This is a genomic window from Nocardia sp. BSTN01, from assembly GCF_015354405.1.
In the GTDB taxonomy this organism is placed as follows: domain Bacteria; phylum Actinomycetota; class Actinomycetes; order Mycobacteriales; family Mycobacteriaceae; genus Nocardia.
The window spans coordinates 57,672-105,783 of sequence record NZ_JADKYP010000021.1; the positions used below are offsets into that span (position 1 = coordinate 57,672).

General features: G+C 67.5%; 44 protein-coding genes and 1 pseudogene. 29 read left to right on the top strand and 16 right to left on the bottom strand.

Translation table 11 applies throughout. The features are described from left to right. The first annotated feature begins 336 nt into the window (after window positions 1–336). Together IRT45_RS18670 and IRT45_RS18675 are read left to right on the top strand one after the other, a co-directional pair. A complete protein-coding gene (locus tag IRT45_RS18670) occupies window positions 337–834 on the top strand; it encodes a DUF6764 family protein (RefSeq protein ID WP_194807128.1) in 498 nt (165 codons plus the stop codon). A 182-nt stretch (window positions 835–1,016) separates the two neighbouring features. Beyond that, entirely contained in the window at window positions 1,017–2,411 is a 1,395-nt protein-coding gene (locus IRT45_RS18675) for a glutamine synthetase family protein (protein ID WP_309241044.1), read from the top strand. Window positions 2,412–2,424: 13 nt separating this feature from the next. Here IRT45_RS18675 and IRT45_RS18680 read toward each other — a convergent pair whose 3' ends face one another. Next, window positions 2,425–2,913 (bottom strand): hypothetical protein, encoded by a 489-nt coding sequence (locus tag IRT45_RS18680; protein ID WP_194807129.1) that lies wholly within the window; start codon window positions 2,911–2,913, stop codon window positions 2,425–2,427. A gap of 109 nt (window positions 2,914–3,022) precedes the next feature. On the opposite strand from IRT45_RS18680, the gene IRT45_RS18685 reads away from it, so the two are divergent. Both IRT45_RS18685 and IRT45_RS18690 read left to right on the top strand, forming a co-directional pair. Then, window positions 3,023–3,571 (top strand): TetR/AcrR family transcriptional regulator, encoded by a 549-nt coding sequence (locus IRT45_RS18685; protein WP_194807130.1) that lies wholly within the window; start codon window positions 3,023–3,025, stop codon window positions 3,569–3,571. A 21-nt stretch (window positions 3,572–3,592) separates the two neighbouring features. Next, window positions 3,593–4,399 carry a methyltransferase domain-containing protein gene (locus tag IRT45_RS18690; RefSeq protein WP_194807131.1) on the top strand — a complete coding sequence of 269 codons (807 nt, stop codon included), beginning with the start codon at window positions 3,593–3,595 and terminating at the stop codon, window positions 4,397–4,399. A gap of 7 nt (window positions 4,400–4,406) precedes the next feature. Here the strand turns inward: IRT45_RS18690 and IRT45_RS18695 are convergent, their stop codons facing one another. The 4 genes from IRT45_RS18695 to IRT45_RS37785 form a co-directional block, all read right to left on the bottom strand. After that, a complete protein-coding gene (locus IRT45_RS18695; protein WP_194807132.1) occupies window positions 4,407–5,555 on the bottom strand; it encodes a cation:proton antiporter in 1,149 nt (382 codons plus the stop codon). A 149-nt stretch (window positions 5,556–5,704) separates the two neighbouring features. Beyond that, the gene (locus tag IRT45_RS18700; RefSeq protein WP_194807133.1) at window positions 5,705–6,415 is read right to left on the bottom strand and encodes a hypothetical protein; all 711 of its coding nucleotides are present in this window, start codon (window positions 6,413–6,415) and stop codon (window positions 5,705–5,707) included. Between the two features lie 35 nt (window positions 6,416–6,450). Further along, entirely contained in the window at window positions 6,451–6,963 is a 513-nt protein-coding gene (locus IRT45_RS18705; protein WP_194807134.1) for a hypothetical protein, read from the bottom strand. Window positions 6,964–7,100: 137 nt separating this feature from the next. Further along, window positions 7,101–8,309 carry an alcohol dehydrogenase catalytic domain-containing protein gene (locus IRT45_RS37785; RefSeq protein ID WP_194807135.1) on the bottom strand — a complete coding sequence of 403 codons (1,209 nt, stop codon included), beginning with the start codon at window positions 8,307–8,309 and terminating at the stop codon, window positions 7,101–7,103. 286 nt (window positions 8,310–8,595) lie between these two features. Here IRT45_RS37785 and IRT45_RS18715 point away from each other — a divergent pair, with 286 nt between their 5' ends. From IRT45_RS18715 to IRT45_RS18725, 3 genes are read left to right on the top strand one after another with little or no spacing between them, the layout of a single operon-like run. Continuing rightward, entirely contained in the window at window positions 8,596–9,114 is a 519-nt protein-coding gene (locus tag IRT45_RS18715; protein ID WP_194807136.1) for an STAS domain-containing protein, read from the top strand. Window positions 9,115–9,123: 9 nt separating this feature from the next. Next, the gene (locus tag IRT45_RS18720; protein WP_194807137.1) at window positions 9,124–10,161 is read left to right on the top strand and encodes a chemotaxis protein CheB; all 1,038 of its coding nucleotides are present in this window, start codon (window positions 9,124–9,126) and stop codon (window positions 10,159–10,161) included. Window positions 10,162–10,181: 20 nt separating this feature from the next. Next, window positions 10,182–12,047, top strand: coding sequence for a CheR family methyltransferase (locus IRT45_RS18725; protein ID WP_309241045.1), 1,866 nt, complete (start codon window positions 10,182–10,184; stop codon window positions 12,045–12,047). Here IRT45_RS18725 and IRT45_RS18730 read toward each other — a convergent pair. From IRT45_RS18730 to IRT45_RS37005, 3 genes and pseudogenes are all read right to left on the bottom strand, one after another. Further along, window positions 12,040–12,816, bottom strand: coding sequence for an ATP-binding protein (locus tag IRT45_RS18730; protein WP_194807138.1), 777 nt, complete (start codon window positions 12,814–12,816; stop codon window positions 12,040–12,042). The two genes, IRT45_RS18725 and IRT45_RS18730, sit on opposite strands and share 8 nt — an antisense overlap. 174 nt (window positions 12,817–12,990) lie before the next feature. Beyond that, window positions 12,991–13,905: a collagen binding domain-containing protein gene (locus tag IRT45_RS37000; protein ID WP_228534589.1), complete on the bottom strand. Its 915-nt coding sequence runs from the start codon at window positions 13,903–13,905 to the stop codon at window positions 12,991–12,993. A gap of 24 nt (window positions 13,906–13,929) precedes the next feature. Further along, window positions 13,930–15,330, bottom strand: a pseudogene (locus IRT45_RS37005) (MFS transporter); the annotation flags it as partial. Between the two features lie 240 nt (window positions 15,331–15,570). On the opposite strand from IRT45_RS37005, the gene IRT45_RS18740 reads away from it, so the two are divergent. Together IRT45_RS18740 and IRT45_RS18745 are read left to right on the top strand one after the other, a co-directional pair. Next, the gene (locus IRT45_RS18740; protein ID WP_194807140.1) at window positions 15,571–15,786 is read left to right on the top strand and encodes a hypothetical protein; all 216 of its coding nucleotides are present in this window, start codon (window positions 15,571–15,573) and stop codon (window positions 15,784–15,786) included. Further along, window positions 15,783–17,159: a lipase family protein gene (locus tag IRT45_RS18745; RefSeq protein ID WP_309241046.1), complete on the top strand. Its 1,377-nt coding sequence runs from the start codon at window positions 15,783–15,785 to the stop codon at window positions 17,157–17,159. The genes IRT45_RS18740 and IRT45_RS18745 overlap by 4 nt, the downstream gene beginning before the upstream one ends. A gap of 27 nt (window positions 17,160–17,186) precedes the next feature. Here the strand turns inward: IRT45_RS18745 and IRT45_RS18750 are convergent, their stop codons facing one another. Further along, window positions 17,187–18,515 (bottom strand): LLM class flavin-dependent oxidoreductase, encoded by a 1,329-nt coding sequence (locus tag IRT45_RS18750; protein WP_194807141.1) that lies wholly within the window; start codon window positions 18,513–18,515, stop codon window positions 17,187–17,189. A 246-nt stretch (window positions 18,516–18,761) separates the two neighbouring features. Between IRT45_RS18750 and IRT45_RS18755 the strand changes: the two genes are divergently transcribed. From IRT45_RS18755 to IRT45_RS18765, 3 genes are all read left to right on the top strand, one after another. After that, window positions 18,762–20,357: an FAD-dependent oxidoreductase gene (locus IRT45_RS18755; RefSeq protein WP_194807142.1), complete on the top strand. Its 1,596-nt coding sequence runs from the start codon at window positions 18,762–18,764 to the stop codon at window positions 20,355–20,357. Then, complete coding sequence (locus tag IRT45_RS18760) at window positions 20,357–20,695, top strand: ferredoxin family protein (protein ID WP_194807143.1); 339 nt, start codon at window positions 20,357–20,359, stop codon at window positions 20,693–20,695. The genes IRT45_RS18755 and IRT45_RS18760 overlap by 1 nt, the downstream gene beginning before the upstream one ends. A gap of 165 nt (window positions 20,696–20,860) precedes the next feature. Continuing rightward, a complete protein-coding gene (locus tag IRT45_RS18765) occupies window positions 20,861–22,165 on the top strand; it encodes an NtaA/DmoA family FMN-dependent monooxygenase (protein WP_194807144.1) in 1,305 nt (434 codons plus the stop codon). A gap of 8 nt (window positions 22,166–22,173) precedes the next feature. Here the strand turns inward: IRT45_RS18765 and IRT45_RS18770 are convergent, their stop codons facing one another. Together IRT45_RS18770 and IRT45_RS18775 are read right to left on the bottom strand one after the other, a co-directional pair. Next, on the bottom strand, window positions 22,174–23,121 hold the full coding sequence (locus tag IRT45_RS18770) for an NADP-dependent oxidoreductase (protein WP_194807145.1): 948 nt from the start codon (window positions 23,119–23,121) through the stop codon (window positions 22,174–22,176). A gap of 136 nt (window positions 23,122–23,257) precedes the next feature. Continuing rightward, the gene (locus tag IRT45_RS18775; RefSeq protein WP_228534572.1) at window positions 23,258–24,127 is read right to left on the bottom strand and encodes a class I SAM-dependent methyltransferase; all 870 of its coding nucleotides are present in this window, start codon (window positions 24,125–24,127) and stop codon (window positions 23,258–23,260) included. Window positions 24,128–24,226: 99 nt separating this feature from the next. Here IRT45_RS18775 and IRT45_RS18780 point away from each other — a divergent pair, with 99 nt between their 5' ends. From IRT45_RS18780 to IRT45_RS18795, 4 genes are all read left to right on the top strand, one after another. Continuing rightward, entirely contained in the window at window positions 24,227–25,027 is an 801-nt protein-coding gene (locus IRT45_RS18780) for a nuclear transport factor 2 family protein (RefSeq protein WP_194807146.1), read from the top strand. Between the two features lie 169 nt (window positions 25,028–25,196). Continuing rightward, window positions 25,197–26,309, top strand: a complete 1,113-nt coding sequence (locus IRT45_RS18785) for a hypothetical protein (protein ID WP_194807147.1) — start codon at window positions 25,197–25,199, stop codon at window positions 26,307–26,309. Then, window positions 26,306–26,680 (top strand): hypothetical protein, encoded by a 375-nt coding sequence (locus IRT45_RS18790; protein ID WP_194807148.1) that lies wholly within the window; start codon window positions 26,306–26,308, stop codon window positions 26,678–26,680. The genes IRT45_RS18785 and IRT45_RS18790 overlap by 4 nt, the downstream gene beginning before the upstream one ends. 276 nt (window positions 26,681–26,956) lie before the next feature. Continuing rightward, window positions 26,957–27,364, top strand: coding sequence for a hypothetical protein (locus tag IRT45_RS18795; RefSeq protein ID WP_194807149.1), 408 nt, complete (start codon window positions 26,957–26,959; stop codon window positions 27,362–27,364). Window positions 27,365–27,397: 33 nt separating this feature from the next. On the opposite strand, the gene IRT45_RS18800 is transcribed toward IRT45_RS18795, so the two are convergent. After that, window positions 27,398–28,258: a haloalkane dehalogenase gene (locus IRT45_RS18800; protein ID WP_194807150.1), complete on the bottom strand. Its 861-nt coding sequence runs from the start codon at window positions 28,256–28,258 to the stop codon at window positions 27,398–27,400. A 182-nt stretch (window positions 28,259–28,440) separates the two neighbouring features. Here IRT45_RS18800 and IRT45_RS18805 point away from each other — a divergent pair, with 182 nt between their 5' ends. From IRT45_RS18805 to IRT45_RS18835, 7 genes are all read left to right on the top strand, one after another. Beyond that, window positions 28,441–28,635 carry a hypothetical protein gene (locus IRT45_RS18805; RefSeq protein WP_194807151.1) on the top strand — a complete coding sequence of 65 codons (195 nt, stop codon included), beginning with the start codon at window positions 28,441–28,443 and terminating at the stop codon, window positions 28,633–28,635. Window positions 28,636–28,698: 63 nt separating this feature from the next. Then, on the top strand, window positions 28,699–29,256 hold the full coding sequence (locus tag IRT45_RS18810; protein ID WP_194807152.1) for an NADAR family protein: 558 nt from the start codon (window positions 28,699–28,701) through the stop codon (window positions 29,254–29,256). 63 nt (window positions 29,257–29,319) lie between these two features. Beyond that, window positions 29,320–29,478: a hypothetical protein gene (locus IRT45_RS18815; RefSeq protein ID WP_194807153.1), complete on the top strand. Its 159-nt coding sequence runs from the start codon at window positions 29,320–29,322 to the stop codon at window positions 29,476–29,478. 161 nt (window positions 29,479–29,639) lie between these two features. Continuing rightward, window positions 29,640–31,061, top strand: a complete 1,422-nt coding sequence (locus IRT45_RS18820; RefSeq protein WP_228534573.1) for a serine hydrolase — start codon at window positions 29,640–29,642, stop codon at window positions 31,059–31,061. A gap of 28 nt (window positions 31,062–31,089) precedes the next feature. Further along, window positions 31,090–31,821: a MerR family transcriptional regulator gene (locus IRT45_RS18825; protein ID WP_194807155.1), complete on the top strand. Its 732-nt coding sequence runs from the start codon at window positions 31,090–31,092 to the stop codon at window positions 31,819–31,821. Between the two features lie 172 nt (window positions 31,822–31,993). Beyond that, window positions 31,994–33,247 (top strand): cytochrome P450, encoded by a 1,254-nt coding sequence (locus tag IRT45_RS18830; protein WP_194807156.1) that lies wholly within the window; start codon window positions 31,994–31,996, stop codon window positions 33,245–33,247. Window positions 33,248–33,260: 13 nt separating this feature from the next. Continuing rightward, entirely contained in the window at window positions 33,261–34,514 is a 1,254-nt protein-coding gene (locus IRT45_RS18835) for a cytochrome P450 (RefSeq protein ID WP_194807157.1), read from the top strand. Between the two features lie 247 nt (window positions 34,515–34,761). On the opposite strand, the gene IRT45_RS18840 is transcribed toward IRT45_RS18835, so the two are convergent. Both IRT45_RS18840 and IRT45_RS18845 read right to left on the bottom strand, forming a co-directional pair. Further along, window positions 34,762–35,601 carry a sugar phosphate isomerase/epimerase gene (locus tag IRT45_RS18840; RefSeq protein ID WP_194807158.1) on the bottom strand — a complete coding sequence of 280 codons (840 nt, stop codon included), beginning with the start codon at window positions 35,599–35,601 and terminating at the stop codon, window positions 34,762–34,764. A gap of 640 nt (window positions 35,602–36,241) precedes the next feature. Then, a complete protein-coding gene (locus tag IRT45_RS18845) occupies window positions 36,242–37,192 on the bottom strand; it encodes a GlxA family transcriptional regulator (RefSeq protein ID WP_194807159.1) in 951 nt (316 codons plus the stop codon). Between the two features lie 71 nt (window positions 37,193–37,263). On the opposite strand from IRT45_RS18845, the gene IRT45_RS18850 reads away from it, so the two are divergent. The 5 genes from IRT45_RS18850 (at window position 37,264) to IRT45_RS18870 (ending at window position 45,684) form a co-directional block, all read left to right on the top strand. Continuing rightward, complete coding sequence (locus IRT45_RS18850) at window positions 37,264–37,599, top strand: cupin domain-containing protein (RefSeq protein WP_194807160.1); 336 nt, start codon at window positions 37,264–37,266, stop codon at window positions 37,597–37,599. A gap of 106 nt (window positions 37,600–37,705) precedes the next feature. Beyond that, complete coding sequence (locus tag IRT45_RS18855) at window positions 37,706–38,878, top strand: TIGR02679 family protein (RefSeq protein ID WP_228534590.1); 1,173 nt, start codon at window positions 37,706–37,708, stop codon at window positions 38,876–38,878. Between the two features lie 49 nt (window positions 38,879–38,927). Further along, window positions 38,928–40,442, top strand: coding sequence for a TIGR02677 family protein (locus tag IRT45_RS18860; protein WP_194807162.1), 1,515 nt, complete (start codon window positions 38,928–38,930; stop codon window positions 40,440–40,442). Further along, on the top strand, window positions 40,439–41,695 hold the full coding sequence (locus IRT45_RS18865; RefSeq protein WP_194807163.1) for a TIGR02678 family protein: 1,257 nt from the start codon (window positions 40,439–40,441) through the stop codon (window positions 41,693–41,695). Before IRT45_RS18860 ends, IRT45_RS18865 begins: the two co-directional genes overlap by 4 nt. Continuing rightward, on the top strand, window positions 41,692–45,684 hold the full coding sequence (locus IRT45_RS18870; RefSeq protein WP_194807164.1) for a TIGR02680 family protein: 3,993 nt from the start codon (window positions 41,692–41,694) through the stop codon (window positions 45,682–45,684). Before IRT45_RS18865 ends, IRT45_RS18870 begins: the two co-directional genes overlap by 4 nt. A gap of 21 nt (window positions 45,685–45,705) precedes the next feature. Here the strand turns inward: IRT45_RS18870 and IRT45_RS18875 are convergent, their stop codons facing one another. Then, a complete protein-coding gene (locus IRT45_RS18875; protein WP_194807165.1) occupies window positions 45,706–46,317 on the bottom strand; it encodes a Uma2 family endonuclease in 612 nt (203 codons plus the stop codon). 347 nt (window positions 46,318–46,664) lie between these two features. On the opposite strand from IRT45_RS18875, the gene IRT45_RS37010 reads away from it, so the two are divergent. Beyond that, on the top strand, window positions 46,665–47,129 hold the full coding sequence (locus tag IRT45_RS37010) for a hypothetical protein (protein ID WP_228534574.1): 465 nt from the start codon (window positions 46,665–46,667) through the stop codon (window positions 47,127–47,129). Window positions 47,130–47,663: 534 nt separating this feature from the next. Here the strand turns inward: IRT45_RS37010 and IRT45_RS18885 are convergent. Further along, window positions 47,664–48,112 (bottom strand): phospholipase D-like domain-containing protein (locus IRT45_RS18885; RefSeq protein WP_228534575.1); only part of this gene is annotated, 449 nt, incomplete at its 5' end.

The window sequence follows — 48,112 nt, forward strand, 5'->3', positions numbered from 1 at the left end:
TCACGTCCACTCCTCGGTTCGGCGGTACGGGTGCCGGCTGGGTCTGCGAGGCGGGGATCGGGACCGCGTATTGCGGCCCGCCTGGGGATCCTCCCTCGACGTCCGAACCCCAGGCTACCGCAAACGATGCATAAATGATGCAGTGAAAGCTGTATCGATCTGCCGAGGCTGATTGTGTATCGCGCAGCCGGGGCGAGCATGGTTGATCGACTAGCGCGAGGTAGGCGCGGTTCGCAGGTTGCCACCGCGATCAGTTGAAGCCAAGGGCAAATTGCATCGTTTATGCATCGAATTTCGGGTATTCTGGCTGAGACGAACCAATCAGAGGAGGCCCTCATGTCTCGTTCTTCCGCGCGTCGCGCGCTGTTCGCTCTCGTCTCCGGCGGCGGTATCGCATTGACCTCGGCCGCGTTGCCGGCCGCGCCGGCCCAAGCCGACTCCACCAGTTGCCCGGCGCCGGGCGCCACATCGGTCGCCGATACGGGCGCCGATGCCGCGTGTTCGGCCACCAGTACCGGCGGGAGCGCGGCTGCCGCCTACGGCATCAACGGTACGGCTTCCGCCGACGCGGGGCCGACGAGCTTGTCGCTGGCCATCGCACAAGGCGGTGGCACCGCGCGGTCCGCCTCGGGGCCGTGGTCGGGGCCCGCGGCGATCGCGGTCGGTTCCGGCGCGACCGCCGACCTGTCCGGGGTCCGGCCGGGTCTGGCCATCGGCATCGCAGGACCGGGCGCCACGGTCACCGTCTCCGGCGTCGGGACCCCGGAATGTACCGGCGGCCCGGGCTTCGCGGGCGATTTCCAGACCTTCCAGGGCTGCCTGTCGATGCGGTGACCGCGCCTCTCCACGCCGCGGTCCTCGTGCCGGTTCCGCGCGGGTGTGGGTGGTCGGGTGATCCGGCGTGACAGCGGCGCAAGTGCGAGCGATCGGGATCTCGGCGCGTAGTCTCGAACGCGGCAACCCGCCGGCGTCTGTGTCTGGTTGTGCCGGCTTCCCTCGAACTCCCGGGAGTCGACGTGGAACCACTGACCGAGCAACTGCGCCGCGACCGCGCGGATCGGGCGAGCGCCGTCGCCGCCGCCCTGAGCGCCCGGGATGTCGACGCCGTGGCGGTCACCTGGGTCGACACCGGCGGTATCGTCCGGATGAAAGCCGTTCCGGTGGAACGTTTCTCGCATGCGGCCGCCTGGGGCATCGGCGCGTCGCCGGTTTTCGACGCCTTCCTGGTCGACGACTCCATCCTGACCGAACACGTCGCCGGTGGCCCGACCGGGGATCTGCGGCTGTATCCCGACGTCGACCGGGCCACCGCCGTGGCCGCGCTACCGGGCTGGGGGTGGGCGCCCGCGGATCGCTACACGCAAAGTGGCACCCCGCATGCACGCGATCCCCGGTTGCTGCTGCGCCGGCTCGTCGCCGAATTGGCCGACGACGGTTACGAACTGCGCACCGCGATCGAATTCGAATGGACGATATCGCGCCCCGACCCACATGACCCGGACACTTTCATCCCCGCCACCTCGGCGCCCGCCTACGGCATGGCCAGACTCGGTGAATTGGCGCCGTACCTGCGCGATGTGGTGTCGAAGGTGCGCGACAGCGGCATCGGTGTCGAGCAGATCCATCCTGAATACGAGGTGGGCCAGTTCGAACTGTCGATTGCCTCCGCCGATCCCGTCCGCACCGCCGACAACGCCGTGCTGGTGCGCGAGGTCGTCCGGGCCGTCAGCCACGCCCACGGATTGCGGGCGACGTTCAGCCCGATGGTCGTGCCCGGTGTCGTCGGCAACGGCGGCCACGTCCATCTGAGCCTGTGGCGCCAGGGCGTGAATCGGATGTGCGGCGGTCCCGGTCCGTTCGGCATCGGTGCGGAGGGAGAGCACTTCGCCGCGGGGATCCTGGACCATCTGCCCGCGCTGCTGGCCGTCGGCTGCCCGGCGGTGGCGAGCTATCTGCGATTGCAGCCCAGCCACTGGGCCGGGGTCTTCCGATGCTGGGGGTTGGAGAACCGAGAGGCCGCCCTGCGCTACATCACCGGAAGCGAGGGAGAACGCGACCGCGCGGCCAATATCGAGATCAAGACCTTCGACGCCGCCGCCAATCCCTACCTGGCATTGGCGGGCCTGCTGGCAGCGGGCCGGGCGGGCTTGCGCGCGGGCGCGACCCTGCCCGAGCCGGTCGCCGGCGATCCGGCTCGCCTCGACTCCGCCACCCGCTCGGCGCGCGGGATCACCCCGTTGCCCACCACGCTCGCGGACGCGGTGGCGGCTTTCGACGCCGACGAGGTGCTCTGGACGGCATTCGGCGACGACCTCGCCGACACCATCGGCAGCGTCCGGCGCGGTGAGATCGCGCTGTTCGCCGACGCCACACCCGAGCAGATCACCGACGCGTGCCGGTGGAGGTACTGAGGCGGCGCGGTCGTCAGCTCGCCGCCGGCTCGATACTGCCGGCTCGTTCGAGCAGTGCACGCACGAACGCCAGATGGCCGGGCACCACGCCGAACCACACATCCGGCGCACGCGTGCCGCGCATGGCCACGAAGGTCGACAGCGCGACGACGCCGTCGCGGATCTCGATCGCCAATTCGCCGTGGAAGCCAAGCCCCGAATCGGCCCGCAGCAGAAGACATTCCGGTGCGGAGAAGGTGATGCGCCAGCCGGCGACGGTCTCCGGCGCACCGGGGGTGAGATCGAGTTCGATGCCGGCCCACGCCGCACGCAATCGCGCCCGGACCTCTTCGGGGACGTCCTCCATGATCGTGCGGGCCCACTGCTCGGCGGTGCGGCCGGTGGCGGCGGGGGTTTCCAGCACGTGGCTGTCGATGTAGACGACGTCGTCCAGGGTGGTGAGGGTGAGCAGTTCGGCGGTGATTCCGCATTGGCGGACGCTGGGGCAGATGTGCACGGACATGACGAGAACCTTCTGGTTTCGGTACTGCACAATAGATACAGAACAGTACTGTATCTATCGAGGGTGATCTAATCAAGGGCGTATCGAGCCGGTCGAGAAGGAGGGCGTGATGGCACCACCGGTGCGAACTCCGCGGCGGGCGTGGGTCGATGCCGGACTCTCCGTGCTCGAGCGCCAGGGCCCCGACGCGGTCCGGGTGGAAGCGCTGGCGGCACAACTCGGAGTGACCCGCGGTGGTTTCTACCGGCAGTTCCGCTCCCGCGACGAACTACTCGAGGCGATGCTCGACGACTGGGAGCGCCGTGCCGTCGACGATGTGCGCGAACAGGTCGAACGCGAGGGCGGCGACCCGAAGCGCAAGATCCGGCGGGCGGGCACGCTCACCTTCGCCGAGGATTTGACGCCGTTGGACCTCGCCATCCGGGCCTGGGCCCGGCGCGACCCGGCCGTGGAGGCGCGGCTGCGGAAAGTGGACAACGCCAGAATGGACTACCTGCGCACCCTCCTGCGGAACTCCGGAGTCGCCTCGCAGGACGTGGAAGCGGTTGCGCTGCTGTCTTTTTCGATGGTCATCGCCAATCACCTGATCAAGGCCGAACACCCCGGGCAGAGCAGATCGGATGTGCTCGCCCACGCCGCGCGGCTGCTGTTCGACTGACCGCGCGGGCATACTGGCGGGGTGAGCGATGAACAAGGCGTTCCGTCCTTCCACATCGACCAGGTCGACCACCCGGAACAAGACCTGATCGTCCGAATACTCGACAATCAGGCCGCCCTACCCGGCGTGGTGCGGATGCGCGAATGGGCACGCGCCGCGCTGGACCTGCGATCCGGCGAAGCGGCCCTCGATCTGGGCTCGGGCACCGGCACCGAAGTGGTCGAGCTGGCCGCTCTGGTGGGGGAGTCCGGGCGGGCCATCGGTATCGACCCGAATCCGTCGATGCTCACGGTGGCCCGCGAGCGCGCCGCCGACGTGAAGGCCGAATTCATCGAGGGATCGGCCTACGATCTGCCGCTGCCGGACGCATCCGTCGACGCGGTTCGCTGCGAGCGGGTCTATCAGCACCTCGACGATCCGGCGAAGGCCACCGCCGAGATCGCGCGGGTACTGCGGCCGGGCGGACGGGTGGTGCTGATCGACAGCGACTGGTCGACGGCGATCTTCCATCCCGGCGATCCGGAGGTTGTCGCGGCCTTGCAGCAGCGGATGGAAACCAACAGTCCGAATCGCAACTCCGGCAGGCATTTACGAGGTCGGCTGGTCGACGCGGGGCTGGTGATCGACGATATCGGTTCCGAGGCCGTGATCTGGGAGCCGGAGGCGATCCTCCCGATGTTCACGGCGGTCACCGAGCGAGGTGTGGCCGACGGATTGATCACCGCCGCCCAGCGCGATCGCGTTCTCGCCGATGTCCGGCGTGCTGCCGAGAGCGGCGACTACCACTTCTCGGTGACCATGTTCGCGGTGGTGGCGCACAAACCCTGACCGTGGCTCACGGCGCGACCGGATCCGCCACCGGCGGCCGTCGCGCCGCGAGCGCGGCAGCCACCGCCGCCGCGACGATCGTCACCAGCGCACTCAGCATCATCGCCGCCGCCTCGGCCGGAACCAGCACATGCAGCTGGGTGCCGACGGTGACGGCCGCGACCGGCACACCGATCTGAGCGGCGGCCAGCGCGCCGAAGGTGACCGGCTGTCCCAGCGTCCGCATGAGCAGATGTACCAGCAGCGCACCGGCCCCCATTGCGAATCCGAGCAGGATCAGCCGCGGCCGGTCGGCGAATTCCCGCAGATTCAGCCGGGCGCCCAGCCAGACGAAGAACAGGGGAGCCAGGAATCCGTCGGTCGCGGCGAACAATTGCCGCGCCACCCGGCGCGGTTCGCCGACGGCCGCGACGGCCAGTCCGGCCGCGAACCCGGCCAGCATGATCGAGACGTGCGTGCGGGTGGCGAGGGCGGCGATCCCGAACACGATGGCCAGACTGACCCGCAGTTCGAGGGCGAATTTGCGGCGCTCGGAGACCCGGTGCGCACGCCGGCGCAGGCCGGAGCGTTCCAGCCACCGCAGCAGGAAGAACAACAGCAGCGCGGTGCCGATCACCGCCAGCGCGCCCAGTGCCGCGCGTTCGGCATTTCCCGCGTCGATCACCAGCGGTAGCGCGACGATCGACGCGGTGTCGGCGATCGCGACCTGCGCCGTGAGCTCCAGCACCGATCTGCCGTGCAGCCCTTGGGAATCGATGATCGGCAGCACCAGTGCCGCGGAGGAGGAGGTGAGCAGCACCGCATAGATCGCGCCGTGTCCGGTGTCGAAGAACCCGGCCAGCAGGGAGCCGACGACGGCCGCGGCCGCACCGACCAGCACGGCGCGTACGGCGCCGATTCCGAGTGCCGAGCGGATCCGTGGATCGCGAATCGGAACATGGGTACCCGCCACGAACATCACCAGCGCGAAACCCATATCGGCCAGGAAGGCGAACACCGGATCCGAGGCATCGAGCAGCCCGAATCCGGTGACGCCGCAGATGATTCCGGCCAGCAGTTCGCCGACGATCACCGGTATGTGCCAGGCTTCGCGCCACGCCAGCAACGGTCCCGCCAGCCCGAGCGCCAGCACCAGGGCCAGGGTGGACAAACTCATCGGTGCCTACTTCTTCCGCTCGACCTGCTGCCGCTCGACGTCGTGCACACTGTCCGCCGCGCAACACTCCCGGTCACGCCGACACGCCGTCGCCTGCTGTCCGGCGCCGTGCCCGGCCGCATGCGCGGAGAGCCGGGCACGGCGAGGGCTCAGTGCGTGACGCCCTGGGCGTGTTCGGCCTGCAGCTGGTTGTACTTCTGTGTGCCCGCGGCGATTCCGACCGGAATGGCGACCGCGATTCCGCCGACACTCGCACCGAGACCGCCCACCGCGACCAGGCCGACCAGGCAGGCCGCGGCCATCGCGGGGACGGTCATGGTGCCGGCGGTGGCGACGGAGATCAGGGTGCCCCCGGTGGCGATACCCAGCGGGCAACCGATGGCCGCGCCGATCACCGAGCCGGCGATACCGCCGACCGCCATCGCCAGACCCATGTGCGGTCCGGCCGCCGCGACGGCCTGGTTGAGGTCCGACAGCTGCGTGTCGGCGACCTGATTGGGCTGTGCCGCAGTGGTTTCCACGGTACCGGCGACGGTCTGGGACGGCGTCGCCGGCGGGGCGGAGTCGGCGGTCGCGGGAACCTCGATCGGAGTTCCGAGCAGTGTCCTACCGGCGCCGTCGCGAATGTCGAACTGTCCGGGGCGCACCGCCACCGCGCCGAGCGGAGTCTGTAGCGCCGCGGTGCCGGTGGTCGTATCGTCCTGGTAGTGGATGCCGGCACCCAGGTCGGTACTGGTCCAATTCGATTGCGGGGCAACGGGTGCGGGGGCGACGGTCTCGCCCTGGGCGGCCCCGGCCGCCGCGACGACGGCGGTGGCCAGCAGGGTGGATACGGCGATGGTCCGGGTGGTGGTCTTCATGAATTCTTCCGCTCTGATCGGTGGGCGAGTGTCGATTACCGTGCGTTGGCGTCGGCCGGCATCGACTGTGCGATCAGGCCTTTGGAATGGAGCGAGTTGTATTGGTCGCCCACCGCGTTCGCCAGGCCCGGTCCGCCGGTGACGATGCCGCCGGCCATGCCACCGAGGAAACCGAGTGTGCCCGCGCCGAGAATGCATCCGCCCACGATGCCGATCGGGGTCAGCACCGGCACCGGAATGGTCAGCGTGCCGCCGGTGATGGCGCCGAGGGGACAGCCGACGGCCAGGCCGGCCGCCGTGCCCACGACCTGGCCGACCGTCGAGTCGTTGGCCCACGCACCGGCGATGGTGTCGAATGCGTTCAGATATTCGGTGGTCGGATCGACCGGTGTACCGGCGGGGTCGGCCGGATCGGCCGGTGTGCCCTGTTCGCCCGCGACCGTGGCGGTCGCGGGCGACCCAGACTCGGCGAAGGCCGGAGCGGCGATGCCGATCGTGGCGGATGTGGCGAGAACCGCGATCGCGGCTGCGCGAATGACGTGACGCATGATTCTTCTTTCTCGATGCCTGATATCGCCCGTGCCCTCTCGGTTGGTGAACCGAGGGTTCTCACGAGCCGTCCGTACATTAACCACCCGCGCTTCGCGCCGGCGCGGGGGCGGTCGGAGTGATCAGGCGGAGAGATCTACATCGGCACCACGGTTTTCAGCCAGCCGGTCCGGCGCAGATCGAAGGCCTCGTAGGCGTCGATCATCGACTGCGGTTCCGCGTGCTGGGTGATGAACCGGGTGGGATCGAGATCGCCGCGCCCCACCTTGTCGAGCAGACCGGGCACATAGCGATGGTGATTGCAGTTGCCGCCCTGCACGGTGAGATTGCGGTTGAGGACGCCCCCGAGCGGGAATCGGTCGAAGGTGGGCGGGTATACGCCGATCACCCCCACCGAACCGGCCTTGGCGACCGCCTGCACCGCCCAGCGCCCGGCCAGGCTCGGTGCGTCGCCGACCAGCCACTGACCGGAATCGGTATTGCCCTCGGGTGCGGCGAGCCGGCGTTCTTCCTCGAAGACGTCGGTCTCGACCGGCAGGTGGTCCGCCGCCGGTCCCTGCTCGGGCCGTTGGGCGTCGACTCCGACCGCGTCGATGACGCGATCGGCGCCGATCCCGCCGGTCAGTTCGCGGGTCACCTCGACCGGATCCTCCCGGTGGAAGTCGATCGGTTCGGCGTTCTGGGCGCGTGCGGTCTCGAGCCGGTCGGCGATCCCGTCGACGACCAGCACCCGGCCGGCGCCCTGCCGAAAGGCCGATGCGACCGCGCACTGCCCGACCACGCCCGCGCCGAGAACCAGCACGGTGTCGCCCTCGCTGACCTGCGCGAGCCGGGCGCCGAACCAGCCGGTCGGCAGCACGTCGGAGACCATGATCGCCTGGTCGTCGGAGACACCTTCGGGCACCTTGACCAGGGTGTTGTTCGCGTACGGGATGCGTGCGTACTCGGCCTGCAGGCCGTCGACCGGTCCGGTGGTCTCCGGACCGCCGAAGAAGCTGGTGCCGGCCAGCGGGCCGTTCGGATTGGCCGTATCGCATTGAGCGGTATAGCCGCTGCGGCAGTACGCACAGTGCCCGCACGACACCGTGGAGCACACGACCACGCGATCGCCCGGCGCGAATCCGCGCACCGCCGAACCGGTGTCGACGACCGTGCCGACGGCCTCGTGGCCGAGGACGGTGCCGGGCACCATGCCGGGCATCGTGCCGCGCACCAGATGCAGATCGGTACCGCAGATCGCGGACGAGGTGATCTGCACGATGGCGTCGGTGGGTTCCTGGATCTTCGGATCGTCGACGACGTCGAGACGGATATCGCCGACGCCGTGCCAGACAACTGCTTTCACGTTCACTCCTCGATAGCCGGGTCGGATGTGTACTCGTGGCGGGCGCTGGGGCCGGTCACTGGACGCCCTACCCCGGGGGCGCCGAGGTATTCCGGCGCGGCTCGTGCGAAAACGGTTCGATTCGCACCCGCCGGGTATGCGGTGAACAGGCGTCGTCGAGGCGCTCGCACAGCCGCTCGGGCGACCACCCGGGGCCCGGTTCTCTGTTACAAAGGAAGGTGGGTCCGCTTCCGGCGCAGGGGTAGCGTGGCGAGCGGGGCCGTATTCGAAACTGCTTGGAGGAGAGATGTTTCCGAGCGAAGGGGAGTCGCAACCGGGGTCGGGGCCGCTGTTCGGCGTGGCCGCGCACGCCGAGGGCGTCCCGCGGCCTGATCTGAGGGCCGTCGTCCGGGAACGCTCGCATGCCGCGATTCTGTGCTTCCGCGGTGAGGCCGACACCGCGGCGCTGGCCGTGTGGCGAGAGCACATCCGTTCGGGTGCGGCGGTCGCGCGCCGCGCCGGCGGTCATCTGGTGATCGATACGACGCGATTGAGGTTTCTCGGCTGGCGCGCATTGGCGGTCCTCGCCGAGGAGGCCGACCGGCTTCCGGTCGATCTTGCGCTCGTCAGTACCAGTCCGACGGTCGCCCGCATGGTGGACGCCGGCGATATCGATGCCCATGTGCCGCTGTACGGCACCGTCGTGGAGGCACTGGGGCCGGTGGGGCCCGTCGGCCCCCCGCAGCCGGCATCGGGTGCCCCGTCCGTGTCGTCTCGCGGTCGCAGCCGGCCCTCGGTCCGGACCGCCTGTCCGAAAGCCGAGTGATCGCGCCTCATGGACGAATCCCTGGTCGGCGACCGGCCCGAATCGGAGGCCGGGGCGACGCGGCCACCACAGGATCTGATCGTCGCCGGTGCGTCCGCCGGCGGTGTGGAAGCGCTGCGCGAATTCGTCGGCGGGCTACCGCCGGATCTCGACGCCGCGGTCGCGGTTGTCCTGCATATGCCGCCGCACGGCGCGAGCGCGCTGCCCGCCATTCTGAACCGGACCGGACCGCTTCCGGCCGTCGCCGCGGCCGACGGGATGCCACTGCGGTCCGGTGTGGTGTACGTGGCGGTTCCCGATCGCCATCTGGTCGTCACGTCGACCCATCTGCATCTGTCGCGGGGGCCCACCGAGAACGGTCATCGGCCGGGCGTGGACGCGTTGTTCCGGTCCGCGGCCATGTCGTGGGCGCCGCGGGTGGCGTGCGTCGTGTTGTCCGGGACCTTGGACGACGGGACCGCGGGCGCCGCATTGATGTCCCACCGTGGGGGTGTGGTGGCCGCGCAGGAGCCGCACGACGCGCTGTACCGTGGTATGCCGCAGAGCGTATTGGACTCCGTCGCAGTCGATGTGGTGCTCCCGGCGCGGGAGCTCGGCAAGGCCGTCGCCGAACGGCTCCGCACTCGGCACCGCGCGCCCGACCCGCCGGACGCGTCCGACCTGCAGCGTCTGGAAGCGAGTATCGACGCCGGCGGCGTACCCGGTGACGAAGGCGTGGCGGCGATGGCCCGGCCGTCCGGACTCACCTGCCCGGACTGCAACGGTGTTCTCTATGTGCTCGAAGACAGCGGCCGCTACCGGTGCCGCGTCGGCCACGCGTGGACCGCCGAGGCTCTGCTGATCCAGCAGAAGGTCGAGGTCGACAAGGCGCTGTGGACGGCGCTGCGCGCTCTGGAGGAGAAACAGCGGCTGGCCGAGCGGATGACCGAGGATGCCGCCCGCCACGGCGACGACCGGCTGGCCCAGCGTTATCGGGATCAGGGCGCCGAGCAGGCGGCCGCGATCGAAACGCTGCGTAAGCTGCTCGTCGACCGTTCCACGAACTGAAGGAGCGGTAGGTTGATCGGGTGGACGAGGACAAGGCACCCGGCAGTGCCCGCGGATTCGAGGAGATCCTCCAGTATCTGAAGGAAGCTCGCGGATTCGATTTCACCGGCTACAAACGCAGCAGCCTGATGCGACGCGTGGACCGGCGCATGTCCCAACTCGGCGTGAGCGATTACGTCGAATACCTGGACGTGCTGCAGGCCAATGCGGACGAATTCGTCGCGCTGTTCAACACCATTCTGATCAACGTGACGGGATTCTTCCGCGATCCCGACGCATGGGACTATCTCCAGTCCGACATCATTCCCACGATGCTGGGCGAGCGGGGCCCCGAGGAACCGATTCGGGTCTGGTGCGCAGGATGTGCCTCCGGCGAGGAGTCCTACAGCCTGGCCATCGTGCTGGCGGAGGCGATGGGCATCGAGGAATTCCGGCAGCGGGTCAAGATCTATGCCACCGATGTCGATGAGGAGGCCCTGAGCGTCGCGCGGCACGCCACCTACACCGAGAAGGAGATCAGCCCGCTCGGCGCGGACCTGATCCAGCGGTATTTCGAACCGGCCTCGGGGCGATACGGATTCCGCAAGGATCTGCGGCGCTCGGTGATTTTCGGTCGCAACGACCTGGTACAGGATGCGCCGATCTCCCGGATCGATCTACTGGCGTGCCGGAATACACTGATGTATTTCAACGCCGAGACGCAGACCAAGGTGCTCGACAAATTCCATTTCGCCCTATCGCAGCGGGGACTGCTGTTCTTGGGCAAGGCCGAGATGTTGCTGAGCCACAGCCGCATCTTCGACGCCGTGGACCTCAAGCGACGGATATTCCGCAAGGTTCCGGCCGCGCGGGTCGATGTCGGCTCCGTGTTCGGGCGCACCCTGATGCATGATCGCCGCGACACCGACCAGATCGAATCCCTGTGCGCCCTGGCCTTTTCCGCGGGCCCGGTCGCGCAGGTGGTGCTCGGCCGAGACGATGTGATCGTCTTGGCCAACGACCAGGGTAAGCATCTGTTCGGCCTGACGGACCGGGATGTGGGCCGGCCGCTGCGTGATCTCGAATTGTCCTACCGCCCTTTGGAATTGCGCGGCTATATCGATCAAGTGCGCGCCGACCGCCGGGCGGTGCGGGTCAAGGATGTCGAGTGGCAGCGCGGGCCGGGGGAAGTGCTGGCACTCGAGGTGCACGTTTCGCCGCTGCTGGCAGACGATGTGGCCATCGGGATCTCACTGGTCTTTCACGATGTCAGCGCTACGCGCCGGTTGCTGTCCGAACTGCACCATGCCAACGAACAACGGGAGTCGGCCTACGAGGAATTGCAGTCGACCAACGAGGAACTCGAAACCACCAACGAGGAATTGCAGTCGACCGTCGAGGAACTCGAGACGACCAACGAGGAACTGCAGTCCACGAACGAGGAACTCGAGACCACCAACGAGGAACTGCAGTCGACCAATGACGAACTGCAGACGATCAATACCGAATTGCGGGAGCGCAGTACCGAACTCGACGACGTGAACGAATTCTTCGCCTCGATCATGGGTTCCTGGCACGCGGGTGTCGCCGTGGTCGACACCTCCATGCGAATCGTGGTCTGGAACGCGGGTGCGGAAGATCTGTGGGGCCTGCGGCCCGAGGAGGCCGAGGGCGAACATCTGCTCAACCTCGATATCGGCCTTCCGGTCTCGGAATTGCGGCCGGTGGTGCGGCCCGCGCTGTCCGACGCCGCCTACGAGCGCGAGGTTCGTCTCGACAGTGTCAACCGGCGCGGCCGGGCGGTCGTGATCCGGGTGGTCTGCACATCGCTCACCGACCGCAGCGGTAAACCGTCGGGCGCGATTCTGGTCATGGAGCCGGTGGAGCCGGAGGCCGCGGTCAGCTGACCTGCCGGTTCCGCGTGGTCGCCAGCGTCGCCCACACCACCTTGCCGGTCGGCCACCGCGGCGCGCACCCCCAGGCCGACGCCAGTTCCGCCACGATGTGCAGGCCGTGCAGCCGGCGTCCGGCGGAGCCCGGTTCGGGCTCGCGCAGCACGGCTTCGTGCGGGTCGGGATCGGCGATCGCGATGGTGAGCAGGTCTTCGCGATATTCCAGCCGCACGTCGATATCGGGGACGCCGGTGAAATGGCCGTGCAGGTCGGCGTTGTCGATGAATTCGGTGGCGATGATCTGCGCGGCCTCGCTGATCTCGGCGATGCCCCACTCGACGCAGACCTCATCGATGAGCCGGCGCACCCGATGGCCGGTGACCGGCGACAACGCCATGGTCATGGCGGCCCGACGCCGGATCGGCGGCTCGGCCGCCGCGGCGACGGCGGCGGCGACGCTCGGTTGCACCGCCAGGAAGCGGCGGATCGCGCTGCGCCGGAGCCGGCGGCGTAGTTCGTCGTCCTCGGCGACCAGGAAAATGGGCACACACGGCCAGTTCGCGGTGCGCAACCAGGCGCTGGTGAACGCGGTGAGGACGGTTTCGGACGCGATTGCCATGCGGTCGACGCACACGATGACCGCACGCGGCTGTTCGACGACGAACTTCACGAGGTCGTCGGTGAATCGGCGATACGTCACGGCGTCGAGCGTGATATCGGGGTCGAGCACCACACAGCGGTCGATTTCCGTCGGTTCCCAGCAGATGGGCGGAACGGTAGTCATGGCGAGTCGCATTCGAGCGCCGTCACCCCGGCAGCCGCGCCCACGGGACGACCGGCAGCCGTTGCCAAGTGCGTACTGCACATATTCCGACCCTACCCGTCCGGGCGCCGCCGAAACTCGTCTTTTCGAGCGCTGAGCCCGCCTCGCGGAGGAATGCGGAGGCCGCGACGGAACCTAGTTGCCCGAATACCGGCTCGTCAGCTGGTCGGCAGATCCCAGGTCGCGCGAGTTATCGTGTCCCAGTTCCACATTCAGCTCCTCGGCGTCGGCGCCGACCACCACCGGGGTGTGCACCGGTGCGTAACCGCTCGCCACCACCGTGTAGGTGCCGTCGTGCAGGTCGGCGAAGGTGTAGGCGCCGTCGAGGCCGGTGACCATGGTGTCGATCACGGTGCCGTCCCAGTCGGTGAGGGTGACCAGGGCGTCGGGCAGGGGACGGCCGTCGCGTCCGCGCACCACGCCGTGCAGGCGGGCGCAGGGGCGCAGCGTGACGTCCAGGCGCGGTGTCTCGCTGCCACCTGCTCGCACCGGAAGCGCGGTCGGGTGAAAGCCGTTGGCGCTCACCGCGATCGTGAAGTCGCCTTCGGGCAGTTCCGCGAGGCCGAACGTGCCGTCGTCGGTGGTGGCGGCGGAGGAGAGCACCTCACCGCGTGCGTCGAGGGCCGACACCCGCGCGCCGGCGATGGCGGTGCCGTCGTCGCCGCGCGATACGGTGCCGGCCAGTCCGGCCATCGCGGTGAGCACGATGTCGCAGGGCACCGGATGATGGGCGAGTTGCACCGTGGACGCGTCCGGGCGGCGCCCGTCGATCGAGGCGATCAGCACGTACGAGCCGGGTTCGGGGGCGGCGAGCTCGAAGTAGCCTTCGGCATCCGTCAGCGACCGGCCGATCTGGCGGCCCGACATCGAGATCAGGGTCAGCACGGCATCCGGCAGCGCCGCACCGCGGGAGTCGTGGACACGACCGAACGCGACCGGTCCGGACACAGCGGGTCGGCGCGGCGTCTGCGCAAAACCGTTGCGCTGCACCGCGTCCGACTCCGACGCGACCGCATGTTCAGCGGAGTGCGAACTGTGCTCGGCATCCATATCCACAGCTGCGGTCGCGGCGATCGCGGCCGGCCGATGCCCCGGAATGAACGTCGCCACCAGTGCACCGGCCACGGCCACGCCACATCCGATCAGCAGCGACACGCGGAATCCGCTCTCACTGGCCACGGCATGCCCGCCGAGCGAGATCGTCATCTGCGCCAGCACCGCGCCGACCACAGCGGCCGCGACCGAGGTGCCGATCGCGCGGACCAGCGTGTTGAAGCTGTTGGCGGCGGCGGTCTCCGACTGCGGCACCGCGGCCATCACCAGAGCCGGCATGGCGCCGTAGGCGAATCCGACGCCGGTGTTGATGATCAGCGTCACGATCAGCAGGCCCCAGGTGCTGCCCATCAGCGCCATCGAGGATCCGTATCCGGCGGCGATGATGACGCAGCCGACGATCAGGGTGATCTTGGGTCCGCTGCGGGCGGAGAGTTTGGCGCCGATGGGGGAGACCAGCATCATCATGAGTCCGGCCGGTGCCATCCACAGGCCCATGGCCATCATCGATTGCCCGAGTCCGTACCCGGTGGCCTTCGGCAGCTGCAACAGCTGCGGCACCACCAGCGACTGGGCGTACATCGCCATGCCGACGACCATCGAGGACGCGTTGGTCAGCAGTACCTGCGGTCGTGCGGTGACGCGCAGATCGACGAGGGGGTTGCGGGCGGCCAGTTCCCACCAGCCCCACAGCAGCAGGACGACGACGGCGGCGACGAACAAGCCGATGGTCAGACCGCTGCCCCAACCCCAGCTCGACCCCTTGGACACCGCGAGCAGCAAGCACACCAGGCCTACGCCGAGGCCGAGGGCGCCGAGGACGTCGAACCGTCCGGTGGCAGCGGAAGTCGGTGGGGTGGCGGGAATCAGGGTGAAGATCAGGACGCCGATCACCGCCGCGAGCGCGGCCATCGTCCAGAACAGCACCCGCCAGTCGGAGTACTGGATGACCGCGGCCGCCATCGGCAGTCCCAGCGCGCCGCCGATACCGAGCGAGGAGCTGATCAGCGCGATACCCGATCCGAGGCGCTCGCGCGGCAGCAGATCGCGCAGTGCGGCGATGCCGACGGGAACGATGCCGGCGCTCATACCCTGCAGACCGCGCCCGACGATCATCGGCCACAGCGAGGAGGACACCGCGCAGATCACCGATCCGACCAGCAGTGGCACCGTCGAGCCGAGCAGCACGAGGCGTTTGCCGTAGAGGTCGCCCAATCGTCCCGACACCGGTGTGGTGACCGCGGAGGCCAGCAGGCTCACGGTGACCACCCAGGTGGCGTTGGCGGAGCTGGTGTGCAGGATTTGCGGCAGCTGGCCGAGTAACGGCACGACCACCGTCTGCGTCAGCGAGACGACGATGCCGGCGAATGCCAGCACCGCCAGTATCGCGCCGGAACGCCCGGCGGTATGTGCTTTCTCCACGCCCTACTCCTCGAGTATCACGAGCCGACGTTTGCATCATACATATGAAGTGCATCATGCACATTTGATGAAAATCGCCCGTTTCACCGATCGGTCCGTTGTGCCGGGCACCCATATCGGCGCTCCGGCTTCGTGAGTTGTGAACGACCGCGGCCCGATCGGCTCTCCTGCGTATCCGCCGACCATATGGTGTGCCTGCGTCGGGGCAGTCATTCACAAAGGGGCACAGTGACTTTCGGTGTGGCATCCCAACCTTTCCGGCGGTTCCTCCCGGCGGCCGTTCGCGCCGCCGGCATCGTCGTGGCCGACGCGGTCGGCGGCACGGCGGTGAGTTGCGCGCAGGTGCCGTCAGCTGGGGATATCGTTGTGCCCGGCGGGTACTTCGAACCCGATCTCGGCTCCAGTCACTACCGCCCCGGCACGGGGCTGGTCGATCTGTTGTGGAGGTTGCTGTGAAACGAGCCCGGACGCTGCTGATCGTCGTGCTCGCGGCATGCGCCCTGCTGGCGTCGATGACCGTTCGCCCAGCGCTCGGTCGTGCGGACAACGGCCCGGCGCCCACGGACTCGACCGAGTGGCAGCAGTGGATCGATCGGACGATCCCGGCGCCGAACCTGCCGCCCGCGTCCTCGCCGCCCAACGCCCAACTGCGGCCCGAACTCGCCGCGCTGTGGCGGTCGGTGTTGTCGCCGCCGGCCGGCGATCCGCTGTTCGATCAGTGGCCCGCCGGACTCGACGCCATGCGTCCCGGCGATCCGATCGAGGTGCGCGATGTGACCGCCACGGCCGCGCCGCTGGCGGTGGTGCCGATCGCCCGCGCGCTGCTGCTGAAATTCCGCTCCACGGGCGCGACCGGTGCGCCCTCGTTCGGCACGGCGACCCTGCTGATTCCCGCCGCGAGCTGGACCGGTCCAGGACAGCGATCGGTGCTGGTGAACGCCATTCCGATCAATTCCCTCGGCCTGCGCTGCACCCCCGGCTATGCGATGGCGCACGGACTGCATCCCAAATTCAGCGCGGGTGATCTCTTCCCGCCGACCACATGGTGGGCCCTCTCGCACGGGTACGGAGTTCTCGTTCCCGACCACGAGGGCCCGTGGATGGCCTATGCCGAACCGCATGTCGCCGGGCACGTGATCCTGGACGCGATGCGCGCGGTGCGGACGGTCGAACCGAAGACGTTGGGAGACGGTAAGTTCGCGATCGGCGGCTATTCCGGCGGGGCGATCGCGGCCTATGCGGCGGATATGCTGCTCGGCGAGTACGCGCCGGAGCTGGCGGGGTCGATCGTCGGGGTGTCGGTGGGTGGTCTGGCCACCGATTACAGCGAGGTGGCCCGTCATTTCAACGGCAATATCGCGTCGGGAATTCTGATGGTCGTCGCGCTGGCCTTCGCCCGTGAACATCCGGAACTGCTGGATCAGCTGAACCATCTGGGGGAGTGGCTGGCCACCTCCCCGGTGAAGGACACCTGCGGCGACAGCAACGGACCACTCGGTGTGACCGGCGTGCCGATCGAGCTGGCGACCGACACCGCCCATCCGCTCGACACCGAGGCAGCCCGCGCGCTGTTCGCAGCCACCGATCTGCGCGACCGGAAATCCGCTGCGCCGCTGTACATCTACCACGGCCTGCTCGACATCTGGATTCCCGAGGTCGAGTCGACCGATCTGTTCCGCGCGCAGTGCGCTCGCGGCGTGCCCGCCGTCTTCCGCAGCGTACTGGGCGAGCATTCGATCACCCTCATGGCCGGATTCCCGGGTGCGATCGACTGGCTCGATCAGCGACTGGCCGGTGTCCCCGCGCCGAACGAATGCCCCGTCCGCTGAAAACGATGTAGCACAACGATTTTCGCGTCAGTTCGCCGCGGCCGAACCGGGTCGCGGCAATCCGAAGTGGTCACGCAGCGTGGTGCCGGTGTATTCGGTGCGAAACAGCCCGCGGCTGCGCAGAATCGGCACCACGGTGCTGGTGAACACCTCGAGTCCGCCCGGATAGTAGGGCGGCATGACGTTGAAGCCGTCGGCGGCGCCGTGGCGGAACCAGTCCTCGATGGTGTCGGCGACCTGTTCGGGCGTGCCCGCGAAGACCCGGTGCCCGCGGGCACCCGCCAGCCGGTGCAGCAGTCCGCGCAGTGTGGGCTGCTCGCGGGTGACGATGCCCGCGATCACCTGCCGGCGGCTGGCCGCATTGTCGGTGACATCGCCCGCGTCGGCGAACAATGCGGCGGGCACCGGCTCGTCGAGCGCCAGATTCCGCAGCGATTCCCCGGCGAGGCTTTCCAGCTGGCCGAGACCGTATTCGGGCACGGTCAGCTCGTTGAATTCGCGTTGCAGCTGTTTCGCCCGCGCCTCGGTATCGGCGATGAACGGGCTGATACCCGGCAGGATTTTCACATGCTCGGGATCGCGGCCGAAATCCCGGGCCCGGCGCTTGATATCGGCGTAAAACGTCTGAGCGTCCTCGAGCCGCTGATGGGCGGTGAAAATGGCCTCGGCGTAGCGGGCCGCGAACGCTCGTCCGTCGTTGGAGGCGCCGGCCTGCACCAGGACGGGATGGCCCTGCGGAGTGCGCGCGGCGTTGAACGGTCCGCGTACGCGCAGATATTCGCCGCGGAAATCGATGCGATGGATCTTGTCGGGATCGGCGTAGATGCCGGCGGCACGGTCGAGGAGCACCGCATCGTCGTCCCAGCTGTTCCACAATCCGACGACCGCGTCGACGAATTCCCGTGCGCGCGCATAACGTTCGGTGTGATCGGGGTGGCGGTCCAGACCGAAATTGGCTGCGGCGAGGTCGGTTCCGGTGGTGACGATATTCCATCCGGCGCGCCCGCCCGAGATGTGATCGAGCGAGGAGAACAGCCGGGCCAGATTGTAGGGCTCGTAATAGGTCGTGGACGCGGTCGCGATCAGGCCCAGACGCGTGGTGGCCGCGGCGATCGCGGTCAGCAGCGTGATCGGTTCCAGACCGGGCGCGGCGTTGTAACGCACATCGGTGCGCAGCGCGGGGCCGTCGGCGAAGAACACCGCATCGAGGGTGGCGGCCTCGGCGGTGCGGCCGATCTCCTGGTAATAGGTCACGTCGTAGATCCGGTCGGGCCTGCTGTCGGGATGCCGCCACGCGGCCTCGTGATGGCCCGCGGGATAGATGAAGGCGTTCAGATGCAATTGCCGTTCACTCATACGAGCACACCCGTCCGATCGTCGCGATGAACCCGGTCTGCGGACCGGGCGACGGCAGTCAACCAAACGGGTGCGGTCGCGTAAACGGTTAGTGCGGGGTGTGATTCGAATTCCGGCGGTGCCTGCTACTTCAGCACAGAATCCTGCTGATCGTAAGGATTCTCCGCCGCCGGGGCGCGGGCGAGTATTTCTGTCGGGCATGTGTCCGGCGACGGTTTTCGGCCCCGTTTTCGAAGGAGTACGGCGATGAGCGAGGCATGGCAGATCGATGCCGATGTGCTGGTGATCGGTGGTGGACCGGCCGCCTGTTGGGCCGCGATCCACGCCCGCGAGGCCGGGGCCGAGGTGGTGCTGGTCGACAAGGGGTACTGCGGCACCAGCGGCGCCACCGCACCCGCGGGGACAGGGGTGTGGTACGTGGCGCCGGATCCGGCGGCCCGCGCGGCGGCCAAGGCCAGTCGCGAGGAGTTGGGCGGCTTCCTCGCCGACCACCACTGGATGGACCGAGTGCTCGACCAGACCTACGCGAATATGCACCGACTGGCCGAGGAGGGCCGCTACCCGTTCCCGGTCGACCCGCGCACCGGCAACGCGATTCGCACGGGCGTGCAAGGCCCGGAATACATGCGCCGGATGCGGGCGTGGGTGCAGCGGCTGGGCGTGCGGATCGTCGACCACGCCCCGGCCCTGGAACTCCTGGTCGACCGAGACGGTACGGTCCGCGGCGCGGCCGGCTATCTGCTGCGCGAGCACCGCGACTACCGCGTGCACGCCGGTGCGGTGGTGCTGGCCACCGGCGGCTGCGCCTTCCTCTCGCGCGCGCTCGGCACCAACGTCGACACCGGTGACGGCACACTCATGGCCGCCGAGGTGGGCGCACGCTTCTCCGGAATGGAATTCTCCAACGCCTATGGCATCGCCGCGAAGGGCTCGACCGTCACCAAGACCGCCTATTACCGCTACGCCACCTTCTTCCACGAGGACGGCAGCATTCTCGAGGGCGCCGGATCGGTGCAGGGACGTTCGGTCATCGCGCGAACCCTGTTGCAGGAGAGGGTCTTCGCGCAACTGGACCGCGCGGATCGGACCACGCAGGAGCAGATGCGGCGCGGACAGCCGAACTTCTTCCTGCAATTCGATCGCCGCGGCATCGACCCGTTCACCCAGCGTTTCGAGGTGGATCTGCTGGCCGAGGGCACGGTGCGCGGCACCGGCGGGATCGAGGTGGTCAGCGACGAGTGCGCGACCTCGGTGAGCGGACTGTATGCCGCGGGCGACGCGGCCACCCGCGAACGCATCTGCGGCGGATTCACCGGCGGCGGCAGCCACAATGCGGCATGGGCGATGTCGTCGGGTAGCTGGGCGGGACGGGGTGCGGCGCGATTCGCGCGCCGCGGTGTTCGTCCGGCTGGTTTGACGCGGGCCGGGCGGACTGGGCTGCGGCCCACCGGGTCCGGACGCGTCGGCGCGGACGAGGTGCTCGCCGCGGCACGCGCCGAACTGCTGCCGGTGGAGAAGAACTATCTGCGCCACGGCGAGCGGGTCCGACCGGCATTGGCCGCTCTGGACACGGTGTGGACGGAGGCGGCCGCGGGGCTGCGGGCCACCGGCGCCGACCGAGTGCGGGCGCGCGAGGCCGCCGCGATCACCGCGGTCGGGCGGCTGATGTACCGATCGGCGCTGGCGCGCACCGAATCTCGCGGTATGAGCAAGCGCGCCGACCATCCGGAACTGGATCCCGCACAGCACCACCACATCCTCAGCGGCGGGCTCGACGAGGTGTGGACGGTGGCGGCGGCGCTGCGGTCGGCAGATGCTCCCGCGGTCGCGGCGGTGGCCTGATGATCGAACTGGTTCACGCCCCGGCCTGCATCGCCTGCGACAAATGCGTCGACGTCTGCCCGACGAACGTCTTCGACCGCGGTGGCGACGGAATCCCGGTCATCGCACGGCAATCCGACTGCCAGACCTGCTTCATGTGTGAGGCGTACTGCCCGACCGACGCGCTGTACGTGGACCCGCAATCCACGCCGCTGCCGCCGCAACAGGCGGTCCCGCGCGAGCACATCGGCGCGTATCGGCGTGAAATCGGCTGGGGAAAGGGACGCCGGCCGGGCAGTCTCACAGCGGTGGGGCCGGAACTTCCGCCCGGCCCGGCGCCGCGGCCCTCGGGAGCGTGAGCCGTGCAGACGGTCCGTTCCACGCTGTGCACGACGATCTCGGGCGCGGCGCAGGAACAATCGGAATGAAACAATCTGGCTCACAATACAATTCCTGATCCGAGCGAAAGGATCCGGCTGAATGCAACCGGTGGCGACGAGGGCGGCTATCGATACCGTCGGGGGATGGGTAGCAGTGCGCGACGCCGGCCGCTGAAGATCGTGACCGGGGTCAGTGGTTCGCCGAAAATCTACGATGCCGCGATCGATCCGCGGCGCTCGACGCTCGACGATGCGCTGGGTGTCGCGAAACTCGCCGAGGAGCACCGCTTCGACGCCTTGTTCGCGGCGGACCTGCTGAGTTTCGGCGCGCAGGGCGCCATCGGGGCGCAGGAACCGCTGATCTTCCTGTCCGCCCTCAGCGCGGTGACCCGCCGTGTGGGCCTGATTGCCACGGTCACAACGACTTTCCACCATCCGTACAATCTGGCGCGACTGTTCGGGACGCTCGACCACATCAGCAACGGGCGCGCCGCGTGGAATGCGGTGACCTCTTCTCTGGGCGAGGAGAACTACGGTGCCGGAGACCTGCCGAGTCCGGAGGAACGCTACGCCCGCGCGACCGAAGTCCTCGAAGTCGCGAACGCGCTGTTCGACAGCTGGCAGCCGGGCGCGCTCAGGCCGGACGGTCACGGCGGCGCGGTCCTGGATGCCGAGCGGGTCCGTCCGATCGACTATGCCGGACGCTATTTCACCGTGCGCGGGCCGCTGAACATTCCGCCGCTGCCGCAGCGACGCCCCGTGCAGTTCCAGGCCGGGCAATCCGAGGGCGGCGTGGAATTGGGCGCCCGGTTCGCCGAGGTGGTGTTCACCTCACTGGCGACGCTCGACGACGCGCTCACCTACACGAAGAAGATCCGCACGCGCGCAGCGGAATTGGGCCGCGCCGACGGATTGCCGTACATCTTCAGCTCACTGCACACCACCTACGGCGCCACCGAGGAGGAAGCGCGGCGGCTGGTTCGTGAACGTGCCGAGGCCACCGATTTCGAGGCGGGCCGCCATGCGCTGGCCGATATGCTCGGCGGCGAGATCGACCTGTCCGAACTGCCGCTGGACCGGCCGATCCCGGACTCGCTGCTGCCCGATGTGCACGCGGCGAACCGCCGCCGCGGCCGCGTGGAGATCTTCACCGCGCTGGCCCGATCCGGAAAAACGTTGCGTGAGTTGATCATCGCCGCCAAGGACACCGGCCACTGGGCCGCCGCCGGCACTCCCGGACAACTCGCCGACGCGATCGAGGAACGCTACGACGCCGGCGTCCTGGACGTGATCGGTCTCGGCGGCCTCGACGACCCACGCAACCGCGACTTCCTGCTCGAGGGCCTGCTCCCCGAACTTCGCCGCCGCGGCATCGTCGGCACCGACTACGTGGGCGAGACCTTCCGCGACAACCTCGAACTCCCTGCGTTGCCGCCGCGGAACGAGTAACGCGCTCTTCAGAATTCGAGGACGATCCGCCCTCGGACACCACCGGCTTCGAGCAGCTCGTGCGCTTGTGCGGCTCGGTCGGCGGGGAAGGTCCGGGCCACACGCAGGGTGAGAGCGCCCTCGGCGGCGAGGCGGCTCAATTCGCTCAGCGCATGCGGTTCGTCCAGATGGTCGGCGACCATCACGAGGTGGACCGAAATGCCGCGCTCCGGCGTGGCTCCCCCACCCAGGGCCGCGGGCCGCAGGATGACGAACGCACCGCCGTCGCGCACCGCCGCGAGCACCGCATCGCCTTGTAGCGCGGTATCGATCAGCGCGTCCACGCCGTCGGGAGCGTGGGCGCGGATGCGGGAGGCGAGGTCCTCGCCGCGCGGCAGGACGATATCGGCGCCGAAGTCGCGGACCAGCTGTTCATCTGCCGGCTTCGCGTCGGCGATCACGGTGTAGCCGCGTGTCTTCGCCAGCTGGATCACATAACCGCCGACCGCACCGGCCGCCCCCGTCACCGCGATCGTGCGACCTGCGCGCGGGTCGAGGGCGTCCAGGGCGAACCAGGCGGTGAGGCCGTTCATCGGAAGCGTTGCGGCGGAAACGAAGTCGCTTCCCTCGGGCAGTCGCGCCACCTGACCCGCGGGTACCACGATCTTTTCCGCATAGGCACCGCCCCCGGCGAGTACCGGGAGCGTGATCGCGACGACCCGGTCGCCACTGCGCCAGCCGGTTTCGGGGTCGGCCTCGTCGACGATTCCCGCGGCGTCCCACCCGGGGACGTACGGTGGCGTCACCTCCCGGTAGCGATCGTGCGCCATACCGGACCGGGTCACGGTGTCGGAGGGGTTCACGGCCGCGGCCGCCACCCGGATCCGCACTTCCCCGGCACCGGCGTGCGGTTCGGGCACCTCGACCGGTCGCAGTACCTCCGGACCACCCGGCTCCTCGAATCCGATCGCCAGCATCGCACCTCCCGAGTTCGCGGTCTGCTATTTCCCGGGGCAACCGCCGTCTGCCGGAGATTTGTTCCAGGGGTTGCGAAGATGGTGGTCGCCGGTGCGCGCGCAGCACCGCAGCCGGTGTCGAGAACCTTCGGTCTACTCAGCCGTTCGCGGCGGTTCTCGCGCGAACGAGATGCGGGCCCGGGAGCGCCGGTCCGTCGGCGGGGATCTCGGTATAGGACCGCACCAGCGCGATCCCGGAGTGGTCCTCGATGTCGGTGAATCCGGCCGACTCCAGTTCGCCCCGCATCTGCTCTTCGGTGAAGAAGCTCACCCACGGTTCACCCACGGCCGCAACGCGTTTCCCGCGGGCCTGCTGACCCGCGTCGGGCGGATAGGAGTAATCGAACACCAGGACCGCACCGCCGCCCTGGCGGGCGATGTAGCGCATCGTCGCGGCGATGGCGTCGTGTTCGAGGTAGACCACCACGCCGAGCCACACGTACACCGCGCTGCGGGTGCGATCCAGTCCCGCCTGTGCCAGCGCGTCGGCGAGATTGTCGCGGTGGAAGTCCACCGGAGCGAAGGTCATCGAGTGGGGGACCTCGATTCCCGCTTCGGACAACCGATTTCGCTTCCACGCCTGTGTGTCGGGGTGGTCGACCTCGAAAAATCGCACATCCGCATGAGGATTGCGGTAGGCGGCGGTATCCATACCCGCGCCGAGTACGACCACCTGGCGGGTTCCGCCGGCGACCGCCTCCGCGACGGCGTCGTCGGCGAAGCGACTGCGTGTGGCGAGGAAGAGCCGGCGGCGCCGCGCCAGTTCCGGATCCACCCCCTGGTCGAAGGGATTGTCGCGAGCCGCTTCCTCACCGCCGACGATCCGCACCGCCAGCGGATCGGTGAAGATCCGCGGTTCGTCGGCGAGCTGGTGATGGGCCCGTGCCTGCGCGGTGGCCATTGCGGTTCTGCTGGGTTGCCCGACCTGCATACCGGTCACCGTACGCCCGGGGCGCGGCGTGATCATCGCGAGATCCGTCACGCGCACTTGCCGGGGGTCGCTGGTTACCCCGTATGAAACTGGAACACGTTATAGATTGGGGGTAGTCGAGAGTCTGGAGGAACGATGTCCGCGAACGCGTCGGCGGCCCAACTGCTCGCCACGGTGGAACGATCCCCGCAGGCGGTCGCGGTGCACGATCGTGCGGCCTGGGTGAATCTGTTCGCGCCCGACGGCCGGGTCGAGGATCCGGTCGGCTCGCGCCCGCACCTCGGCCGACAGGCGATCGAACGCTTCTACGACACTTTCATCGGCCCCAACCACATCGTCTTCCACGGCGACCACGACGTCGTGCGCGGTGCGACGGTCTTCCGTGATCTCGCTCTCGCCCCCACCATGTCCACCGGTGTGACGCTGCGCGTGCCGATGCACCTGCGCTACGACCTGACACCCGTCGGCGGCGATTGGAAGATCGCCCGCCTCTACGCGCACTGGGAACTGCCGGTGATGGTCGGCCAACTGCTCGCCGCCGGCGGGCGCGGGCTCAGCGCGGCCACGAAACTCGCGCCGCAGCTGCTCGGAAACCAAGGCATCGGTGGTGCTGTGGGTTTCAGCCGCGGTTTCATCCGGGTCGGCGCGGCAGGCAAACGCGCCGCCACCGGATTGCTGGAAGCGGCCGGTCGCGGCGACGTCGCCGGTGTGCGCGCGGTGCTCAGCCCACGCGCGGTCGTGGAATGGCCGGCCGGTTCCGATGTGGGCCATGCCGAATTCGTCAAGCGGGTGCGCGGACTCGAGGTCGGCAAAACGATCGCGGCGGGCCGATTCGTGACCGTCAGTGTGCGCACCCCGACCGAACGAGGGATCGCGGAACTGGAGGTCGACGGCCGGCGGGTGGTCACACTGCGCGGCTTCGTCGCCGAGGACTGAACCGGTTCGCCGCGGTCGTGTTCGCCGACGACTGACTGCTCGGGTGGCTCGCGGGCGGAGGGGGCGCCTCGATGGCCGGGTACGGTGAGGTATGGAATCACCCTCGGGCCCAGGGGAGTCCGATCGGCCCGGAGTTGCGAGCATCAGATTGCGCCGTGCGATCGCCGTCGTGGCCGGGCTCGTGGTGGCCGCCTCGGTGGTGTGCCTGCTGCCCCGGTGGTGGTGTGGTCGCGAGGCCGACGCGTGGTTTCGCGGGGATGCGGCACGGGTGCACGGGCTGGCGGAGGAGTTGGTGGCCTTCGAAGCCGACGATGATCGGCAGCGTGCCGCGGGATCCGGTGCCCTCGACGGGATGTGGGGACTGCTCGCACATCAGATGACGGCCCAGGGCCTCGCGCAGGTGGTCCTCGCGCACCCCGAATGGCGGGGGCGCTACGCTCCGATCGCGACTCGGGCGGCAACCAAAAGCCTGCTGCCGCAGATGCGCTCGGTATTCACCGATGCCTGGCACGGCGAGGACGGCCTCGCCCATCTCGACAGCGTGCACGGCCACGCCTATCTGTCCTATTCCGCGCTCGCGCTCGGGATGGCGCGGCTGGTCGACCCGGCCTTTCCACCCGATCTCGCCGAGGAACTCGACGCGATCGTCGCCGCCCTCGAACGGCGACTACTCGCCGCGCCGACCGCGCTGATCGACACCTTCCCCGGTGAGGCGTATCCGACCGACGTGGCGGCCGTCGCCGCCGCGATCGCGGTGCACGGCCGGGCGACCGGTGCCGACCACAGCGCGGTGCTCGCGCACTGGGCGCGGCAGGTTCGTGCCGTCCAGATCGACGGCGGCACAGGTCTGATCATCCAGCGCATGGGTGTCGACGGCCGTGCCCACGATGCTCCGCGCGCGTCGGGAACCGGCCTGGCGGCCTACTTCGCCGGATTCGCCGACCGCGCCCTCGCCGCCCAGTTGGCGAACGCCGTGTTCGGTCAGGAGCGAAGTGTGCTCGGCTTCAGCGCTGTTCACGAATACGGTCACGGCCACAGCGGCCCCGGTGATATGGACAGCGGTCCGGTGATTCTCGGAATCTCGGTCTCCGCCACCGGATTCGCTCTCGCGCCGGCCCGCGCGTTCGGGCACCGCGACCTCTTCACCCGCCTGTTCCGCACCACAGATCTCCTCGGCGTACCTGTGCGCAGCGGAGACCGTCTGCGTTTCGCGACGGGCGGTGTGATCGGCAACGCCCTCCTGCTGGCCTTCCTCACGTCCGGTCCGGAGCTCGCGCGATGAAACGTCCCGACAGCACGCAGGTGCTCGCAGCCCTTCGACCGCTGCGCATTCCCTTGGTCCTGCTCGTGCTGTATCTCGCCCTGTATGCGGTGATGGCGGCGCTCTCGGCCCGGCACGGCTACGGCTCACCGGACGGGCTGGGATTCGGCTATCTGGCTGTGACCGCGGCGGTCGTCGTCCTGCGAGTGGCCCTGCTGATCATCGTGCCGGCTGTGCTCGCCTACCGCCTGGCGGTGTGCGTGCCGGCTCAGTTCATCGCAAAGCCTTCGGTGGAGAAGGTGAAACCCTTTCCGGAGGCATCGTCTCGGCACGACACACCCGAGTCGCGGGCTGTGCAGATGAAGCCATCCGCCGACAGGGATGTGTTGTAAGGCAACACTTTTGCCTCATTCGGCGTCTGCCGGAACACCGCTTGTCCCAGTACCGCGAAGCGGGGGTCGCTGCCCCGCTCGATCATGATCGTGTCGGGCGGGACCTGTTTGTGGGAGTAGTGACTCTCCACGGTCGGAGCGCCTTTCACGCCGATCCCCGCGCCGGTGCTCGTCGCGGGCTGGCATCCGGCCATATGCGGTTCACCGCCGACGACGATCGCGCACTGCCATCGCCCGGCCGGAGTGGTGAAGTAGTAACCGTCGATCCCGCCGGATGTGGCGAAGTACGACCGGGCATCGGCCACCGCCACGCCGGGCATCGCCATATTCGACAGCGCAGCCGATGTGCCTGCGGGCGAAGCCGTCCCGACACTCCGCACATCGGAGACCGCCTCGTTGTCGCCGACCGCCTGGCCGGCCGAACCGCCGCACCCGACGATGCCCATCGTCAGCACGCAGATCGACATCGTGACGAACGGTGAAAGAACTGCACGCCTGTTCATCGCACGCTTTCCGAAACCTTCACGGTCTCATCAGGTTCGAGTGGTCGGCCGACTTGCCGCAGAACGGCTACCGATTATCGCCGGGCTGGACGGCGTCCACAATAAGCTGTTCGACCGACATCCGCGCAGGTCTTCGCCCAGTCGGGTTCGCCGCGCGGAGTGTCGGACGGCGCGCCGGTAAAGCCTGGAAGCCCGGGTCTCTGCCGCGAACCACTCACGGGAAGCGATTGGCGATGGCCCTCGCGATTTCATCAGGCGCGTGTTCCTGGATGAAGTGTCGTGCGTGGGGCAGTTCGACCGTTTCGATATCGGGGAAGGCGGCCCGCATGCGCGGGATGCACGCTTTCGGCCGGAACACGGGATCGCGCATCCCCCATACCAACAGCGTCGGCTTGTCCCCGAGAAACGTGCGAACGTCTCGGGAAAGCTGCTCCAGCAGTGGGGTCGCAGCACGAATTTCTCCGGGCATCACCGCAAGTCCGCGACGCGCTGCCGCGGTGGGTTGTACCGCGCGATAATGCTCGGCTTCCGTCGCGGTGAGGGTGCGCCCCAATTCCGAGAGCAGCACGCGCTCGATGAGAAAGTTCTGCTCGAGTATCCGGCGCTGCATCGGACGGCTGCTCATGATCGTGCTGAATGCCTTGTTGGCCATTGCCTCGATCGGCCACAACACCGTGTTACCCAACACGATTCCCCGCACCCGATCCGCCCTCGTGACCGCCGCCCCGATACCGATGGGCCCGCCCCAATCCTGTCCCATGACGATGAACTCGTCGAGCCGCAGATGATCGATCAGCTCGCCGAGCACGGCGGTGAGTTCGGCGACGGTATATCCGAAATCGGAAGGTCGCTCGGACAATCCGAACCCGGGATAGTCCACCGCGACACACCGATATCGATCCCGCAGTTCGGTGACTATGTGGCGATACAGGAAACTCCACGTCGGGGACCCGTGGCAGAACAGGATCGTCGGCCCGGACCCCTCGTCGATGTAGTGCATGCGTCCGGCCGACGAGTCGAACCAGCGCGACTCGAACGGGTACAGACTCTTGTCCGGAACGAAATCGATCATCATGGTGCCCTCCCTGTGGCCCAGGCTATCCCCGCCGCCCGCCCGGCCGTGCGCTCTGCGACCCGGATCACCACAGTCACCAGACCTGGAAACTCGGGGCTGTCTGACTCCCCGATGGCTTCTTACGCTTCGAAGTGTTACAGGGCCGCAGTCAGCCCTGACACTCATCGATACGGAGAAGTCCCATGAGCAAGCGATTCGCCGCCGCCGCATTGACCGCTGCCGCCCTGGTGTTGCCGCTCGCGGCCGCCGCACCGTCGGCATCCGCCGATACGACCGGCACGGGTTCGTCCTCGGGCTCGGCCGATGCGCTGAGCAATCTGATCTGTGAATTCCGGGACTATCTCGGAATGGGCGGATGTGTCTATCACATGCCGTGAAACTGTCCTGCCCGCAGGGTAATTCGTGTGCGGCCGCCGGAGGCAGCGGGCAGACTGTCCCGAATGCAGGCGCGTAGTGTCCCCGAACTGATCGACCTCCTGGCCGCCGGAGTACAGGTGCAGTACCTGCCGTTCTGGGGGCATCAACCGCAACGCGACGGAGCGATCGGCGCCGGCTGTTTGAGCCAGTGGTGGCCGGCCGAGTTCGTCGTCGGCGAACTGACCTTTCGCACCGCCGAGCACTACATGATGTGGAGGAAGGCGACGCTGTTCGGGGATACGGCGACCGCCGAGCAGGTCGTGGCAGCCGAACATCCGCGCGAGGCGAAGACACTGGGCCGCCGCGTTGCCGGAATCGACGAAAAAGTCTGGGAGGCAGAGCGATACGCCATCGTGGTCGCCGCGAGCACCGCGAAATTCGGCCAGCACGAACACCTTCGCGAATTCCTCGTGCGCACCAGCGATCGAGTGCTCGTGGAGGCCAGCCCGGTGGATCGGATCTGGGGCATCGGCCTGGCCGCCGACGATCCACGCGCCGAGGACCCGGCGCGGTGGCAGGGGCTCAATCTGCTGGGCTTCGCCCTGATGGACGCCCGCGATGCGGTCCGGACCGCGCACTGACGGACCGCCGAAGCCGCCCGGGCCATCGGTTTCGAGCCCGCCCGATCCGGCAGCACGACACATATGACCACTGCATTGATAACCGGAGCCGGCGCCGGATTCGGCAGGGATACCGCCTTCCGTCTGGCCGAACGGACCGGCTTCGATGTGATCGCGGGTGTCGAGATCTCTGCGCGGGTGTGGGAGCTCGAGCAGGAGGCGAACAGGCGTGGGGTGGGCTGAGGGTGGAGAAACTCGGACGTCACCGACCCGGGAGATCGTGACAAGGCCGCTGGGTGGGAGATGGATGTCCTGCTCGACAACGCCGGAGTGAGCGTGTCGAACAAATATTTTCCGTCTGCGGCTTGACCTTGACCCAGGGGCAAGGTTCGACGATGGTCCACATGAACGACAACGCACTGCACACCATCGCCGACCGGATCCGCTCGCAGGTGGACGCCTTCTGTGAAACGGACAAGGTCCCCGGCTACGTCACCGGTGTCTATCACGCGGGCGAACAGATTCTCGTCTCGCACGGCACCGCGAATCTCGCCACCGGCGCCCCGATGCGCGAGGACACGGACTTCCTCTTCGGTTCCGTCACCAAGGTGCTCACCACGACGCTCGTACTGCAACAGGTCGAACGCGGACTGCTGAAACTCGATGCGCCGGTGGTGGACTACCTGCCGGAATTCGCCCTCGCCGAACCGGGCGCCGCGGACAAGATCCTGGTCCGGCACCTGATCTCACACACCAACGGCATCGACGCGGACCTGTTCTTCCCCGACGCCGAGGGCCGCGACGCGCTGAAACACTACGTCGAGGGCCTCGCGACGTGCGGCGCCCTGTTCGCACCCGGCGAGCAGCTCAGCTACTCCAACGGTGGCATGATCGTGGCGGGCCGACTGCTCGAGGTGGTCACCGGAACGCCCTATTCGGACCTGCTGCAGCGGGAGTTGTTCGACCCGGCCGGGATGACAACGTCGAGTACTTCTGCGCGACAAGCGATTCTGCGCAGCACGGCCGTCGGCCACTTCATCGATCCCGACACCGGGAGCGTCGAGCCGACCGGGATGTTCATGCTCCCCGACACCTGGGGACCGGCCGGCGGCACCCCGATCGGCACGGTCGCCGACCTGCTGGCGTTCGGACGCATTCACCTCGCCGGTGGCGTCGCGCCCACCGGGGTCCGGGTCCTGTCCGCGGAATCGACGGCGACGATGCAACGAGTCGCCCACGATATGCACACTCCGAACGTCCCGCCGATGGGACTCGGCTGGGTGCGGTATCCGTTCGGTGACACCACGGTGCTGGCGATGTCGGGCGCGTCACCGGGCGGGGTGTCCATTCTGTGCGTGGTCCCCGAATACGACCTGGTCTTCACCGCCTTCGGCAACACCTCCGGTGCGATCGTGCTGCACGACCGGCTGCTGCGGAGGCTGCTGACCGAACATCTGGGCGTCGAAATCCCCACGCTCGTCGATGAATTCGATGCGGAGTTCGATCTCACCCCGTACGCCGGCACCTACCGGTCGGGCCAGCTCCGCGTCGATGTCCACGTCGTCGAGGGACAGCTCGAGGAGCGCGTGACCTACGAACCCGACGACCCGACGCAGGAACGCATCTTCACCGCCTTCGCCGGAGGCGCGACCTCGGCGCCGCCGCAACGCTACGTACCGGTCCGCCCCGGCCTGTTCGCGCCCGCGGGCTATCCGCCGGAAATCTTCGACGGGTATCTGCGATTGCTGCTCGTCTCCTACCACGACATTCGCGACGGTCGTGCCCGGTTCCGCAACGCCGGTGGTCGCCTGACCCGGCGTTGGTGACCGAGCCGCCGCGCGCGAGGATGTCCCCATGCTCACGATCGGACAGCTCGCGGACTATGCGGGGGTGACCGTCAAGGCCGTTCGCCACTATCACCAGCGCGGTCTGCTCGCCGAACCCGACCGCGACGCCTCAGGCTATCGCCGCTACACCGCGCAGCACGCGATCGATCTGGTCAAGATCAGGACGTTGGCCCACGCCGGGGTGCCGCTGGCCCGCGTCGCGCAACTGCTCGACGCCGACCCCGGCGCCCTCGCGGCGGCCCTCGCCGAAATCGACCACGACCTCGAACAGCGCATCGAACAATTGCGGCGAACCCGGGAACAACTCACCCAATTGCGCGGCGGAGACCGTCTCTACGTGTCCGCGGACGTCGCCGATCACCTCGACGAACTGCGTGAACTCGGCGTCAGCGAGCGGCAGATCCAGCTGGAACGTGACGGCTGGATCCTCATGCAGACCGCCTCGCCCGCTGCGGCCGTCGCATGGGTCGCCGAAAAGCGCGCACTGCTCGAAGATTCCGAATTCCGCGCCATCTATCTCGACTACGATGCCGTCCACGAGTGCTCCCCGGAGGATCCGCGGCTACCCGAGTTGGCGGCGCGGACGCGAGAGTGGTTCGCGCGCAGGGATAATGGAGAGAGCGCCGTCCCGGATCACGACGCGACCATTGCCCGGCTGGCGGTCCAGTCGCAGCCCGGCGCGTCGTCCCCGGCGTGGGACCGGCTCGCCGAGCTGATGCGGGAGCCGAGCGTGGAGTAGTAACGCTCGCCACGCAGCTACCTGCACGCAACAAGCTGCAGCGCTGGCTAATTTGTCAAAAACATTGAAGTGCAACGGTTTCCGCTAGGGTGTCCGCCGTGCCCATACAACGAATGGCAGGCAATCTCGCAGGACGTCGGACAGGACACGCATCATCTCACGCGGGGGACGCATGCTGAACGACGCAGACGCGGTGCATGACAGCGGCCGGACATCCGGCCACGGTTCTCCGGCGCGCTCCGCGGAACCGCAGATCCGGCTCGATTCCACCGACTTCGCGGCGGATCCGCACCGCGCCTACGAATCCATGCGCCGCCGTGGGCCGCTGGTACCGATCGAGCTGGCGCCCGGGGTGCCGGCCACTCTGGTGATCGGATATCAAGCGGCACTGCAGATTTTGAACGACGAGGCCCGCTTTCCCGCCGACCCGCGCCGATGGGAGAAGAACGCTCCGCCGGACTGCCCGGTGACGCCGATGCTCGGCTATCGGCAGAACGCCCTGCGCACCGCGGGCGCGGAACATGCCCGTTACCGGCGCACGATCACCGACGCGCTGGACACCGTCAATCTGCACAAGGTCCACGGCGCGGTCGCACGCGCCGCCGACGCTCTCGTCAACTCCTTCTGCGAGCGCGGCACCGCCGATCTCCGGATGGATTACGCCTTCCCACTGACCTTTCGGGTTCTCAGTGAGTTGATGGGCTTCCCCGAAGACGCCGCATCGGCGGCCTACCAGGGGATGGCCGCGATGCTGGACGGGGTCGGCGCCGAAGAAGGTCAGCAGCGGTTCATCGAGGCGCTGCTCGCGGTGGTCGAGCAGAAGCGCGAGCGGCCCGGTGACGATCTCACCTCGCGACTGCTGACCCACCCGGAGGGCTTGGACCCCATGGAGATGGTGAACCAGGCCGCGTTGCTGTTCTCGGCGGGCACGGAGCCGACCTGCAATCTGATCCTGAACACCCTGCTGCTGTTGATGGCCGACGAGGAGTACGGCGGCAACGTGCTCAGCGGTGCCATGGACACCCGCGATGCCATCGACGAGGTCCTGTTCGCGGACCCGCCGCTGGCCAATTTCTGCATGACGTATCCGAGACAGCCGCAACTCATCGGCGACGTGTGGTTGCCGGCCGATCAGCCGGTCGTCGTCAGCCTGGCCGCATGCAACACCGACCCGCACATCGTCGGCGGTGACCGCCGGGGAAACCGGTCTCATCTGGCGTGGGGAGTCGGCCCCCACTCGTGCCCGGCGCAGCCGCTCGCACAGACCATAGCGCGGCAGGCGATCGATCTGTTGCTCGATGCCCTTCCGGATATTCGCCCGGAAGTCCCTGCGCAGCAACTAAGTTGGAGAACCGGGCAGTTTCACCGCGCCTTGGCAGCCCTGCCGGTGGTGTTTCCCGCATGCCCGCCGATGCGTCTCACCTGATGGAGGGTCTCCGATGACAGATACGCAGCCGCTGGTGCTGGATCCCAGCGCCGCCGACATCCAGGGCGAGCTGGCCCGCATCCGCGCTCGCGGCCCGGTCGCCGAGGTGGTGCTGCCCGGCGGCGTGCCGGCCTGGTCGGTCACCGACGCCGCCGTGCTCAGGCAACTGCTCACCGATCCGCGTGTCTCCAAGGATGCACATCAGCACTGGCCGCGGTTCCTCGACGGCGAAATCGGGCCCGACTGGGTGATGTTTCCGTGGGTGGCGGCGAGAAATATGCTCACCACCTACGGCGAGCAGCATCAGCGGCTGCGCAAACTCGTGGCGCCGGCGTTCACGAACAAACGCACCCAGGCCCTTCGATCACGGATCGAAGCGTTCGTCGCCGAACTGCTCGACGAATTGTCCGCCGCCGCCGACGGCGAAATAGTCGATCTGCGTGCGGGTTTCGCCACCGAGTTGCCGATTCGTGTCATCGGCGAACTGATGGGTGTTCCGGCCGGGATGGATGAGCAACTGCGCATCCACGCCGACGGAATTCTCGATACCAGCCTCGACCCCGCCGAAGTCGGCGCGCATTTCGGCGCGCTGTTCGTCCTCATGGAAGAACTCTTACGGCACAAGCGTGAGAATCCCGGCGACGACCTCACGACCGTGCTGATGAACGCCCACGACGACGCGGACGGATCGCGCCTCGATGAACAGGAACTGCGCGATACGCTGCTACTGATCATCACGGCCGGTCACGAAACCACCGCGAATCTGCTGGACCACAGCATCGTCGGTCTGCTCACTCATCCCGAACAACGGAAGGCGGCCATCGCGGAACAAACACCGTGGTCCGAGGTGATCGAAGAGGGACTTCGATGGAATGCGCCGCTGGCGCATATGCCGATGCGTTTCGCGGTGGAGGACATCGACATCCCCGGCAATTCCGATCGTCCGGGTGTGCGGATCAACCGGGGTGACGTGATCATCGCGTCCTTGGCGGGCGCGGGTCGGGATCGAAAAGTGCACGGCGACAACGCCGACGTGTTCGATGCCGGGCGGCGGTCGAAGGAACACCTCGCGTTCGGCTACGGGGTGCATCATTGTCTGGGAGCGCCGCTGGCGCGGCTCGAGGCAACGATAGCGCTTCCTGCTCTGTTCGAGCGGTTCCCCGATATGGAACTGGCGATGGATCCTGCTGAGCTGCGGTCGATTCCGAGCATTGTCACCAATGGGCATCGCGAAATCCCGGTTCACCGGACGGCGCGCACATCCTGATCGCAGCCGATCGGAAGATGGCCTCGACCCATGCCGGGACGGGGCCATTCCGATGCGCAGGTGGGTTGTGCGATGGTCGCGGCCGCGCGGGCCGGTGAGCGAACACTGCGGACTTCCCGCCGGTCTCCGGAGACTCGCCGATATGCGCGGCGTGTGATCACCTGACCTACGGTGAGCGCGACACCCGATCCTCCGACGACACCCAACGGGTGGAGCCGGCGCGGTGCGTTCTCGCGGTCCGGCGCGTTCACCGAACCGATCTGCGGGGAGACGAAACCGGCCAGCCGGAGTCCCGCAGAACGCGTCGCGAACTGGCATAAGCCTGCCGGGCAGTGACGTACGGATCCTGCGCGTCCAGTTCGTCGGACACGACCTCGACCGCGATCGGTGCCCGGACGCCGTGGCGCGCGAGCCGGCGCAGCATCGGAATCAGCGCGGCCCACCGTGACCGGGCAGCCGGCGACAACGCAGCGCCTCGCGGCGAAGGTCGGACAACGGTTCGGGCAGGGTGTCGCACAATTGGATCGCCGCCACCCGCTCCGGCGGAATGGCTCGAAGCGGGAACCGGTTCGTCGGCGGTGTGGGCGCGCTGCCAATGCCAGGCATCGATGAGGAGTCCGGCGTTGTCCGCGCCGGATGCCTCGATCAGTTTCCACGCGGAGGTAGCGGAATCGATCGCGGCGTACGGCATGTACTCGAGGGCGACGACGGCTCCGGAATCGGCTGCACGGTAGCACAATTCGCGCAACCCGCGTGCCAGGGTGCCGAATGGGAATTGCTGCGACATGGCCGTGTGGATTCGGGTGGCGCCCAGTTCGGCCGCCATTCGCACCACGAGGCGGTCGGATTCGAGCTCGTCCTCGGAATATGCGGCCGGGTCCGCCCAGTGTGCGGCCAACTCGACTTCGTCCACCTGGAGACCGTGCTCCGTGACCACCGCGGAGATATCCGCGGGGGTCGAATGGTCCTTCAACGCCGCGCGGTAGTGCTCGACCGAGAGCCCGATACCGGTGAAACCGGCGGCCGCGGCCGCCGCGCAACGAGTACCCACATCCGCATTGCGCAGCGTGAGATCGCTCAGCGTCATCGAGTAGTCGCCACGCGAGTTGCTCGTACGAACTGCCTCGCGGTCGCCCGGTCCGCCGATGTCCACACTGGCGGTCTACCCGGCCACACCCGACGAAACCCTCGCCGAGAATGCGTGGCACTCGTCGGTTTCTCACCGCATGCCGCTCGACCTGGGGTCGGCGCTCCTTCGAGTCGGTCCCGATCTCTCGGCGACTGCTGGTCGGTCGGGACGAAACGATGACAGGGCTCGGTCGGTTCGGACCGACAGGCTGGGGTCGGCGATTCTGTTCCGCCTCCGGTCTCGACGTCCGCCTACTCCATTCGTACAACTCTCGGTCGGCGGCGCCGTCGTTCCGGTGGGCGGCCCGAATCACGGGCGCTGTCAGCGGCCCGGCGGTCAACCGGCGGCGTGCGGTCTCGTCCCAGGCTTCGGCCCGATACCGTCTGGTACGAGGAACCGGCGGACTCCCAGTCTTCTGAACCGCCTTCAGTCAGCGCGACAGTCGCTGCTCACCCGGGCGACGGCTGTGCTGGGTGCAGGCCGCGCAACGGTCCCCGGTCTACATACCGCGCTCCAGCCTCTCCGGCTTCGCGGTGGACCGTTGCGGAACTTCGCGATGCACGACGAACCGCCGGAGGCTGCTCCTGGGCGGCGATATCTACGTTTTACCGGCGGCCGGTGTTTGGAACGCGCGTCGATACGCGCCCGGCGTGGTGCCGACCTGGTCGTGAAAACGCCGACGCAGATTGACCGCCGAGCCCAGCCCTACTCGGACCGCGATGGCATCGACCGGTAAGTCTGTGTCCTCCAACAGAACTCGTGCCCGCGCCACCCGCCGCTCGAGCAACCATCCACCCGGACTGGTACCGACTTGCTCGGCGAACCGGCGCGCCAGCGTTCGTGGCGAGACGTTGAGATGGGCGGCCATATCGGCCACCGACAGCGATGTCTCGAGCCGCGCCTCGGCCCATTCCAGCAGACCGTCGAATCCGTCCTCGACCGGCGACGGCGGCGCGTACTGAACCTGACCGCCATCGCGATGCGGCGGCATCACCATGTGCCGCGCGATGAGTGCGGCATGTGCGGCACCGTGATCGGTGCGAACCAGATGCAGGCACAGGTCGATTCCCGCACCCGCCCCTGCACTCGTGGCCACATCGCCGTGGTCCACATACAGCCGATCCGGCTCCACCCGAACCCGCGGAAACTCCCGCGCCAATTGCCCGGCCCGAGCCCAATGCGTCGTCGCCGAACGCCCGTCCAACAGTCCGGTCCGAGCCAGCGCGAACACCCCGGAACAGATGGTGACCAGCCGCGCCCCGCGGCCGTGCGCCCGGACCAGCGCCCGCCGCACCGGTCCCGACAGCGGGGTCTCCACCGGTAGCCACCCAGGAATGATCACGGTGTCCGCGGACTCCAGCGCCGCCAACCCACGCGACACCGATATCGCATAACCCGCAGTCGTAGGCACGGCCCCCGGCGCCTCCGTACACACCTCGAACTCGTAGTACTGCGGCACGCCGTCCCGCTGTGTACCGAAAACCTCGACAGCGCAACCGAGTTCGAACGTCGACTGCACCGGCCGCACCAAAGCCACCACACGATGCATGGCAAGAATGTACCCCTCGACGTCATCTCAGACACTGTCCGGGCCTCGCCGCATCCGGCACCGTGACAGATATGAACCCCGAAATCCTCACCCAGCCCGGCTACACCTGGACAGACCTCGCCGACGCCCCCAGTCGCGAACTTTTCCCGGGCATCCGCCTACGCCACCTGTGGAAAGGCGACAACGGCGCCCACGCCCACGTCCTGGAAATGGACCCCGGCACCTCCTGGCCCCGCCGCGACGTGCACGAACCCGGACCCGAGGAGGTCTACGTCCTGACCGGCACCTTCAACGACGGCGCCCGGGACTACTCGGCGGGTACCTTCCTCCATGCCCCGGCAGGGAGCTGGCATGTGCCAGGAAGCGAGACGGGGTGCACCCTGTTCCTCTTTTATCCCGAGGGGTAGATCGCAGGCGGTAGCCGCGGCTCGGTTAGTGGGTGCAGCCAACGCTCTATACCGGATACTGATGCCTATGACGGGCGGGACGGGGGTCGGTCTCTCAGCCGATCTGATGATTGTTTGGCGTGCGCTACATCGGCGCTTCGGATCCGGCACCACAGTGACGTCGGTTCGAGTCGGCCCTTTGAGCGTGGCTGAGCGCGAAGCGTTGGCAGACCTGCTGGGCATGGCAATCCTGCCGCCCGAGGTGTGCAGCATTCGTGTCGATCAGCTGGACTCCGCATTGACAGAGTCCGTGGGGATGACGGCTCATCAGGTTGTGAAAGAGCTCGTCGGACCGATCGAGAATCGGTCGGCCGCTCGTGCAGAGCAGGCGGGTCGGCGGCGGGAGTTGTGGAATTGGCTGGATACTCATCCCGTCGTTCGCTCACAACCGGCGCTGGGGGAGTGGGCCCACGCCATGCGACGCGCCGGCATCATCGGGGGATCGGTGGACACAACGCGGGACCTGTTGGCCGAGGCCCTGGCAGTGCTGCACGCTATACCCGCACCAGGGACGCCGCTCCCGGTCTTCGCGGAGCAGACGCTGCGTGACCCACATGGCTTGGACAACGGAACTCGGTTGCAGGCGATTGTTTTTCGTGGGCTGGCAGCAATCCACGACTGTGATGTGCCTCGGGATGCCGCCCGGGTGCGCAGTTTCTGGGAGACGGCAGGCGTTGCCGACGACGAACTCTCGTCCACCGTTCTCGCGGCCGGACTCCGTGTGGCCGGATCCGGATCGGTGCTCGAAGCGATGCTCGCCGTCTGCGCAGCCGCAGGCTCGGCTGCCTCGCTGACGCTGCAGCAGGTGCGCACTGCACAGCAACTCGATGTCGTGCCGGAAGTCGTTCGGGTGGTCGAGAATCCGAGCGTGCTCGCGAGCGCGTTGCGGCGCTTCGGACCCTCCTGCGCGCCGATCGTGTGCACCGCCGGCTGGCCGTCCAGCGCAGGTATTCGGCTCCTGGATCTCCTGTCCACCGCGGGTGCCCGGCTCGAATATCACGGCGATTTCGACGGTGAGGGTTTGCGGATTGCGGCACACGTCATCGCGCGGACCGGTGCGCATCCTTGGCGCATGGGTAGCGCGGACTACCTGGCGTCGGTCGGTCCGGGCGGGCCCCCGGTGGGCCGGGTATCGGAGGCTCCCTGGGATAGCGATCTGGCCTCCCATATGCGTCGAACCGGGGTTTCGGTGCCGGAGGAACGGGTCGTGGAGATCCTCCTGGACGATCTGGCGCTGTAGTTGTCGGTGCACGGCGTTACCGTGGCTGCTGATCGAGGGGAGGCGCCGCATGGATCCGATTCGAGTCCCACCGGAGATGTTCCGGTTCACCGGTGCAGAGCGTTCGGGACTGTATACGGCGGTGCTGCATGCGTTCGGTGAGGCGAACGAACATCTCGAGACGGCGCTGAGCCTGGATAATCTGCGTTCCCGGTTGCCTTCTGTCGGCCGGCTCGAACCCGTCGCCGACGACGAACTGGCCGAGGTACTCGACCAGTTGCGGGCGTGGAATCTCGTGGATGTAATCCAGAATCACTCGGAGAACTACCGCACCGCAATTGATTACGAACGCCGCAATCTGCTGTATTCACTGACCAAGATGGGGGAGGCGGCCTTCGCCGGAGTTGTGCACGCCTTGACCGTCCTTGCCTCGAGCGGCGCCTTGCAGACCGCGGTGCTGGACGCGATCGCCGATCGCCTGGCCGACCTGATCCGCGTGTCGGAGTCCGGCACCAACCGGCAGGTCTATGTGGTGCTGGCCGAGCTGGAGGGGCACTTGGAGGCATTGCGTTCCGGGACAAAACAATTCAACGGCGAGTTGCAACGCCTGCTGCGTGCGGACGGCGTGGATCTCGTGGTGTTCCACGAAGTCAAGGCCGCCACAGTTGCATACCTGCAGGAGTTTCTCGACGATCTCGATATCCGTGCGCACACCATCGCGATGCGGATTCGGCAGCTGGAGGATTTCGGTGTCGCCCGGCTGCAGCAGCGGGCGTTGGCCGGTGCCGATCTGCCCGCGTTCAGTGGAACCGATCCCCGTCCGGCCTGGCTGGAACAGCGCCGGGCTCGCTGGGCGGGGTTGCGCGCCTGGTTCTTGCCGGCCGACGGCTCCGTGCCACGTGTCGATCAGCTGCGACATGTGGGACGGCGTGCCATCGTCACCCTCTTACAATTTCTCGACCGCCTCACCGAATCGCGCCGCCGATCGAGCAATGCTTCGGCCGACTTCCGTGAGCTCGCTCGCTGGTTCGCGATCATCCCGGCTGGAGACGACCTGAATCGCCTGTGGTCCACGGTCTTCGGCCTCAGTCCGGCGCGGCACGCTCATCTGGCACACCCGGACCCGGAGCTGGTGAGTTACACGGCTTCGTGGATCGAGGCCCCAGGTGTGCCGGTGTCGCCGCTCCTGCGCACCGCGGGAAAGACCGAACGGATGGGACGGACGGGCGCCGTTCCTGATGTATCGGCCTTGCGTAAGGAACGAGCGGCCAAAGCGATCGCCGAGCGCGCGGAAATCCAGGCGGCCTGGGACATGCTCGATACCGGCGGCACCGCCCGGCGGCTGTCGGAATTCGAGCAACTCGACCACGCCATGTTCCAGCGCCTTCTCGACCTGATCGGACGTGCACTCGGTTCGGCACCGGATGCAGAGGGCGTCCGGTCGGCCCGGGCACACGACGGCCGCATCCAGATCGTGCTGCGGCCCGCCGCGGACGGCGCTGTCGCCGAACTGCGCCTGCCGCACGGTGTCTTCCGTGGCCCGGACTATCTCGTCGAGATTCGTGCGGTCGGAGCCCGGCGATGAGCGACCTCACCAACCAGCTCGCGATCGCCGAAAAGGAAGAGGTAGGGCGCGGCATCCGCTATCTGCTCGCCGAACCGCTGCTCACCGCAAGGTCGGCCCCCGACCGGTTCGACGTCGTCCGCCGGCGCCGGGTACCGATTGCCGCCTGGTTCGACACCTTCTGCGGATGGGGGCTCATCGTGGAGCCGCGGGTGGGATACGCGCGGTTGCGTAAGGTCCGTACAAGTGTCGATCCCACGCGTCCGGCTCGGCGCCATCGTTCTCAGCGGACGCCGTTCGACCGCCGCCGGTATGTGCTGCTGTGTGTCGTCGCGGCGGAGCTTTGCACAGTTCCGGTGACCACCATCGGCATCCTGGCCGACAATGTCGCGGCCGCGACCGCGAACGAACCCCTGATCAGTGGGTTCGACCCGGTCGATCGGGCGGAGCGGCGAGCATTCGTCGATGTCCTGCGACTTCTGGAGTCGTTCGGAGTGCTGGAGACCGTCGACGGATCGTCGGACACTTACGTCGACTCCACGCAGGCGAAGGTGCTCTACCGGGTCGACAACACATTGTTGCTGCGGCTGCTGGTCACTACGTCGGGTCCATCGCAGCTGGGCGTTCCGGCCGAGGAGGTCCCGCTGCGGCTGCCCGACGTACTCGGCGAACTGACCCGTGAACGTCGTTACGGCGCTGCCGCCGAACATCGAGGTCGCCATACCGATTCCCCAGCAGCGCCGGATGCGCAGCGCAATCTCTGGTTGCGGCACAGCGTGTTTCGCCGACTGGTCGAGGACCCCGTGCTGTACTTCGACACCCTGACCGACGCCGAACGCGCCTACCTGGCAACCCCGACCGGACGGCAGATGCTCAAACGAGCTGCCGATACCGCCGGCTTCGTCCTGGAGGAGCGGGCCGAAGGGGTGATGTTCGTAGACCCCGAGGCACTGTCCACCGACCAGAAATTCCCGGATGATGCCGCCACCGCCAAGGTCGCCGCCTTGCTGTTGCTGGAAGAGCTGACCGGCCCGACCACGGTCGAGCAACTGCGCCGCCACGCGGCTGAGCTGTTGCAACGATTCCCCCGTTGGGCACGTTCCTACCGCACCGACGACGGTCCCGGTGACCTGGTTACCGACGCGCTGGCGGTGCTCACTCAGTTCCAGCTGGTTCGCACCACCACGGCCGGGCTGGTCGTGCCACTACCCGCTGCGGCGCGCTATCGCGTGCAGCAGCCTCGCCTCGCCGATCCCACTCAGGAGCAGTCATGACCGCTGCCGCTCAGGTGCGCTGGACACCGACTCGCGCCGGAATCCTCAACATCTGGCGCTACTACCGTGAAATTTTCGAATTTCACGAAGGCCGACTGCTGCTACGCGGTGCGAACGGGAGCGGCAAATCCAAGGCGCTGGAGTTGTTGCTGCCCTTCCTGTTCGATGCCAGCTTGCGGGCCAATCGGCTCTCGACCTTCGGCACCAACGAACGCACGATGCACTGGAACATGATGGGGGAGGGCGCCACCGGGGTGACCCGCGTCGGTTACGTATGGCTCGAATTCCGGCAGCAGGACCGCTGGTTCACCTGTGGTGCCCGACTGCAGGCCACCAGCCGGACCACCAGCGTGCACCCGGACTTCTTCACCACCAGCCAGCGGATCGGCGAGCCGGGCGAAGAAGGAGTGCTGGTACTCACCGATTCGGAGCGGCCGATCGGCAAATCCGAACTCGATGCCCGGATCGGCGAGTACGGCGATGTCTACGAGAACGCCGCGGAATACCGGAATGCCGTGCGTACCACGCTGTTCCCGGAACTGTCCGAACAACGGTACGACGCTCTCATCACCGCCTTGCTGCAGTTGCGGATGCCGAAACTGTCCCAGCGCCTCGATCCCGGACTGTTGTCGACACTGTTGTCGAAGGCGCTGCCGCCCTTGGGAACCGACGAACTCGCCGACCTCGCCGAGGGGTTCGAGCGGCTGGATGCGCAGCGGGAGCGGCTGGCTCGTCTCGATGAGGAATCGGCCGCGGTGGCGAAGCTCGCGCATCAGCAGCGGACCTACGCACAGCGCGTACTCCGAGCTCATGCCGGGGAGTTGGTTTCGGTGACCACCGAACTCGACACCCTGTCGGAACAGGCACGGGAGGCTGCCGGACAACACGGTGCGGCGAAACAACAGCTCATGGACATCGAGCAGAAAGTGATCGAGCTCGAACAGGCCCATGCCCAGTCCGTCTCGCGCCGGGAGGGGCTGATGAAGTCCCACGCTTACCAGGAGGGAGCGAAACTCGATGATCTGCGCGCGAACGTGGCGAAGGCGCAACGGTGGTACGACGACGCGCAGGGGCGGGCTCGTCGCGAGGCCGCCGCGGCGGAGAAGGCGGCGCAGCGCTATCAGCAGGCCCAGGACGCCGCCGTATCGTGGCGGGAAACCGTGGCATTGGCCGCCACGGAAGTACGGCAAGCGGCTCTCTCCTGTGGAATGAGCGCAACTGTGGACGAGATGGCCGAGAGTCTGGCACTTCCGGAATGCTCCGGTCTGCTTCGCAATTCCGTAGCGGCGCGCGAAGACCGGATTCGGCTCGTCGAGCGCGACATTGCGGAGCACGAGAAGAAGCGTGCGTTGAGCGAGGCTGAGGAAAAGCGTGTCGAGCAGGCCCGGGACAAACTAACTGCTGCCGACGAGCGGCTACACACCGCCGGTGACGAGCGAGATCGAGCGCTGGAATCGCTGCGGCACGACATCGAGGAGTGGGTGCAGAGCTGCTCGGAACTGCTTCTTGATGCCGAATTGCTTGTCTCCGTGGCGGATTCGGACACCGGATTCGCCGAGCGCGTCAACGAGGCCGTCACCGCCGCGCGCGAGACCATCGCTGCCGCGATCGAAGCCTGTCGCCGGGACAAAGAGGGGGCGGTTGCGGAGCGGGAACGCCCGGCCGCCGACCGCGAGAAGCTGCTCACCGAACAGGATGTGCCCCCGGCCGCGCCCGGATGGCGAACAGCCGACCGGTCCGTCATGACGGGCGCGCCCCTGTGGCAGCTGGTCGAATTCGCACCGGCGCTGGATTCCGCTACCGCTGCGGCGATCGAAGCGGCACTCGAATCGTCCGGTCTCCTCGACGCCTGGATCGGTTCCCGAGGTGAAATAGCCGGCCACGATATCTTCGCCGACCCTGACGCGGTTCAGGCCGTTGCCGGCGAGTCCCTCGCCGATGTGCTGACAGTGCATGACGAGGGCGGCGTGGCGACCGAGTCGGTACGAAAGGTATTGGCAGCCATATCGTTCGGCCGGACCCTCACCGATGGTCCGGCGATGGCGGTCGCCGCCGACGGCAGCTGGCGCATCGGTAATCTGCACGGCAGCTGGGCCAAACCGGCGGCCACCTATATCGGGGCGGAGGCCAGGAGACGGAACCGAGAGCGCCGCCTCGCCGAACTCGATTCGCTCATCGCCGAAATCGACAGGCACATCGAGGATTACGATCTGCAGCTGGAGATGCTGTCGAACCGGCGCCGGTCGATCGACGACGACATGCGGGCACAACCAGACCGCAGCGCATTTCGCTCCGCCCGGACAGCCTTCGCGGACGCGGACCGCAACCGAGATTCGGTGGACCAGGAATTGCGGACCGCGATCGACGCTTTGCGGAGCGCACAGGCAGCACAGACAGCCGCGCTGCAGAACCTCCATATGCGCAGCGCCGAGAGCGGATTGCCGACCGAAACGGCGGCATTGGAAGCACTCCGGGCCACACTGAAGTCGTTCCAGGGAAAAGCGCAGACGTGGCTCGACCATCGCCGCGACCTCCGACATGCCGAATCCGACGAACGCGCCACTGCCGAAGACTCCGAGGATAAGGCCGAGGAGGCACAGCGATCCGCCGAAAACGAAGAGCGCGCCGCATCCGAACTTCGGGACGCTGGTGAGCAATTGCGGGCTGTCGAGGATTCTGTGGGCATGGAATACCGCGAGGTGTTGAACGAGATCGCCACGTTGCAAGGCGAAATCTCAACCACCGCAGATTCTTTGAAAGCCGAACGTACGCGCGAGCGTGATTGGACCGGTAAAGAAGCCGCGTTGGGCACCAAGGCCGAGGCCGCCGCGCAGGCTCACCGCGACAAGACCGCCGAACGCGACCTCATCGCCCAGCGATTCCGGGAGCTCGCCGGCGGGAACCTGCCTGCAGACGCCGAGATCCCCGAATCCGAAAGTTTCCGCGAACTGCTCACCGGGTCCGGTGGCGTCCGTGCGGCCCTCGATGCCGCCCGCAAAGTGACGGCTGCCTGGCCGACCGTCCCGCACACCGCCAACAATATCGGCGACGCCCTGCGCCGCCTCAGCGAATCCGTGCACGAATGCCGCACCTCACTGAGCGCTCGCGCCGACCTGGACCTCGAATCCGACGGCGACATCCAACTTTTCACCGCCGTCGTCGATGGCGTGCGCGTCGGCGCCGCCGGCCTGAAGGACATCCTGCGGCGAGAAGCAGACCAGAGCCGCAACGACATAACCCAGCACGAACACGAACTGTTCGACAAGACCCTCACCGGAGACACCCGCCGCCACCTCGCGTCCAGAATCCGGCAGGCGAACGCACTCGTCGACGCCATGAACGAGCATCTGTCCCGCGTGCGCACCGCCTCCGACGTCGGCGTACAACTACGGTGGCAGGTCGGCAAAGACCTGCCACCGGGCACTGCCGCGGCCCGCGAACTGCTCTTGAAGGACCCCGCTCGTCTCAATGATGCCGATCGTGAAGCCCTGCACAGGTTCCTGCGCGACCGCATTGAGGAAGCCAAAGCCGCTGACTCCGCCACCAGCTGGGAACAGCAACTGGCCGAAGTGTTCGACTACACCCGATGGCACCAGTTCACCGTCCGTATCGACCGCGGGCGCGGAGAGGGTTTCCAGGAACTCACCAAGAAACTGCACGGAGCCCTCTCCGGCGGCGAGAAGGCTATCGCTCTGCACCTGCCGCTGTTCGCGGCTGTCGCGGCGCATTACCACGCCAGCCCCACGGCTCCCCGAGTGATTCTGCTCGACGAAGTGTTCGTCGGCGTCGACACCGCCAACCGCGGCCAGATCTTCGCCCTGCTGTCCGCACTGTCACTCGACCTGGTCCTCACCTCCGACCACGAATGGTGCACCTACCCGGAACTGAGCGGAATCGCCATCCACCAGATCGTCACGGGCGACGACAGCGATGCTGTGACGACAGTCCGGTTCACCTGGAATGGGGCGGAGCTGGAAGCAGCGGCGTAGCCGAGAGGCGGCGGCCTGAGCTCAAAATTCCAGTTCGGACCACGGGATACTGATGGGAAATGGGTGGTTGATGGTGACCGCGCCCGCGTCCGTAGGCGACCAGGCCCCGGCCAGGACGTAGTTGGCGCGGTGCAACACCGTGATGCCAGGATCTGGGGGCTTCACCTCGGGGATCAACGTGTAGGCATGGATGTGCGCGATCTCGCTGCGGTGTGTGGCGAGCGTGACCTCCCAGTACCAAGGGATTGCGGCTCGCGCGTAGCGCGCCTTCTTCGCTTCCATGTCGGCGTCCGAGTTGGACGGCGAGAGCACTTCGCCCACCAGAACCACCCGATCGGACCGGACGTCCTGGTACGGCTCCGGCAGACACCGATAGACCATGAAGTCCGGTGTGACGAAATCCGACATGCCGGTGCGCCCGAAGAACACGTTGGTCTCGGTACTCACCCGCCAGCACTGCTTGAGGTCTGCCTTCAATGCTGTTGTAGCGCAGGCACTCAGGCCGTTCCAGACCAGGTTGGTGAATTCGTGATGTTCGGGCGGGCAGTGTGGCATCCACACCACGCGCCCCTCCCAAAGTTCGATGTGCTCGGCGATCTCTTCGGGCAGCGCCGACAGTTCGTCCCAGGTCATGCACTCCGGGAGTTCGGGTCGCTTCGCCTCTGGGACGGCCATGCAGTCATAATAATTCGCCTATGCGGCGCTTGAGGAGTGTGCTCGACACAGACCCTGAGCGCAACAGTATGGCGAGCACGTCGGGTGCGGTGAAACGTCGGCCGTAGGAAGTCTCGCCGTACTGCCCGAACACGCCGGCAAGAACCCCATTCGGGCTGCTTACGAACATTTCGAGGCGCACATCGTAAGTGAACTGGCAGTTGTGTTGCGTTTCATCCCGATTTTTGGCCTGAAACGCAACGCTGTGGGAGGGGCAGCGTTATGGCATCGTCGTCGCGCTAAGCGAGTACCAGTATTACGAATTCGTGGCCCTGAACAGGCCGTTGGACGCCGCACAGCAGGCCGAGGCGCGCGCGTTGTCGACCAGGGCCAGAATCACCGATACCAGCTTCGTCAACGAGCACCACTGGCGCGCGTTCGGCGGTGATCCAAGCCGTGTGCTGGAGCGGGTACTCGACCTCGACGCGGTTGATCGATTCCAGCTAGACGAGCACGTGACCGCCTGGACGTTGGGCAGGCACGCCATCATCGAACTATCGACTGAGCAGGACGACGAGCCCGATTGGACCGCGACGCCGAGTCGTGGTTGCCCGAAATCCCGGGCGTGCGGTGCGAACTCGCGGTCGGCGACCTGCGCCCGCTCTACGTGGCCTGGCTGGCCGGGTACGGCACCTGGGAACGCGCTCGACGGTGCGGCCCGAAATCGCGCCGAGCACGAACGTCGCGAACATACCGCGCGGCTCGCACTACGCGCGGAACAGCAAGCGTGACAACGAGAACGACAGCTCGCCGAAGTGGCCGCGAACCAGGACGACACCTGGCGACAGGTCGAGGCGTTGATCGCGGCCAAGAAAGCGAGCGAATACGCTCCGCCGTCTCGATCCTGACCGACTTGCACGTTGGCCCAGCGTTCGGGCTGGCTGGAGCCGTTCGCGAAACGCGAAATCGGACTACGCCACCCTCACTTCCGCAAGTCCGCGCTGATCGCACGTCTCGACGCCGCCGGATTCCCCGGCTGACCAACCCGGCCTCTCCGCCGATCGAGCGGACTCGCACGATCGCTGTTGTTCAGGCGAATGCGCCACGTCAGTCCGTAGGTGGCGAACGACTGGGCAGGGCTTACCACCACATCGTCCCTGTCGTCGTAGCGCAGGAGCACGCTGTGAACGGGGAATTTTTGGTCGCCATCATCGAGTTGGAGGGGGCGGTCGGAAACTTCGGGTTGTGGCCCAACGCTGCTGTGATCGCACGGATTTCCGCCGCGGTGAGGCCGTCGTCTTCTGTGAACACCAGCCACATAGAACCTATTCGGCGGGGTAGCAGTTCCGTTTCCTCGGACCTGCCGGACACCCCGGGAATGAGAATTTGAGGCGGTGCCCCGTTCCACACCTGCTGGAGGTGATTGTCCTCGGTGAGATGTCCGCGTCCGCTATGAGGGCATCGATGAAGCTACGCGCCTCGCGCACAACGGATTTCTGGTCAGTAATCACGACTGCTTCGTCGCTCATCTCGGAATTCGCTGAGGCATTCGCGGATCCGATGACGGCATAGTCGGCGGTGGTGATGACCTTCGCGTGTAGCTGGGCCAAGGAGTAGACCTCGACGCCGCGCTCGAGCAGTTCGCGGATGGCGGCGGGCGAAGTGGAGTGCGAGGCCACGGCTTCCCGGCTCGCATTGACCACCAAGCGATCTCCTCGCCTGAACCCACGCAGCAGGCGCGGAGCGTCGACACCTAGTGTTCCGCGCCTGAAAT

What these genes read in the sequence shown, in the direction of transcription:
- IRT45_RS18670 (WP_194807128.1), top strand. Translation starts at nt 337, where the DNA reads ATGTCTCGTTCTTCCGCGCGTCGCGCGCTGTTCGCTCTCGTCTCCGGC.
- IRT45_RS18680 (WP_194807129.1), bottom strand. Translation starts at nt 2,913, where the DNA reads ATGTCCGTGCACATCTGCCCCAGCGTCCGCCAATGCGGAATCACCGCC.
- IRT45_RS18685 (WP_194807130.1), top strand. Translation starts at nt 3,023, where the DNA reads ATGGCACCACCGGTGCGAACTCCGCGGCGGGCGTGGGTCGATGCCGGA.
- IRT45_RS18695 (WP_194807132.1), bottom strand. Translation starts at nt 5,555, where the DNA reads ATGAGTTTGTCCACCCTGGCCCTGGTGCTGGCGCTCGGGCTGGCGGGA.
- IRT45_RS18700 (WP_194807133.1), bottom strand. Translation starts at nt 6,415, where the DNA reads ATGAAGACCACCACCCGGACCATCGCCGTATCCACCCTGCTGGCCACC.
- IRT45_RS18705 (WP_194807134.1), bottom strand. Translation starts at nt 6,963, where the DNA reads ATGCGTCACGTCATTCGCGCAGCCGCGATCGCGGTTCTCGCCACATCC.
- IRT45_RS18715 (WP_194807136.1), top strand. Translation starts at nt 8,596, where the DNA reads ATGTTTCCGAGCGAAGGGGAGTCGCAACCGGGGTCGGGGCCGCTGTTC.
- IRT45_RS18720 (WP_194807137.1), top strand. Translation starts at nt 9,124, where the DNA reads ATGGACGAATCCCTGGTCGGCGACCGGCCCGAATCGGAGGCCGGGGCG.
- IRT45_RS18730 (WP_194807138.1), bottom strand. Translation starts at nt 12,816, where the DNA reads ATGACTACCGTTCCGCCCATCTGCTGGGAACCGACGGAAATCGACCGC.
- IRT45_RS37000 (WP_228534589.1), bottom strand. Translation starts at nt 13,905, where the DNA reads ATGGATGCCGAGCACAGTTCGCACTCCGCTGAACATGCGGTCGCGTCG.
- IRT45_RS18750 (WP_194807141.1), bottom strand. Translation starts at nt 18,515, where the DNA reads ATGAGTGAACGGCAATTGCATCTGAACGCCTTCATCTATCCCGCGGGC.
- IRT45_RS18755 (WP_194807142.1), top strand. Translation starts at nt 18,762, where the DNA reads ATGAGCGAGGCATGGCAGATCGATGCCGATGTGCTGGTGATCGGTGGT.
- IRT45_RS18760 (WP_194807143.1), top strand. Translation starts at nt 20,357, where the DNA reads ATGATCGAACTGGTTCACGCCCCGGCCTGCATCGCCTGCGACAAATGC.
- IRT45_RS18765 (WP_194807144.1), top strand. Translation starts at nt 20,861, where the DNA reads ATGGGTAGCAGTGCGCGACGCCGGCCGCTGAAGATCGTGACCGGGGTC.
- IRT45_RS18770 (WP_194807145.1), bottom strand. Translation starts at nt 23,121, where the DNA reads ATGCTGGCGATCGGATTCGAGGAGCCGGGTGGTCCGGAGGTACTGCGA.
- IRT45_RS18775 (WP_228534572.1), bottom strand. Translation starts at nt 24,127, where the DNA reads ATGATCACGCCGCGCCCCGGGCGTACGGTGACCGGTATGCAGGTCGGG.
- IRT45_RS18780 (WP_194807146.1), top strand. Translation starts at nt 24,227, where the DNA reads ATGTCCGCGAACGCGTCGGCGGCCCAACTGCTCGCCACGGTGGAACGA.
- IRT45_RS18790 (WP_194807148.1), top strand. Translation starts at nt 26,306, where the DNA reads ATGAAACGTCCCGACAGCACGCAGGTGCTCGCAGCCCTTCGACCGCTG.
- IRT45_RS18800 (WP_194807150.1), bottom strand. Translation starts at nt 28,258, where the DNA reads ATGATGATCGATTTCGTTCCGGACAAGAGTCTGTACCCGTTCGAGTCG.
- IRT45_RS18805 (WP_194807151.1), top strand. Translation starts at nt 28,441, where the DNA reads ATGAGCAAGCGATTCGCCGCCGCCGCATTGACCGCTGCCGCCCTGGTG.
- IRT45_RS18810 (WP_194807152.1), top strand. Translation starts at nt 28,699, where the DNA reads ATGCAGGCGCGTAGTGTCCCCGAACTGATCGACCTCCTGGCCGCCGGA.
- IRT45_RS18815 (WP_194807153.1), top strand. Translation starts at nt 29,320, where the DNA reads ATGACCACTGCATTGATAACCGGAGCCGGCGCCGGATTCGGCAGGGAT.
- IRT45_RS18820 (WP_228534573.1), top strand. Translation starts at nt 29,640, where the DNA reads ATGAACGACAACGCACTGCACACCATCGCCGACCGGATCCGCTCGCAG.
- IRT45_RS18825 (WP_194807155.1), top strand. Translation starts at nt 31,090, where the DNA reads ATGCTCACGATCGGACAGCTCGCGGACTATGCGGGGGTGACCGTCAAG.
- IRT45_RS18830 (WP_194807156.1), top strand. Translation starts at nt 31,994, where the DNA reads ATGCTGAACGACGCAGACGCGGTGCATGACAGCGGCCGGACATCCGGC.
- IRT45_RS18835 (WP_194807157.1), top strand. Translation starts at nt 33,261, where the DNA reads ATGACAGATACGCAGCCGCTGGTGCTGGATCCCAGCGCCGCCGACATC.
- IRT45_RS18840 (WP_194807158.1), bottom strand. Translation starts at nt 35,601, where the DNA reads ATGACGCTGAGCGATCTCACGCTGCGCAATGCGGATGTGGGTACTCGT.
- IRT45_RS18845 (WP_194807159.1), bottom strand. Translation starts at nt 37,192, where the DNA reads ATGCATCGTGTGGTGGCTTTGGTGCGGCCGGTGCAGTCGACGTTCGAA.
- IRT45_RS18850 (WP_194807160.1), top strand. Translation starts at nt 37,264, where the DNA reads ATGAACCCCGAAATCCTCACCCAGCCCGGCTACACCTGGACAGACCTC.
- IRT45_RS18855 (WP_228534590.1), top strand. Translation starts at nt 37,706, where the DNA reads ATGATTGTTTGGCGTGCGCTACATCGGCGCTTCGGATCCGGCACCACA.
- IRT45_RS18860 (WP_194807162.1), top strand. Translation starts at nt 38,928, where the DNA reads ATGGATCCGATTCGAGTCCCACCGGAGATGTTCCGGTTCACCGGTGCA.
- IRT45_RS18865 (WP_194807163.1), top strand. Translation starts at nt 40,439, where the DNA reads ATGAGCGACCTCACCAACCAGCTCGCGATCGCCGAAAAGGAAGAGGTA.
- IRT45_RS18870 (WP_194807164.1), top strand. Translation starts at nt 41,692, where the DNA reads ATGACCGCTGCCGCTCAGGTGCGCTGGACACCGACTCGCGCCGGAATC.
- IRT45_RS18875 (WP_194807165.1), bottom strand. Translation starts at nt 46,317, where the DNA reads ATGACCTGGGACGAACTGTCGGCGCTGCCCGAAGAGATCGCCGAGCAC.